We start from the raw sequence: 52920 nt of genomic DNA on the forward strand, positions 1-52920 counted from the left end.
AGGCCTCCTATGATTTATATTTTACCATAGAAGACCTTGCTGTTATTAGCTATTTACAGAAAAAGTTTCACACACTCAATTGTTCTTAATCTTTGACACTCCATAATGTTTCTATTAATACAATCTTCCGGATTTTTTCTCCTTCTTTTTTTAGCAGCTTTACATTCCACAATGTTTCTATTAATACTCTGCTCTTCGGTCAGTTTTCTCGGGGCTCGTAAATTCTTTACATTCCACAATGTTTCTATTAATGCCAAGACCGTAACGCTTATAAATGCGATTTGCATACGCCTTTACATTCCACAATGTTTCTATTAATACTGAGTCTGATTCCAGTTTTGTGTAACCAGATGCCACTTTACATTCCACAATGTTTCTATTAATACGTACCAGGTTTCCGAATTCTGCTGTTGACTGATACACCTTTACATTCCACAATGTTTCTATTAATACCGCTGCGTCGTAAATCATTAAAGAATCCGCATCCTCCTTTACATTCCACAATGTTTCTATTAATACCAGGCAATGCTGGGCGTAGAAGCTGACGGACAGTTCTTTACATTCCACAATGTTTCTATTAATACGACTGCTCGCGTGGATTAAACCGCCGGACACAGGACTTTACATTCCACAATGTTTCTATTAATACCAGCAGTATACTCGATCGGCGCAGCTTCTTCTTTCTTTACATTCCACAATGTTTCTATTAATACGATCTCCTTCAGGTACGGCGTCTTTTCATTTCGCCACTTTACATTCCACAATGTTTCTATTAATACACATACGCTACAAGAGATGCGGTAGGAGCACTTGAAACACTTTACATTCCACAATGTTTCTATTAATACAAGGAACCGACGGAGCCAGGAAGGTTATAAAGCGTCTTTACATTCCACAATGTTTCTATTAATACAGTTTGTCGCTTGCATATTCTTCTTCAAAACCTGACTTTACATTCCACAATGTTTCTATTAATACGGATAATTTTGTGCCAACCAGTCGAATAAAAACGTCTTTACATTCCATAATGTTTCTATTAATACTGCTTAAACCGCATAAACTGCTGTATCATCTGCATCTTTACATTCCACAATGTTTCTATTAATACCAGAGGAGGTGAGAATGATGTGGGTAATATTTCTCTTTACATTCCACAATGTTTCTATTAATACACAGAAGATACCGGGCACTCCAGAAACATCATATATCTTTACATTCCACAATGTTTCTATTAATACGATAGTACAGATTTTCACGACGGAGCTCATCACTCTTCTTTACATTCCACAATGTTTCTATTAATACTGCTTGCAGTCCAAGGACTTCTCTCTTTGTCTTTCTTTACATTCCACAATGTTTCTATTAATACGAAACAACGGTAAGTGTTGAATTGTAATCATTTACCTTTACATTCCACAATGTTTCTATTAATACAGAGTAAGAACAGACATCGACTGTAGAGGGCTCTGCTTTACATTCCACAATGTTTCTATTAATACCGGAGTAACCCAGGAAGCAATGCAGACCATGATCACTTTACATTCCACAATGTTTCTATTAATACAAGTAACGGTTTTGTCGTCATAAAAAATCAAAATGTTCTTTACATTCCACAATGTTTCTATTAATACAACCGTGTAACCAATGTAACCAAGGTTTTCATATCTTTACATTCCACAATGTTTCTATTAATACCTGCCGGTTCATTACATCATTAAAGGCTCTGAGCACTTTACATTCCACAATGTTTCTATTAATACCAGTGATGCCACATCAACCGCAACGGAAAAAGTCCTTTACATTCCACAATGTTTCTATTAATACTTCGTTTCATGCCATTATATCACTAATGTTTGCCCTCTTTACATTCCACAATGTTTCTATTAATACCCGTGCTCCACATTCGCCTATAATACATCGTTTATTTTACCATTTTCTGTCGACCTTGTCATTTACAATTATTTTATACACAAAATAGATATTATAACACTCTATAAAACTTCCATTTTCCTTATAAATAAAGGCTTTGTCAACCTCCCGGGATTTTTCCCGTATCGTAGGTTGACAATTACAAAATAAAACTGGTTGCATCATCTTTCCGTCCCCAGAATTCCTTATCCAACCATTTTTCCTGCCTTGATTTAAAAATAATCACAGAATCCAATTCTTTATCTATACAGAACTTAAGTTCCTGTTGTAACTTTGCCAACTGAGCCTTAGAAATTTCACCTTCAAAAACAGAATTCTGGATATGCGTTAAATACCTTTTACAAATCTTAAAAATCCTCGACCAACGCTTCGAACCATTTTCCTGCTGACTCACATCATAAACCAAAACTACATACATAATTCACCACCATATTCTGAACCCTTCATATTCTTTTTCACCAAGCAGATGCTTTATCAACTTATAGCACTCCAACCGAAGTAAATACTGATAAGAAACCTGCCTTCCCAAATTCTTGTGCATCACAGTCTTTTTAAGATTCTTTTCAAGTTCAGATACAATCAGTTTAGAAGCATCTTTTTTCAAATGAAGAAAATTTAGTTCCTTCGTAAAACTATCCTCTGTAATCTGATTTCGATTCAACAACGAGAAAATCAATCTGTCACCAATCAATGGTTTAAACACTTCCGCAATATCCAGACTCAATGAAAATCGTCTTGCTCCAGGTTCATGCAGATAACTGATCGTAGGATTCAACTGTGTATGATAAATCTCGCCAAGCACTTTCGTATAAATTAATGTATTTACAAAAGAAATCAAAGAATTGATCATGTTATCTGGTGGATGCATTACACGCTTTTCAAACTGAATCTCCTGATTAACAATCACATTCCACGCAGCATAATATCTTCTCCTGATGTTCCCCTCAATTCCCATCAGTTCTTCAATCGTTGTCACACTACTTAGCTGTTTACGAAGAGAATCCACATCTCTGAGATATTCCGACACATCTTTTCCCCGACCATTATAATACCGAAGATTCCGATAAATACTATCTGCTGCCGCCTCTATAAATTTTCTTGCAAGAACCAGCCTTTTCTCATAATCTGTATAATAGCTGACCTGTTTCACCAACAGCTGGCCCGCTAGCAGACTTTCTCTCGGATAATAACTTCCCATATAAAAATTATAATAATTGAAAAAATGCATCGGAATCCCATACTGAGATATGTAATCAATAAACTTCGTATTAAACGACATCTCAGACATAACATAAATATCTGAAATCCGCTCAATAGGAATATCCCGCTTTTCACCATCATAATTTGTAAACTGAAGCGTATTATCTTTCCGTTTCAAATCCCCGTTATTATAAACATAAAAACTTTGCTTCATGCTTTTCCCCCTATACAAATCCAAAGTTTATATAGTACATAAATCATAATAAGCACATTTTTTGCATAATTTACTATTACCAGAAACCGGCAGAATCTCCTGATGTTTAATATCTGTAATCTCAATAATAATCCGCTCCAGAATTTCCACATCTTTTTCTGACAATTCAACAATTACCGACTTCTTCAGCAACGGATAATCAATCTTCCCTTTAAGTCCGCTCACCCCTCGTTTCTGCAAATAATAAAGATAATACTTCACCTGCCAGATTCCAGCATCTTCCACAGCCTTACTCTTCTTAATCTCATGCAGTTCCTTATGCTCACTGATAAAATCAATATTTATAATATCATCGATATTTACATGTTTATCCTTTTTCTTATAACTACTCTCATCCAGAATCTTACCAAGCATTACATCTTCATTCTCCGTTTCCATCCGAATATCATGACAAAAATACCATAATTTCCGCTTACAAACGAAATAATAGTAAATCATCACACCAGTGATTCTCTCATCCATACATTTTCTCCTACATAAAATATCCACACTGCTCAAGAATCTCAGATGTCAACAATCCCTGACCTTTTCCTGTTCTGGGATCAAATTCATATTTATATTCTGTACGATGAATATCTGTAACTTTTTTGCAATCTTTAAAACCAACAGAAACTCTGTCTACATTTTCTGGAAATTTATTATTATAAATACTCAAATTTAATGTCATATCCTCCAGTTTAGATCTTATAAGACTTTTCGTTTCTTTACTTATATTAGATTTCCGCAGAAAATCTGTTCCATATTCAAACAAATCCATTTTCTCCTGATAAATGTCTTCCGGTACAACTGTTACACTATCAATTTTTCGTATTTCAGCTTCTTTCAGTTTATAATCTACAGGATGAATTTTTGAAAGTCTTTGCAGACAATCTTCTATTTCTTTATAATAGCTCGTTTTTTTTATTTTGTCCGGATCATAAACCTGATTCATATATGTCGTTTTCATTCTTTCTACAAACTCTAAATTTTCATACTGAGCAAGCAAGTCCAACGAACGATCATACATAACCGGATCATAAATGCAATTTTTCCCAACACCATTTCTATTATCATATATAAAAATATTTGCTTCTTCCGGAAAACACCTTCCTTTTCTGTTACAACGTCCCATTCTCTGCAAAAGGCTGTCTGCTGTACACATTTCAGTATGTAGTATATCAAAATCTATATCCAGACTCGCTTCCACAATCTGCGTTGTTATCCATATTCCGTTTTCTTCTGACTCAGCAAAATCCATAATCTGTTTTTCCAGAAAAGCTCTGTCTCTTCTTATGTAACGCGAATGCAACAAATAAACATTTTCTGATTTCTCTTGCATTTCTTTATAAATTTTTTGTGCCCGGGAAACTGTATTACAGATAATCAAAACCTTTTTATTTCTGCCCTGCTCTAATATTTCATCAATATCCATTTCTGATTTTCTAATCTGAATCTTATGCCTTGCGACCTGATTTGTTGAGTATTCCTCTCCTGTAAAATCCTTAAAAAGATACTGTTTATTTTCTATCAGGCCATTTTCTTCCATAAAATGTTTGAGAACGGGCGGAAATGTTGCCGTAATAATTGCAAAACGCCCGCCCATTTCCTGGATTGTTTTCAATCCATATATAATAATCGCAATAACTGAAGGTTCATAGGATTGAATTTCATCTAATATTAATTTAGAATATTTCAAAGTTGCTGCAAAAATTTCCGTTCCCAGTGCTTTATATACAAATTTAAATAGCTGATCAACCGTACAAACAGTTAATGGCTGCGCCAGCATTTTTGCACGATCATATTTTACATTGATATCCAGTTCATTTTCTTCAAACTCTTTTAAATACATTGACATGCTATCAGAATGTAACAATGCAACATTTTCATAAGAATAATTATTTTTAATACGAGAATAAATCGCATTAGAAGATACCTTCAGGGGAAGTGTATAGAATCCCTTTTCTCCATCAAGCCATAACAATGCAGCTTCTGTTTTTCCGGAACCTGTAGGTGCTACAACAACCAGATTTTCATTTTTATGTTCCATCATAAATTTCTGTGCAGGCCGCAACTCTTTGTTCTGAAGATAAGTTTCTATATTTTTCCTTAATTTTTTCTCACGCAGATCCGGCTCAATTTCTGCCCTCTCATACCCTGCACTTACTGTGTAATCAAATTTATTAAGCAAGCCTTTGATCAAAAGATACTCTTCCCAAACTTTAGGTTCAATTGGTTCTCGGCGGGCATAAGAATTATTGCGATACAATAATTTAGACTGGTTACTGCAATATAATTTCTTGATATCTCTTTTCAAATATTTCCTTATCTGTTCTATATAATACTTTTCTGCATATTTCCGAATATCATCTCCCTCATAAACATCTTCCCGATCGTGATGATGATATATTGCTGTAATAAACGGTCTGAAATCTTTTTCTGATAATAATTCTGATAATTTTTTAAATTCCTTTCCTGATATAGTAACTGCACTTAAAAATCCATGAGGAATTTGTGTAATCCGGCTTATATGCGAATATGTATCTTTTACCTGAACTGAATTTACTAATCCCTGAAAAACCAGATTTGCTTTCCCCCAGTCATGCATTCTGCAAGCTTCTATAACCAGATGTTTTTCTTTTTCTGTAAAATATTCTCCGTATTCTAAAAAAAACATCTCTGCGCATCTTACAATGTCGTCCTGATGTTCCTTTAATGTTTTCTGTTCCTCTTCTTCTATATTCTGCAAATGAGCTATATTATTTTTAATAATCTTAAGATCTGTCTCTGTAAATTCATCTTCAAGATTTATTATAAGATTTTCCAATTCAGCTCTGACTTTATCTATTTCTCTCTGAGACAAAATCTTTTTTCTGGATTTTGCATAATACTCCATAGCTTTCTCCTTCCGGAGGCAGAGTATCTACTCTGCCTCCTCATAAGCCTGTCCATAAAGCTACTGCATTGCAAAGGTAATCGTCATTTCTTATTCAATCAGCAAAATATCAACGCTGCATCTTTCTCAAAATCATCTACATATGCTCCTTCACCTATTGAAGTTTTTGCTGAACAATAATATGCCTTTACTCTTCCATTTTCTTTTTTCCAACGACGCAGACCTTGCTTCGTAATTTCATATTCTTTTGTAAGATTATATATTGTTCCACGTTTGTCTCCTAAGTCGATTCCATAGTTCACCGGTATATACATATCTCTTTTCGTTTCCACTTCATCTTCCTGATGGATATTTACAATATCCACCCGTTCAATATCCAACAGATCTTCATATCGTCCCAATGATAAATATCTTGGCGGATATTTCAGTGAATTATATACTTTCTCAAAATCATCCTCTTCTGGAATCACATGTATTACCATATCATTGTCACAAACCAGTTCAACATTGGCAATTCCCCTGAAAATTCCGTATTTATCTCCATCTTCAACACAGATCTGATGCCGTCCTTCTTCATATTTCGTACCTGCTGAAAATGAATATCTTGTATAAAGCTCCGATACCGTTCCACTGTTTGTTCCCTGTATGCAAAGCTTCATTGGATGAAACTCTGTATAACCACAGGCTGCATGGATCATTCCAAGGACTGTAGAGTATGGTGGAAGAGGAAATGTCTCTTTAATAATAAAGCTGCTTGGTTTCTTATAATTTACCAGGTTCTGAAAACACTTAATCCTGATTGCCCTCTCCATAATACTGCTCCACTTCCTCTTTCAGATGATTAAACACTGAACCTACAGATTCTGTTTTTAATGCTTCTTTTAATTTATCCTCATTATCAAAAATACCAGCTGTAACACCTGCATACGTATAATTTCTGATATTATCATCCTCAAGTAATTCCTGCAGTGTACTTACATTGATCTTATTCTCATCTACTTTTACTCTGTTCTCAAAAAATGGATTTTTTCTGCTGTATCTACCTCCAATTATAAATAATGGACTGAGATTTTCTCTTCTTCCTTTAATATCTCTGTACAAATAATGAACAGAATCCAGGAGAACTTTCACTCTTTCTGCTTTATCCTCTTCTGCAATATTGATCTCACCATCTACACCAACTCTGTCCAGATCTATCGACATAGTATAAGAATAATAAGAGCGATGGATCTCACTCTGTGCAATACCATTCTGCAGATTTCCTCTCACAGCAAGTCCCATATTGGTCAAAAATTCAAGATTTCCCTGAAATGGTTCCAACGCAATGGCATTACTGAGTCTGGCAACTGCACTTCTCGTAGAAGCTCCACCTGTCTGATCTTCTCCCTTAGAAGTTGTTTTCATATATCCAAACAGATCGATCTCCGGATAGTCTGCAATTGTTGCAGAAGGAGCAAACTGTACTACTCCACTTTTTCCATCTACAGGTGTTGTATCCCAGCTTGCCTGCTGTACCATGTTATATCTCAGTGCCTGTCTGGAAATATATGAATACTCTTCGTAATCTCCTCTGGTCATCTTTTTCAGTGATGAAATATTTCCAATTCCCTCTCCATAATTTGCGCTTTCCGCCAGAAAAATCACTGTAAATGTTAAACCTTCTCTTTTCATAGTCATGCTTCCTCCTTTTTAGGCTCATAAGATCCCACTAATCCCATTACAAACGCATATCCATATTCCGTGAATTTCTGTTTATCATTTAACATCTGAACAAATCCTGTTGGTATCAGGAGTTCATGTCCATCTTCATTTCTCCTGGAACCATATGCACTGTATAAACGCATCACAACATCCATAAATTTATTTACATTTCTCACAGCTAACGCATTTAACAGCTGATATTCAATACCTCTAAGGCCTTCACTGGAAGTCATTCCCTTTGCAGTCATGATTACTTTTCTCAAATCCGCTCCACTTTTTTTCATAGCTCCACAACTCATAGAAATCTCCTTTCTTTTACCCACATTTGCAGGATATGCAACTACAAGTTCCGTCCAAAGTTGCACCTCATATACCCAGAAAATATAAAAATTCTTTGATTCCTCTTTTATATTTTCTTTAAACAGCTGATTTAATAACTGATACTGCTCCCGGTACTGCAAAAGATTCATAACTACTGTTTCATGTACATTTATAAAATTATCTTTAACTTTAGTGATCGGAGCTTTAGCTAACGCAGTTAATGCATCAGATACTCTTTTTTCCTTGATAATTTCCACTATTCTTCTGCGAATAATACTTAATTTATACCTGTCATCTGCACCTACTCCACGCAAGATCACCTGGGCATTTGATATTTCCTGTTGCTTTTCTCTTAATAAAACATTGATTGTCTCTGCAAACCACTGAGAATATTTTTTGTTCTCAGTTTTTTCTCCTTCTTTATCAATTCTTCCTATTTTAGAATTTGTATATAATAAAGTATTAATGCTGTCATTTGTATTTACAAAAACAAATTTATTTGCATACAAACGAAATCCCAGAGGGCTTAGAGCATATATAAAAGCACAACCCGGGCAAAGAAATGCATCTACTTTACAGTCCCAAAATGCAGAACGTTTTCTTGTAAAATCATCTCCAACCTCATTCATAAATGCTATCGAAACTTTTTCTTTCGGCCCTGTTGGATTGCCACAATCAATGCAGAGATCTTTCACCTTTTTATGATCTGTATTCAAATATTTTCGGAATGGTTCGGAGAAATCTTTTTCAAATACTTCTCGCATATCTTTCTTTGCATTAGGACGTAAAAGAAAACATTTTCCATTCCAGAACCTATTTATATAAGTATATATAATACTTTTCATTGCAAAGGTTTCGCTGCATTCTGGCTGATTTATAAACTCCTGAAGTTCTTTTAACCGGGTTTTTAATTCTTCTGATGTCAGCTTATCACTGAGTTTATTTTTCTTTAGTTTCTCATATATTTCTGGATTTTCAATCCTCTTTTGAATATTTGCAAAACCAGCCTGATAGCTGTTTGATAATAGCTTATCATTTATAAATTTCAGATCTTCTTTTTCCTGTTTTCCTGAATTCCAGTTTTCACTTTCTATCTTTTCAAGACATGATTGAATTTTATCTTTAATTCCCTGATATGTGCTGAATGGTCCAAAATATCTGATAAAAGCTTTAAAATACATATCCGTCCAATCTGCATTCTGTGCATAGTCCATGCTGACCCACATTGCCTGATTATCATCGGTATATCCAAAATCAACTTCTTTCTCAGCCCCCGCAGTTTCAAGCATGTAATGAAATCCTACAATTCCAGCATTCTTCAGGAAATCACCAAGAGTAATCACATATTTTTCCATGATGGTTTACCTCCTAATATATGACTTCCCACATCCCTTTTCCAAGTGATCTTCTTGTCCCCAATCCTGCTACACGCAGAAAATTTAATAGTTCCAGATTTCCTGTTATCTTATATACCCCGATGCTTCCATCTACTAAGCGGCTCCACGTCCTTGTTACCACTTTTTTCCCCTTCAATGGAGTTATAGAAAAATCACTGATATCCATTTCCAAATTCAATTTTTCAAGAAAAATACTCAGATTTTCCTTCACCATTTCTCCAAATTCCAGATCTTTACATGTGTAATACTTATCACTATTATTTATAGAATCATGCTTACGAACAATAAGTGCACTCCTCATTTTTATAATAAGTTCTGTATCCTGTATTTCTGGAATGTTTCGTATCTTTACTGCCATCAATCGCATAGAGTTCTGATTCATAGAATATGGCTTATATTTCATAAGTATAAATGCATTATAAAATTCAATCAGTTCCCCTATGTCTGCATCTGAAAATGTCATAGTAAATCGGTTCTGGTTAAGTAATATTTTTTCCTGTGTAAATCTTGCCCCAGGCAGGTATGTTGCCCAGGTATATTTTTTTAATATGGACGAATTTTTATTATAAAGCTTTTCAAAAAGTGCCGGAGAATAATTCTCTATTGTTGCTTTCAGAAAGCTAACCAAAACCTTGTCCAGTTCTGCCGGAATTTCAGTTGTCTCCAACTGAAATTCCAATTTTAATTCATTCATCTTGTTCCTCCCTTCTATGGTAATTAATTAAATTGTTTTCCTTCTTCTAAAATATCATATATCACAGCCTAAATCAATACATAAAATAAATAACATTCTAATGGAAATAATATTTTTTTCTTTAATTTTATGCTTATGTCATATATAATATATAAAGAATAGGATTATCATTTTGGAATGTAAATTTAGATTGTTAATTATTAATCTATAATTTCTATAATAGCCCCATATTGGAACCCTGACAAAAGAAATTCCCCGTGGTGGTAAACTTTCGTGTCAACCATGCGCCGCCGGTACTGACAAGAGCTTTCTTTTAAGTTCTGAGAGATGCAGGAGAATGGCACGCCTGCCGGGTGATTTCCTTGTTGATCTGAAAAGGAGTCGTTGTTAAACAGATGTTTCATCTACTATACAACGGCTCCTTCTTCATTTCATATTACTAAACTCAAATGAACATTCGGCTATTTGCTCATAACAAAGCACTTTTTCCCAAGTTTATCAAATTAAATTCAACACCTTCATCGCATTACTCTCCGTCACAGCCACAACCTCCTCGCAGCTGATTCCCTTAATCTCTGCAATGGTTTTCACAACCTCCGGCAGATACAGGGAGCTGTTTCTTTTTCCACGGTTCGGCACAGGTGCCATGTACGGGCAGTCGGTTTCCAGCAGAATCTGATTCAGCGGTGCATACTCTGCCACTTCCTTCAGCTTCCGGGAATTCTTAAAAGTAACCACTCCGCCGATTCCGAGATAAAGTCCCATATTCAGATACTCTCTTGCAATTTCTTTGCTATAGGAAAAGCAATGGATAACTCCACCATACATCCCGTCCTTCATATATTCTTTCACGATATTCAGCGTATCCTCCGCGGCGTCACGGCTATGAATGATAAACGGAAGCTGTTTCTCACGGGCAATGTCCATTTGCTGGCGAAATACCTTCTGCTGAAGAAGATGCTCCTCCTTCTCCTTATGCCAGTAATAATCCAAACCGATCTCACCTACAGCCACAGTCTTTTCCATGTCGCAATATCTGCGGATCTCATCCAGAACTGCATCATCCACCTTATCCGCATCATCCGGATGAATACCCATTGCGCCATAAATAAAAGGATACTTCTCCACCAAATCATAAACCCGGTCAAAATGTCCCACAGAAGCACACACATCCACAATATGCCCGATCCCGTTCTCCTGCATACTATCCAGCATGGCAGAACGATCCTCATCAAAAGCCTCATCATCATAATGTGCATGGGTATCAAAAATCATAGCTTTATCCACAGTCATCTCGTCACCAACGGAAACTTTTCCACCTTTCAGCACTCTTGTAAACACACCTTCCCGGGGCATGATGCACTCACCCATCTTCTGAAAAATAGCACAGCCATTGTGGCACTCCTTTCCGATCTGAGTCAGTTCCAGCACAACCTCACCACAGCGAAATCTGGTGCCAACCGGAAGCTTTGCAAAATCAATCCCTTCCACAACCAGGTTCTCACCAAAAGCACCATCCTCAACCTCTGCGCCCTTCGCACGAAACGCATCGATCTTTTCACCGGAAAGAAGACTCACCTGCCGATGCCACTTTCCGGCATGAGCATCCCCCTCAAGCCCCCAGTCCTCCACAAAAACCGCCGAACCAACATTCTTCTTCTGTGTTCCTTTCTTCTCACTGATACAAACCGCAAGTACTTTTCCCATAATAAACTCCTATTAATTACACATCGTTACCAAATTTATTCCTATATCACACCAGCAATATTAATTTCCAAATATCAATACATCCGGCAAAACCTACCACATGCAACTCGCAAGCCTCAGGAATTATGAATCGCTGGAGATGAATTTTAATCATAAAACCTACCACATTCAACAACCAGCCCAACGGAGGCAGGGCCAGTGCGGTGACGTTAGCGGAGCGGCCGTCGAGAGGCGAGTATAGCTGCTGCCACCGAGCGCCCTGTTTGAGCCACAGGCGAGTTGGCGCGAATGGCAGCAAACCAGCGACGCAGCCGAACAGGCCGCGCAGCGTGTCACCGTACTGGCCCTGCCTCCGTTGGGCGTCCGTTCGTTAGTCTAAGTATACACCACACACTACCGTCCGCATTCTCCAGCATCGCCGGTCAAAATCTCAATCCCATGCCCCAACGCCTCAATAATAACCTCCAGGCACTCCCTGACAGCCTTAGGACTCCCCGGCAGGTTAACGATCAACGTCCCCTTCCGGATCCCGGCCGTAGCCCGGCTCAGCATCGCCCGCTTCGTGATCGTCAGACTAAACGCCCGCATCGCCTCCGGAATCCCCGGCACACGCCGCTCGATCACATCCTCTGTAGCCTCCGGTGTCACATCCCTCTGAGAAAACCCGGTACCACCCGTAGTCAGGATCAGCTCCGCAAGCCCCAGATCTGCGATCTCAGCCATCCGGCTCCCAAGCATCCCACGGTCATCCGGCAAAACATCCACAGAAACAACCTCATACCCGGCCGCCTCCATAATCTCCTTCACAGCAGGACCACTAAGATCCTCCCGCTCTCCTCTGTACCCCTTATCACTAGAAGTGATCACAGCAACTCTCTTCATCACTCAACCTCCGATCTGAGCCATACAAAGCTTCTCCGTCTTATCATCCTTCTGTCTCTCCAGACCTCCGCCAAAAACATGCCCGTCCGGTTTCTCCGCCAAAGCCTCCAGGATCACAGCCTTCAGCACCTCATCCGAACCACCACTGCGGATCACCTCCCGAAGATCCCTTCCCGCCGCATACTGCAGACAAGTCTTCAAAAAGCCCTGAGAAGTCAGCCGGATCCGGTTACACTCCCCACAGAACTTATGGCTCACCGCGCTGATAAACCCGATCTTTCCGGAAAAACCATCCACATCATAATAATGACACGGTCCATTCCCAAGGGGCTCCCCAACATACGGCGAAAACCGCGGAAGCTTTTCCCCAAGGATCCGAAGCAGTTCCTCCTCCGACACCCCATGAAATTCTTTTCCCATCCCAATGGGCATCATCTCAATAAACCGCACATGCACCCTGTGATCCCTGGCAAAAAGCGCCACCCGGCAAAGATCCTGCTCCGGGATCCCAAGAGGCACACAATTGATCTTCAGTGAAATCTCCGGATACTTCATTGCCTCCGAAATCCCTTCCAGCGTCCGCCCCAGTTCATCCCGCCGCGTGATCCTCCTGCTGCAGGCCTCATCCAGCGTATCCAGGCTGATATTCAATCCGTCCAGCCCCGCCCGGGCAAAATCACTCATCTGATCTTTCAGAAGCACACCATTTGTAGTCAGAGTCACCTTCTCGATCCCCGGCATATTTTTCAGTTTTTCCACCAGCTGAGGCATCCGCGGCCGTACAAGCGGTTCCCCGCCGGTCAGCTTGATCTTCCGGATACCCAGCTCTGCCATCACCCGGCAGATCCTCAAAATTTCCTCTTCCTGCAAAATGAGGGAGCGCTCCACATGTTGCACTCCCTCCTCCGGCATACAATAAATACACCTCAAATTACATCTGTCAGTTACGGAAATCCTGAGATAATCAATATTTCTTCCGCACCTGTCTATCATTATTTTTCCTCAAAACGAAAATCTCCGCTTTTGCCTCCTGTTTTTTCTTCCAGATGGATATCAGACATGACCATATGCTTGTCAATTGCCTTGCACATATCATAAATGGTAAGAAGCGCCACCTGAACACCTGTCAGCGCCTCCATCTCCACGCCTGTTTTTCCCTCTGTTTTTACCGTGCAGAATACACGGATCACTCCCGCATCCTCATCGGTCTCAAAATCCACAGAACACTTCTGGATGGGAAGTGGATGGCACATGGGGATTAGCTCAGAAGTACGCTTCACACCCATGATACCTGCCACACGGGCCACACCAAGTACATCACCCTTTTTCACATTTCCGCTTTTTACCGCGGCCATGATCTCCGGGCTTACCTGAATGGAACCCGTGGCTGTTGCCGTACGGTGAGTGACCGGTTTGTCGGACACATCCACCATAACAGCATTGCCGTTTTTATCAAAATGATTCAATTCCATATCTGTCTATACTTAGCAGATCTCAGCGCCTGCAGGCATCTCTTTCTCCGGTACCATCAGGGAAAGATTTCCGTCTGCATCCTCTGCACAGAGGATCATACCCTCGCTGAGGATTCCGGCAAGCTTGGCAGGCTTCAGGTTTGTAACGACCATAACCTTTTTGCCCACCATTTCCTCTGCGGAATAATGAGCCTTGATTCCGGATACGATCTGACGAACCTGGCTTCCGATCTTAACCTGAGAGCAGAGAAGTTTTCTGGATTTCTTAACCTCCTCACAGGCGATGATCTCACCAACCTGGAACTGCAGCTTCTCAAAATCATCGAAAGTGATCTCCGGCTTTGCCTCGATATCGATCACATTCTCTGTTTTCTCCTCTTCTACCTCTTCCTTCGGCTCTTCTTTCGGCTCTTCTTTCTTCGGATGAAGCTTCTCAACCTTCTCAAGAACCTCTTTCAGGTCAAGTCTCGCAAAAAGGATCTCCGGTTTGTCGGTTACGCGGTTTCCTGAAGGATAAAGACCAAACTGCTCCATCTTCTCAAGAGTTCTCTCGTTTGCGTTGAGCTGTACAAGAATACGCTCTGTTGTACGCGGCATAAAGGATTTCAGAAGAGATGCGCCGATGCAGATTCCCTCAACCAGGTTGTAGAGAACGGTTGCAAGACGATCCTGCTTTGTCTCATCCTTTGCAAGTGCCCATGGCATTGTCTCGTCGATATATTTGTTGCAGCGTTTAAACAGAGAGAATACCTCTGTGATAGCATCTGCCACACGAAGCTTGTCCATTTTTGCGGAAACGTTCTTCGGAACCTGAAGGATGAAGCTCTTAAGATCCTCATCAACCGGCTCAGTAACATTCTTATTCTCAACGACTCCGTTAAAATATTTGTTAGACATGGAAATTGTACGGTTTACAAGATTTCCAAGTGTGTTTGCAAGGTCGGAATTCAGTCTCTCAACCATCAGCTCCCATGTAATCACACCGTCATTCTCAAATGGCATTTCATGGAGTACAAAATAACGGACAGCATCTACACCGAAGAACTCAACCAGCTCATCTGCATAGATTACATTTCCTTTGGATTTACTCATTTTTCCATCGCCCTGAAGCAGCCATGGATGTCCGAATACCTGTTTCGGAAGCGGAAGATCCAGAGACATCAGGAAGATCGGCCAGTAAATGGTATGGAAACGAATGATATCTTTTCCGATCAGGTGAAGATCTGCCGGCCAGTATTTGTTGAATTTATCGCTGCTGTTTCCGTCGCAGTCATAGCCGATACCTGTGATATAGTTTGTCAGGGCATCCAGCCATACATATACAACGTGCTTCGGATCGAAATCTACCGGGATTCCCCATTTAAAGGATGTTCTGGATACACAGAGATCCTGAAGTCCCGGAAGAAGGAAGTTGTTCATCATCTCGTTTTTACGGGACTCCGGCTGGATGAAATCCGGATGTGTGTTGATGTAGTCAATAAGCTTATCTGCATATTTACTCATTTTGAAGAAATATGCCTCTTCCTTGGCAGGTACGCATGGACGTCCGCAATCCGGACATTTGCCGTCTACAAGCTGGGACTCTGTGAAGAAGGACTCACATGGTGTACAGTACATTCCTTCATAATGACCCTTGTAGATATCTCCCTTTGCATACATTTTTTTGAAGATTTTTTTGACCTGCTCTTCATGGTCTTTATCTGTTGTACGGATGAATTTATCATAGGATGTGTTCATCAGATCCCAGATGCGTTTGATCTCACCGGAAACGTTATCTACGAATTCCTTTGGTGTAACACCAGCTTCCTCAGCCTTCAGCTCGATCTTCTGGCCATGCTCATCAGTACCTGTCTGAAAATATACGTCATAACCCTGCTGTCTTTTAAAACGTGCGATCGCATCCGCAAGAACGACCTCATAGGTATTTCCGATATGCGGTTTACCGGATGTGTACGCAATGGCAGTGCTGATATAATATCTCTGCTTTTCCATCTTTTCTTTCCTCCATAAATATAAAAATAAATTGTGTACTTACTCATAACGGACTGAAAATATATTCCGTCAAAACAGGAAATTTCCTGTCCGGGGACATTGGAAGATTACCAAGTAATTCTCAGCGACATAAAAAAACGTCTTCTCATACCATAATGATATGAGAAGACGAGTTATTACCCGTGTTACCACTTCTTTTCGCTCCTGCCTCGCGGCAAAAACCTCATCAGGTACAGCAAGCTCTATACCCTTCCGCTATAACAGGCGGTCCTGTCACTGCCTGCCGGTGTCCGTTAAATCGGACATTCGCACTTCGCTTATCGCGTTTAAACCGGTTCAGCAATGCCTCTCCGAAGCCATCTTCCATCTGTGCCTGCACATCCCTCTCAGTCTCGGAACTCCTGCATAAAGTGAACCTTTACCATTCACTCTGCCGCAGATCTATGACCGCAACTGCGTCACAGCCTGCATCTAAAAAGTCCTCCGGGGATTTCCCTGTAGTACGGTGTACACATGTACTCTCTTCTTCCATGAGTTTTCCATATGGGAAAATCGTAACACATTTCCGATGGTTTGTAAACGGGGAATTTCGATACTGTATTACATTCTCCTCTGCCTGTACATCCACCGCCACGCCATCCGGAACGCAATGGTTGTCAGCGTCATTCCTGCTGCCATGCTCACCGCAAAAAGGATCGTATAGATTCCGTCTTTCTGGAATTTTGCCCAGTCCTTCATCAACATCCAGTTCATTGTCCGGTAAAGTGCTGCTCCCGGAATCAACGGAATTGTCGCAGAAACCAGAAATACAGTTACCGGCGTTTTATGAATTCTTGCCATACATTCTGCATACAAAGTAATAGCTACTGTTGACCAGAAACCGCACACATACGGACTTGGCGTTATGAACTCTACTGCCAGATATACAGCCCAGGACAGACATCCACCCAATGCCGCAAACCAGAGTTTTTTTCCATGGATATTAAATAATGCCGCAAAGCCGAGGGATCCTGTGAAGGATACGACCAGCTGTATGATTTCCCGCATATTTTCCTCCTGAATAAATCATAACTACTATCAAATGCTCCCATTATCTGCTGCATTTCGCTACTCCGCAATTGATGCAGTATGTGAACTCCTCATTCACTGCTTATTGCTTTTCGTAACCTTCAAGAGAACTTCCCTGATTCGGTTAAAACAACAGATTCGCCACCGTAAAACCAAGGCCCACGACCAGTGCCAGCAAAAGTGCCTCCATACATCGGATCAAACCTGTAATGGTATCTCCTGAAAACATATCACGCAATGAATTGGTAAATGCAATTCCCGGTATCAGAAGCATGATATTTCCGATACTGATCAGATCCGCATGATGTCCAAGCCCGATCAGAACTGTAAGATTGGAAAGTACTCCGCCGGCTCCGCAGCAAAGAAGCACTGTCAGTAGCGAGTTTAATGCACCTTTTTTTACAAAAGCCTCAAACAGCTTCAGGGCGATACCAATCAGCGCAGAAGCGATCATATCGTTGACATCTCCTCCGAAAAACACAGAAAAAGAACCTGAAATTACAGCATAGATCAAAATCTGCGTTTTAAAAGAATATCCTTGTTTATCCCGGATCTTTTCCAGCCCCTTCTGGATCTCCTCCGGCTTCGGCCGATACTCACAGATGTATCTGGAAAGCTGGTTCAGGTCATCCAGCCGTCCCAGATCATTGGACATTCCCGGCACACGCCGCGTCTGGGTGCAAATACCGAAATCCTCTCCATAAATAGTCGTCACAATACTGGATGTGATAGAAAAAACATCTGCCCGGGTGGCTCCATATGCCAGGCAGATCCGCCGTATGGTATCTTCCACACGTCCAACCTCTGCTCCGCAGCAAAGAAGCTGTTCACCAATTGTCATCGCATAATATAAATACTGTTCCGCTTCCTCCCGCGTCATCCGGCATCCCTCACTTTCCTGCTTTATTTCATTTTTATCTATTTTAGGACACGTAAATATTAAAATCAACAAGGATTTTTTGTCTTAATATTCATTTCTTCTATATTTCCTCAAAGTAATAAGCAGATATTTTCGCTCAAAATAAAACACCACCCGGACAAAAAAGATATCTATCCCTTCTGTCCGGATGGTGTTTGTGTTTGAAAATCCAATGCTCTGCTCAGTTTTTATTTGTTTGAAATCTAATAGATCTTATGCAAGTTTTCCGCCAAGTTCACGGCAAGCTGCAAGTCCTTCATCATCAGGTGTGTTGTTTACAATGAGCCCCTCATCCTCAACAAGCTCAGCACCAGCATCCTTAGCTCTGCCGCACCAGGTTCTCATCCACTCACCATCGCCCCAGTCATAGGAACCAAAAAGAGCCACCCTCTTACCGGACAATTTCCCCTCAAGTTCAGAGAAAAACGGCTCGAACTCACCCTCCTCAAGCTCCTCATCCCCCATAGCCGGACAACCAAGAGCCAGAACATCAAAAGAAAGCGCTTTATCCACATCCGCATCAGCCACTTCCATAATCTCAACATCCGCACCGGCAGCCTTGGCACCTTCCTCAACAGCCTGCGCCATAGCCTCTGTGTTACCTGTAGAAGACCAGTAAATAATTCCTACCTTGCTCATCTCAAAAACCTCCTGTTTTTAAACTTTATATTATACGCACATCTGAGATGTACAGAGATGCTTCATACCAACAACCTGCAAAATCGAATACCCCGCACGGATCTGCGCCGCAGTAAACTCCCGGCACTTATCGTAGCTGTCAAAAATCCTGCGAGCCTGCTCCACATCATCATAAACCTTCCAGTAACCACACATCTTGCAGCCACTGCCTCCGAACTTCCGGAAGCCCTTCACGTCTTCAATGGGATAACCCAGGAAAAGTCCGATCTCATGAGGAAACTCCGTCTTATGAAAAAATCTCTCCTTCAAACGGGCGATCATCTCATCCAAAGAACTATCTATATTATACCCATCCTGAAGCAAAAGTTTCCTGGCTTCATCCTGCTTAAGATATTCCTGCAGCATATCCGGCCGGTACACCAGAAGAAGATAATGCTTCCTGCATCCACAGATGATCTCCATACGGATACCTTCCCGTTCAAGACTCTCCTCATAATCCGAAATGATCTCCGGCAGCTCCGGCATTTTTTCCTTGGAAAAGGAAACAAGATTCGCCGGTTTCATTCCCATTAATACAGGGGAACAATGATAACCCATGACAGATTCAAATTTTTCACAAGTCATTTACATTCTCCTTTACGTTTTAGTTAGATTCTTCTAACTATTGTAAATATACCGCCAAAGTTAGTCTTTGTCAACTTATTTTTAAAAAATTTTCCTTGCGGACTTTTACTGATAAAATCCTATCATTAAGGGCACAATATTCCTTATAACAAACACTCTGTCAGACATCCGACTGCCAGTTCTCACCATTTAACCGAATCAAGTAAGTCCTCTGCAGGGTTGCAAATATCCCCTACACCTGCAGCGTAAAAATACTCATTTACATCCAGCTCATAAAATGAAAATATTTCAGGATAATCATATCCAAACCTCTTGACAAACTTCCCTCTGCCATGTATTATAATATCAGTAACAATTACTATTACTGAAAGGGGGAAACATTATGGCAGCACTTAAATACAGCCGTCAGCGAGAATCCATCAAGGAATTTCTGAGATCCAGAACAGATCATCCAACGGCAGATACAGTATACGAGAATCTTCGACAGATCTACCCGAATATCAGTCTCGGAACTGTCTACCGTAATCTTTCTCTTCTCAGTGACATCGGTGAGATCCGGAAGCTGACCAATTTCGGAAGCGCGGATCGCTACGATGGAAGGGTCGCACCACACTCACATTTCATGTGTACCAGATGCAACCGGGTGATCGATATGCAGTCAGACAGCCTTAACGGAATTCTTGAACAGGCAGCTGCAGAATTTATCCACGGAAAAGTCTTTGACGTAGATGCAAGCTTCTATGGGATCTGCAAGGAATGCCTGAAAAAAGAAGAAAAACAAGCTTGACAAAACAAAGATCACATGGTATCATAAAATAGTAATAATTACTATTATTAATTTAGAAGAAACAAAAACAAACAATATATTTCAAAAAAGAAAAGGAGATCATTACTATGGCTAAATGGGTATGTACAGTATGTGGATATGTTTATGAAGGCGAGCAGGCACCGGAAGCCTGTCCAGTATGTAAAGCACCAGCTTCTAAATTCCAGAAACAGGAAGGCGAGCTCTCATGGGCAGCTGAGCACGTTGTAGGTGTAGCTAAAGGTGTCAGCGAGGACATCCTTGCAGACCTGAGAGCGAACTTCGAGGGCGAGTGCTCTGAGGTTGGTATGTATCTTGCAATGGCTAGAGTTGCTCACAGAGAAGGATATCCGGAAGTTGGTATGTACTATGAAAAAGCAGCTTACGAGGAAGCAGAGCATGCAGCTAAATTCGCAGAGCTCCTTGGTGAGGTTGTAACAGACAGCACAGAGAAGAACCTTCAGATGCGTGTAGAGGCTGAAAACGGCGCTACAGCAGGTAAATTCGACCTTGCAAAACGTGCGAAAGCAGCTGACCTTGACGCAATCCATGACACAGTACATGAGATGGCTAAAGACGAAGCAAGACACGGAAAAGCATTCGCTGGTCTGCTTAAGAGATACTTTGGTAAATAAGAAATCCGCATAAAATCGGAATTTTTACAAGAGGGAACCACGTAAAATGGTTCCCTCTTTTTTAATGTTTCTGATGGAGATGTGCAAATTAGTGTACAGATTTTTCAATCTTCCGCACACTATCTGCTCTTACCTGCTCCCGAAGCTCCGTCAGATAATCTGAGAATTTCACCTGTTCATTTCCGTAGGTCATCTGCAGGTTATATTCCAGTGGGATCCAGGTTTTGATGTCGGATTCATTGTGCTGGATCAGCGCTTCCAGTTTGTCCAAAGCTTTGTAGATTCTGGATTCCAGAGTCTGCTGTGCTTCCATTTCCTGATACAGTTCTGCCATCTCTTTATCAAATGGTTCCGGCAGAGTTTTCACCCATTCACCCAGCACATCGGCTTCTTTTTCTGAATCTTTTACTGTTTTTTCAAAAGCTGGGATATCCCCGGTAAAAGCTTCTCCCATATCATGGATCAGACACATTTTCATGATCTTCAGAAGATCTGCCTCCGGAAACTCGTCGCTGACAAAATATGCCATCAGAGAAATTCTCCAGGAATGCTCCGCAACACTCTCCCGCCTGCCTCCGGATGTATAGCAATGACGCACTGCATCTTTTAATCGTTCTGCAACAGAAAGTACTTCAATCAGTTTTTCTGGTTTCATATTCGTTCTCTCTCCTCCGTCTTTTCATAATATTTTCACTGACACCAATTCTGTTCATTACTATACCATATCTCCGGTCATGGAAAACAGATGAAAAACAGAAGATTCCATTCTGAAAAAATTTGTCTCAACTAATTTATAAAAAAAATATAAACTTTATTGCATTTTTCTCCATAATCGTCATAATGAAATTATAAACAAAAGAAAGAAGGTGATTGCCGATGGATATCACGGTGTCGGATGAGGTCTCACAGGAATATCATGCGCTTGTGAAGAACATCCTCTGTAACAGAGAGTTCCTGAAGCTGAGCCTGTACACCCACCACCAGTGGACCACACGGCTCATGCACAGTATCAATGTTTCTTACCTCTCCTGGTTCATTGCCAGGAAGCTGGGATGTGACGAGAAAGCCGCCGCAAGGGCAGGACTTCTCCACGATTTCTGTCCCTATGACTTCAAGGCGGAGACACCGACCGGTGAGCATCAGGCGTTTTATCACCCGAAGGCTGCCGCAGACAACAGTGCCGCACACTTTGATGTCACAGACAAAGAGCTGGATGCGATACTCTCACATATGTTCCCTCTGGGACCTCTTCCACGCAACAGAGAAGCCTGGATCATCAGCTTTGCCGATAAAGCCTGCGCCATCGCGGAAGGCTGCCATATCGCCATTGCACTGGCCAGGCGGAACCGGATCGTCATCAATCCGGCATAATTTCCACACAAAAAAAACAGGGCCGTCGCCACTTCTGACGCGCCCTGTTTTTGTGTGGAAATTATTTTATGGTAATACTTTGCAGATTACTTTCTATATCTTAGTTCTCTTTCACAATAACCTTATCCAGATGCCAGATATCATCTACATACTCCTGGATAGTTCTGTCGGATGTGAACTTACCGCTGCATGCTGTATTGAGAAGTGCCATCTTAGCCCAGCGTTTCTCATCCTTATATGCTTCCTCAACACGCTTCTGTGCCTCTGCATAGGAACGGAAGTCGCCAAGGATGAAGTACTGGTCAGGTCTCGGCATGTTGCGTTTGTCGAGAAGTGAATTGTAGATGTCACGGAACATCTCTGTATCGCTGGAGAAGGTTCCGTTGATCAGCTGCATCAGTACCTGACGGATCTCCGGATCTGTGTTGTAGATGAAGTCCGGATCGTAACCGCCGTTGTTCTCATAGTTGATGATCTGGTCGGAGCTCATACCGAAGATAAATGCATTCTCCTCGCCAACCTCCTGTACAATCTCAACGTTAGCACCATCCATGGTTCCAAGTGTCGGAGCACCATTCAGCATGAATTTCATGTTACCTGTACCGGAAGCCTCTTTACTTGCTGTGGAGATCTGCTCGGAAACATCTGCTGCCGCAAAAATGATCTCAGCGTTGGATACACGGTAGTTCTCGATGAATACAACCTTCAGCTTGCCGTTGATGGAAGCATCATTGTTTACAACATCTGCCACACAGTTGATCAGCTTGATGATCTTCTTTGCACGTGCGTAAGCTGCGGAAGCTTTTGCACCAAAGATAAATGTTCTTGGATAGAAATCCATCTCCGGATGTGCCTTGATCTGGTTGTACAGATAGATCACATGCAGGATGTTAAGAAGCTGACGTTTGTACTCATGAAGTCTCTTAACCTGGATATCGAAGATAGAGTGCGGGTCAACCTCAACACCATTGTGCTCCAGGATATATTTTGCAAGACGCTCTTTGTTCTTGAACTTGATGGTCATGAACTCCTGAAGAGCCTTCTCATCGTCTGCGTAAACTTTAAGCTTGGAAAGCTGGGAAAGATCTGTGATCCAGTCCGGTCCGATCTTGTCCGTTACCCAGTCAGCCAGAAGCGGGTTTCCATGAGCAAGGAAACGTCTCTGTGTGATACCGTTTGTTTTGTTGTTGAACTTCTCAGGCATCATCTCATAGAAATCCTTCAGCTCCTGATTCTTGAGGATCTCGGTATGAAGGCGTGCAACACCGTTTACAGAGTAGCCTGCAACGATCGCAAGGTGAGCCATCTTAACCTGTCCGTCATAGATGATCGCCATCTTCTTGATCTTCTCGAAGTTTCCAGGATATTTCTGCTGGATCTCAAGAATGAAACGACGGTTGATCTCCTCGATGATCTGGTATACACGCGGAAGCAGTCTGGAGAACAGCTCGATCGGCCATTTCTCAAGTGCCTCGGACATGATGGTGTGGTTGGTGTAAGCACAGCATTTTGTTGTGATATCCCATGCCTGATCCCAGCCAAGACCTTCCTCATCGATAAGAATACGCATCAGCTCTGCAACTGCAACTGTCGGATGAGTATCATTCATCTGGAATACAACCTTCTCATGAAGCTTGGTAATGTCATCGTGTGTTTTCTTATATTTGGCAATCGCTGCCTGAAGGCTGGCAGATACGAAGAAGTACTGCTGTTTCAGACGAAGCTCTTTACCTGCCATATGGTTATCATTCGGATAAAGTACCTCAACGATAGTACGTGCAAGGTTCTCCTGCTCTACTGCGTTGTGATAATCACCCTTGTCAAAAGAGTCAAGGTTGAAGTCTACGATCGGCTCTGCGTCCCAGATACGAAGTGTGTTTACAACATCGTTGTTATAACCTGTGATCGGCATATCGTAAGGAACAGCCTTAACTGCCTGATATCCTTCATGGATGAATTTATTCTCGTTCTTCACCGGATCCCACTCAACGCGTACATATCCGCCGAAATGAACCTCTTTTGCATACTCCGGACGACGGAGCTCGAAAGGATAGCCGTTCTTCAGCCAGTTATCCGGTGCCTCTACCTGATAACCGTCACGGATCTCCTGCTTGAACATACCATAACGGTAACGGATTCCGCATCCGTATGCACAGTAGTTGAGAGTTGCAAGAGAATCCAGGAAGCATGCTGCCAGTCTTCCGAGTCCACCGTTTCCAAGAGCCGGATCCGGCTCCTGGTCTTCGATGCAGTTAATGTCAAGTCCAAGCTCCTCAAGAGCCTCCTTAACCTCGCCGTATGCACCAAGGTTGATCAGGTTGTTTCCAAGGGCACGGCCCATAAGGAACTCCATGGACATATAATATACGATCTTCGGATCCTGTTTTTCATACGCCTTCTGGCTCTTGAGCCAGTTGTCAATGATCACGTCCTTCACAGTGTAGCTTACAGCCTGAAAGATCTGCTCCTGTGTAGCCTCTTCCAGTGTTTTTCGATAAAGGAATTTTACGTTTTCTTTTACACTTTTTTTGAATTCCTCTTTCTCAAACTGCTTGTCAATCATTAGTTTTCCTCCTGTACTTTGGATACTCCCAGTGTTACAGCCTCTTTATTGATGTTCCACTCCTTGGTGTAACCCTCTGCTTCTCCCAGAATAATGTTTTCTGCCAGTACTTCACGTTTGATCTCATCCTGGTTTGCTTTCATGATATCCATGATCTTATCGTTATCTTTTGCATAGACAATGATCTTGTCCATGACTTCGAAACCAGCCTCTTTACGCATAGTCTGAACCTTGCTGATGATCTCGCGGACAAAGCCCTCCTGGATCAGTTCGGGTGTAAGGTTTGTATCAAGGACAACGGATGTCTCACCGTCTGTCTCTGTCACATAGCCCTCGCTCTGGGCTGTTTCGATCAATAAGTCTTCCTCTGCAAGCTCGACTCTGTTTCCGTCAATGTCAAGAACGAGAACACCATTATCTCTCAGCTCTTTCATTGCTGCGGTTCCGTCGATCTCGGAGAGTGCGTTACGGATGCCGTTCAGAAGCTTGCCGTATTTCGGTCCTACTGTACGAAGCTGCGGCTTGAAGCTGTAGGAAATGAAGGACTCTACATCATCTGCGAATTTCACTTCTTTTACGTTAAGCTCATCTGCGATGATATCTGTGTAGAATTTATCCATAGCTTTCTCAGCCTTTACATACATGGTTCCGATCGGCTGACGGTTCTTGATGTTTGCGGTATTTCTGCATGCACGTCCGAGAACAACGATCTCAAGAAGCTCTTCCATGTTTGCCTCAAGATCCTTGTCGATCCATGCCTCGTTTACCTCCGGGTAATCGCAAAGATGGATACTCTCCGGAGCATCTGCATCAATGCTTCTTACAAGGTTCTGGTAGATATCCTCAGTCATGAACGGGATCATCGGAGCTGCAGCCTTTGCAACTGTTACCAGTGCTGTGTAAAGTGTCATGTAAGCATTGATCTTATCCTGCTCCATGCCCTTAGCCCAGAAACGTTCACGGCTTCTTCTTACATACCAGTTACTCATATCATCAACAAATTCCTGAAGTGCTCTTGCAGCCTCCGGAATCTTGTAGGAACCAAGATCTGCATCGACAGTCTTCACCATGGTATTCAGCTTGCTGAGCAGCCATTTATCCATAACCGGAAGCTTATCGTAATTTAAAGTATATTTAGTCGCATCAAAATTGTCAATGTTCGCATACAGTACGAAGAATGCGTAGGTGTTCCACAGAGTGCTCATGAACTTTCTCTGTCCCTCTACAACTGCCTTTCCATGGAAACGGTTCGGAAGCCATGGAGCACTGTTGATGTAGAAATACCAGCGGATCGCATCTGCGCCGTATTTGTTCAGTGCATCAAACGGATCTACTGCATTTCCCTTGGACTTACTCATCTTCTGTCCGTTCTCATCCTGTACATGTCCCAGAACGATTACATTCTTATACGGAGCCTTATTGAAAAGCAGTGTGGACTCAGCAAGAAGGGAGTAGAACCATCCTCTTGTCTGGTCAACAGCCTCGGAGATGAAGTCTGCCGGGAACTGCTGCTCGAACAGGTCTTTATTCTCAAATGGATAATGATGCTGTGCAAAAGGCATTGCTCCAGAATCGAACCAGCAGTCGATTACCTCCGGTACACGGTGCATGGTCTTGCCGCAATCCGGACACTTCATGGTGATATCATCAATGTATGGACGATGAAGCTCGATGGTCTTCGCACGCTCGTCACCACTCTTCTCATAGAGATCCTGGCGGCTTCCTACGGATTCCATATGTCCGCACTCACACTGCCAGATATTCAGTGGTGTTCCCCAGTAACGGTTTCTGGAAATACCCCAGTCCTGAACGTTCTCAAGCCAGTCACCGAAACGTCCCTTACCGATGCTCTCCGGAATCCAGTTGATAGTATTGTTGTTACGGATCAGATCATCCTTTACTGCAGTCATCTTGATGAACCAGGACTCACGTGCATAGTAGATAAGCGGTGTGTCACATCTCCAGCAGTGCGGATAATCATGCTCGAATTTCGGTGCATCAAAAAGCTTGCCCTCTTTGTCAAGGTCTGTGAGAACCATCGGGTCCGCTTTCTTTACGAATACACCTGCGTATGGTGTCTCTTTGGTCATGTTACCCTGTCCGTCTACGAACTGTACGAACGGAAGGTCATACTCACGTCCGACACGGCTGTCATCCTCACCAAATGCAGGTGCGATATGAACGATACCGGTACCATCGCTCATGGTAACGTAGCTGTCGCAGGTTACGAAGTGAGCTTTTTTGTGCTGTTTTGCTGCTGCCTCTCCTGCACATGCAAAAAGCGGCTCGTATTCTTTACGCTCAAGGTCTGTTCCTTTGTATTTCTCAAGAATCTCATATGCAGGCTCGTCATCCTTTGCAAGCTTGCCGAGAACTTTGTCCAGAAGCGCCTCTGCCATGTAGTAGGTATAGCCGTCTGCAGCTTTTACCTTGCAGTAGATCTCATCCGGGTTTACACAAAGTGCAACGTTGGATGGAAGTGTCCATGGTGTTGTTGTCCATGCCAGGAAGTATGCGTCCTCACCAACAACCTTGAAACGTACGATCGCAGAGCGCTCTTTAACAGTCTTGTAGCCCTGAGAAACCTCCTGTGCGGAAAGCGGAGTTCCACAGCGTGGGCAATAAGGAACGATCTTAAAGCCTTTATAAAGAAGACCTTTTTCCCAGATCTCTTTCAGCGCCCACCACTCGGACTCGATGAAATTGTTGTCATATGTTACATACGGATGCTCCATGTCAGCCCAGAAACCAACGGTAGAGGAGAAATCCTCCCACATTCCCTTGTATTTCCATACGCTCTCCTTACACTGCTGAATGAACGGCTCCATTCCGTACTCCTCAATCTGCTCCTTGCCGTCAAGGCCAAGCTTCTTCTCAACCTCAAGCTCAACCGGAAGTCCGTGAGTATCCCATCCTGCTTTTCTCGGAACCATGTACCCCTTCATTGTACGGTATCTCGGAATCATATCCTTGATAACTCGTGTCAGAACGTGTCCGATATGTGGCTTACCATTTGCGGTAGGCGGTCCGTCATAGAATGTGTATGTCTCGCCCTCTTTACGGCTGTCCATACTCTTTTCGAAAATCTTGTTGTCTTTCCAGAATTTCTCGACTTCTTTTTCACGGTCAACAAAATTCAGATTCGTGTCAACTTTACGATACACAATATTTACCTCCTGTGTCTGATTACTGGCTGCTGCCTCATCTGTAAGGCCACAGCGGATTGTTTCTTCACAGATACCTGTTCGTGCCAATGCTTCGGGCACTTATAAAAAAAGACCCCATCCTGTAAAAGGACGAAGTCTGATTCGCTGTACCACCTGTTACATTATACGGGCCTGTGTCCGGATCCCTGCGTCTTCTGCTGTGTTCTTATGCTCTGTGTTATGGCGCGGGCTGTTGTTCCATGTCTGTTCATGGCGGACAATTCTTTGTATCTGCCGATATATGTTCCCTGTAACGGAGGAAATCCGTCAGTTCTTACTTAATGATCATCTGTATATCAGATATTCTTCCGGCTGCTGCCGGACAACTTCGGAACTGAAGCTCAAGAGTGATATTCCGCCATATTTACTCGTCCCGGGCTCCCACCATCCCCGGTTCGCTGCAAGCTTTCCATATGGCCTACTGTCTCCATCACAGCTTTTTCTATATACGCTGTCTATTATAGGTTGGGGAAAATCCATATGTCAAGTGTTTTCATGGATTTTTCTTATTATATGTATGTTCACTTCTTCTTAATGGAATTTTCACAGACTGCAAGTGGTTTTTCCGGGAGGAAAGTGGTATACTACTACAGAATCTTGAGGGCAAAAATACAGCGTTTCATTAATACAATGCTATAATTAATGAAATACTGCACCTCATCACAAAACGGGCAAGTTTTTTCGGTTACTGATTCTCAAATGAATAATAACCTTCTCGCCCGGATTTATCACTGAAAGGTATCTTGTTATGAAAAATATGAAAAAACGATCCTTGCGCCGGATCTTTGCAGGCATTCTCGGCATAGGGATCCTGCTCACAGGCGCAGCTCCCTGCGCGGCGGCTGCCTATGGATACGATGAATATGGTGATCCTATCGTCACTGCCACACCGGTTCCTGATGGTCAGGCCGCAGCAGTCACGCCTGCTCACTCCAGCTATTATTCACAGGCTGCCGACACCGATTCCATTGACGGGTGGCCCAAAGGTCCCGGCATCGAAGCACAGGCTGCAGTCCTTATGGACGTAAATACAGAAGCCGTTCTTTATTCCAAAAATGCGGACACACAGCTCTACCCTGCCAGCATCACGAAGATCCTGACTACACTGCTTGCCTGTGAAAATCTGAATGCTAAGACAAACATTACCGTATCTGAAAAAGCTTCCACCAGTGTAACTGCCGGAGATTCCAGTATTTATGCTGCTCCCGGTGAAAAATTCACCAGGGATCAGGCCTTGATGGCTGTCATGCTCCAGTCCGCTAATGAAATGTCTGTCGCCGTTGCGGAAGAAGTTTCCGGCTCTGTAAAGAAATTCGCAGAACTCATGAACTGGCGCGCCAAGCTTTTTGGCTGCAAGAACACACACTTTAACAATCCCAACGGTCTTCCGGATGAAAATCATTACACCACAGCCTCCGACATGGCAAAGATCGCCAAATCCGCCTGGCTGAATCCTCTTTTCCGGCGATACTGCACCAAACGTTATTACGAGATCCCGCCTACCAATAAATTTGCGGAAGCCCGCCAGCTGCTCAATCATCACAAGATGATGAAAAACGGCGAATATTATTATGAAGGCGTCCGTGGCGGAAAAACAGGCTACACGGATGCATCCGGCAACACACTTGTCACCTACTGCAAACGAGGAAATATAACGCTGGTAGCCGTGATCTTGAATTCTACTTCCGCGGCAAATGCTTACAGCGATACCACTTCTCTTTTTAATTATGGTTTTGAAAATTTTGAAAAGGTGGATATGAAGGTGTCCATGGAGCCAGTCCCGTTTAAGGTACTCCCTTGTGACAAATATATCCTTAAGAATAACGGAAACACCTATCCGTTTTATTATCAGACAAAGGTTTATGTGACTCTTCCAAAAGGTATCAAAAAATCACAGCTTAACAAACGCCAGGCCGTTCTTCAGAATGCTGTCGGCCCACTGCGTCTGAAAAGCAAATATTATTATAAGAAACAAATGGTCGGATGGGGAATGCAATACGAACGAAACATCGTATCAGATCTTCTCCTGGCTTCGTAACATTTTCCTGCGGCGGAGAGATTCGTGCTTTTCACGGATCTCATCCGCCGCTTCTGTATCTTCTGCTCTCAGGGTCTTCACCCCGAAATATTTTCCCTCATCGGTTTTTCGGATCCGGATCTTTCCGGCAACAGGTCCATGCTCATGGCAAAGGGCAAGGCTGTAATACACCTTGGAATTGTTGGTACTGAACCAGCGGATCTTCCTCTTGGCAGGGCATCTGCAAATAGGACACATGGTACTTACCATGGTACGATCCTTCATCAGACGCTCCTTTGATACAAATTCCCTGGACACAAACTTGTCATGGTCTGTATAGGAAATATAGATCTCGCTGTCTCTGGATTTTGGATTCTGATATACATCCAGGGACGGATGGCGGATCATGCAGGCTTCATCGATCTCCAGGAGTATCCTGGCAGTATAGCTGGCATCTGCCAGTGCCCGGTGAAAATCCCGGTTTTTGGGAAGCTGCAGGTAGTCTGTAGCATATTCCAGGGAACGCCTGGATATTCCATCCTCGAATTTTATGCTGAAAAGTTTCTGCACATCGTAGTAATGCACCGGCCCTGGCATCAGCTTCAGAAGATTATAGTATTTCATATTGCGCTGAAGTTCCATCACATCCTGGTCTCCCCAGGTAAAAAAGCGATACTCCTCCCCGCACCATTCCAGAAATCTGCGGATCGCCCTTGGAAAAGGGATGCCTTTTTCCAGTTCATGATAATCCACGTGGATCACTTCATGGATACTGTCGTGGATCCAGTGGTACACTTTGGGCTTGATCAGGCACTGAAAGGTATCAACGATCTCTCTTTTTTCATTTAATTTTACTGCCCCGATCTCTATGATCTCAAACGGGAGCCGACTATCCGGATGTCTTCTTCCATCCGGATTCTGGTTCCATTCCAGGTCAAATACAATATAGTTCATGGGTTTTCTGTCCTCTTATCTGACAGTGTGCGCAGATATCCTTATAAAGATCAGGCACTGTGTTCTGCTCCTCTATATCTTATGAACGCAGCTGCTTCATGGTCTGATCCCGGTTATTTCCCGGTTCTGCATTCGGACACAGAATAAATCGCTTCAAACAGCTCCTGCTGGAAGCTTTCTGTATCTGCATCTGTCAGAATCATATCTTTCATTTCGTCTTCTTCGTGTAGCCACCAGCGAAAATCGCATAATGTAGCACCCCGTCCGGCACCGTCTGAACAATCCACATCCAGGAATACTTTTTCTGTTTTAAAGAACTCCGGATGGATGAGATACATAAACGGTACAGCAGCATGGATACTTGCCACGCAGCGATATTTGGAAAAGTTTTCAAGTACGTAGCCAGCCATATCTCCACAGGCTCTGGCTGCCGGATCACCGGACTGGCACAGCTTCATGATCTGGTTTCTGGTAAGATTACATTTCAGGGTAGCATCCAGTCCGCACATGATCAGTGGGATTCCGGAATCGAATACGATCTTTGCCGCCTCCGGATCTGCGTAGATGTTGAATTCCGCTGCCGGTGTGATGTTTCCGCCTTTTGCTGCGCCGCCTGTAAATACAATTTTTCTGATCTTATTCTTTATTTCAGGAAAAACCTTCAACAGAAGTGCAAGATTAGTCATTGGTGCAGTTTCGATCATTACTACCTGCTCGCCCTCAGGAATGGCATTCAGAATGTCACGTATAAAAAGCACTGCATTATCAGAAGCAGCCTCTGATTTTGCTTCCGGCAGTACGCAATGGCCAAGCCCTGTCTCTCCGTGGAATTCTTCCGCATAAATTGCCGCTTTCACAAGAGGACGGTCCTGGCCTCCTGCCACCGGAACCTTCAGTCCGTAAAAATCCACCAGCTCCAGTGCATTTTGGGTCACTCTTTCTATCCTGGTACTTCCTGCAGATGTCGTCACTGCAAGCAGCTCCAGTTCATCCTGATGTGCTGCCGCATATGCCAGTGCGATCCCGTCATCGATTCCGGGATCACAGTCCATGATAACCTTGATCTTATCTCCCATATATTCACCTCTGTAAAAACTCTTTCCCCAATTTTATAGTATTGCCGAATTTCCGCTGTTTACCTGTTCCAAGTATAACAGAGTGAGGAAAGAGTGTAAAGTTAATCAGAATTCGTTACTGTTCACTCCGTTCTCAGCAACACGCTTCGCGGAATATTACCAGTAAACAGTAATCAGAATTCACCTCTGTACTTCAGGCTGAAACGTAAAGAACCCCTCTGCCGGACATTGGCAGAGGGGTGGAAAAAAGGGGGTTATATTCATTTATATAAACAAATGCAATGTGCAATTTGGAGCTTTAATATTTGCAATATCCGTTTGGGTTGTTCCGGATATTGTTATTATGCTATATTCCATCACCCGGAGCTTGCAATCCAGTACCGGGGCTTCACAATAAATGCTGATCAATCAATAGAAACAAATTTCTTCTCTTCTGCTTCTTTCTTGGTCTCTTCCTTCGGGAAGGTTACATGAAGGATTCCGTTCTCATATTTCGCATGGATATCTTCATGCTTAATGCTCGAGCCTACATAAAAGCTTCTGTTGCAGGTTCCTGTATAACGTTCTCTGCGAACATATTTACCTTTATCATCCTTCTCGTCCTTCTTCTCTTCTCTGGTTGCCTGAATGTTCAGATAACCATTCTTCAGCTGGATCTTCACATCCTCTTTCTTAAATCCCGGAAGATCGATCTCCAGTTCATAATTGCCATCTACATCACGGATATCTGTCTTCATCATATCCTTCACCTGAGGATAAGCATTGGCAGCTGCCTGACGGCCTGTCGGATATCCCATAAAATCATCAAATAAATCTTCTCCGAAAATACTTGGCATTAACATAACTCATTCCTCCTGATCTATATTCGCTGCGTGCTGCGCAGGCGTTTTTAATTTACTGTTTCTGAAAACATCTGCAAATTCTGTAAGAACTTTCTCCGGAAGATTTCTTTTTTCTCTCTTCCTTTGTTCTGTATGTACTATAACACGCATTATTAGCACTGTCAAGAGGCGAGTGCTAATTTCACACTTTCTTCACATTTCACGTAATTTTACGATCCATTTTTCCGATACATATGTCTGAAGCGCCGAAGATAGAAGGACTCCCAGGATCAGAAATGGAACTGCCTGTAAAAACACTCCCATAAATACATAAATATAATAACTGCTTTCATAAAAGAGAGCCCACGTCTGCTGAATACAGGAAAGAACATCTGTATCGGGACCATGGATTCCGTATTCAGTGCAGTGGAGATATGCTTCATGAGATCTGTCGAATAATACATTTAATCGATACCGGGACGGTAATAAGGCAGGCTACCGCACCAGATAGCATGACTGCAACATCCTGGAATAGGAACTGGGAATTAAGAATGATCTCCAGGGTATATTGCTGTGTCTGAATGTATGAAAATAATAAAATAGTTCCTCCAAGATAAGCAAACAGCAACGTATTTACCGTTGTACCGATAATTTCTTTCCCAACCTGATAGCCGGAAGCTGTAAGCTCTTTCGCTGTCAGACTGTTTTTATGAGTCCAGACTTCATATACAGAAGATGTTACAGATAATGCTGTATCGATAACAGCCCCAAGAGTACTGAAAACAGTTACAAATATTCCTACATGAAGCATGTTAATATGAAGGTCCGTACTGTAATAATACATAAAATCGTCTTCCGAAATCTGCAACTCATTTAACCCGTAACTTCCTGATCTCCATGTAATAATATAAATCGGAATAAACAAAAGTAACATTACCAGCAGTGTAGCCAGAAAAGCCGCCCGCGTCTTTGGATTATTTCCATTCTGATAAAACAGAGAAATATAACAGACACCTGCACCTGCCACCAATATCAGGAGCAGTACAGGAAAACCGGCAGACATCAGCATAATTGAAAAAAACAAAATTACAATATTCCCCGCCAGTGTCATAATTGACATGGCTCCACGCTCTCCGCCAATCAAGATCACCAGAAAAATTAAAATCAATGCAAGAAAAATGATCATTCTCTGACACCCCTTTTCCGTGATGGTATTTTCATAATCGCTGAAGCAATAAAAACAGATACCGGTATTGCCAGTACAATTCCAATACTTTCTATCAGAAAACGACAGATATCATATGGAATGTGGTATCTCACGATCGTTACAAAGCTTATATCATTATTCATCTTAAGTATGAACATGGGAATCATGCCGCTTGCCAGAACAAACAGCAGTACATTTATCATGGTTCCCATAATATCATATCCGATTTCACGACCGGAATGTATCAGTCTTCTCAGAGAAACCGATGGATTTTTCCGCACGATCTCTCCTATTGCTGCGCTGATCGTCACCGTCACATCCATAATTGCACCAAGTCCTGTCAGCATAATATCTGCCCAGAATATATCTGCTGAATTGCCTGTACTTCCAAGGTATTCCAGATTGGAATAATCCAGATCTCCGTACATATAAATAGAAAATTCAAACAATGCCATGATCAGAAACAGAACACACAGTGTTGAAAGAACTGAGGAAAATGTTTTTCTATGAATTCCATTTAAGCAGATCAATGTAGTCAGTGAAAAAAGAACTGCGATGACATTACAGATATTTAAAATATTTTTCCCTTCTGTAAAAGCCTGAAATCCATACGCAAATATGACTGTATTCAGTATCAGTGATATGATCGTGTAAAATCCCTGCTTTCCTGTAATGCAGATCAGAAGAAAAAATAATCCTCCTGCCAGTAATGCCAGATACCCATCCCTTTTTACAGAACGTATCGTTTTTCCGGGGCTTTCCTTTGAACCGCTTAAAAGAACGGTGTCTCCTTTATGATATTTCTTGGTCTGAACCTGAGAAGATGTATATTCATTAGAGACCGTTATTTTTTCCCCTTTATGCGGACCGTTTAATATCCGTGCCGTAATATTCTGAGTATAGTAATATTCTTTTGAGCCCCTGGTTCCTTCTCTGCTCAGAGTCTGTTTTTCTGTTACGGAACATATTTTTGCCAGCGGTGTATGATAAAATTGGGAATTACTGCAGGTAAACAGAACAAAAATAATATATATGCCGGCTAAAAGATATTTTTTGTGAAATATGCAGGATTTCATTAACTTCTTTCCCCCTGTAGAAATATTGCAATTGTAAACGCACTGACCGGTTGCTTTTTATCGAAGTAACATTGTACGCTTTTTGAAAGTATCGGTCAATATAAGGTATACAAAAAAACAGCAGCAGAACCGTTTTCACAGTTCTGCTGCTGCCCCCATAATTATTTTAACAAATACCTGACTTCAAAAAAGCCATTATTTACAAAGCGCAGAAAATGCATCTGCAACAAACTGAACCTTGGTTCCGATAATAACCTGTACAGAAGTTTTTCCAGGTTTGATCACGCCTGCAACACCTGCAGATTTGATCACCTTATCATTTACAGCTGTAATATCCTTAACCTCAAGTCTCAGTCTTGTGATGCAGTTATCGATGCTTGTGATGTTCTCTTTTCCGCCACAGCCTTCCAGGATCTTCGCGGCAATAGCAGTATAGTCATCATTTGCAAGCTCGATATTCTTCTCTGCCTCAAGATCGTCATCGTCTTCTCTTCCCGGAGTCTTCAGATCAAATTTCTTGATGGCAAAAAGGAATACAACATAGAATACGATAAATGCTGCAATTCCAAGAGGAAGGATGAGCAATGTCTTCTGTGCTGCCGGAAGTGAGGATGAGAAAAGTAAATCCATCGCACCGGCGGAGAAGCTGAAGCCTGCACGGAAGCCAAGAGCAACTGTGATCATGGTAAAGATACCGTAAAGTAATGCATAGATCACATAGAGGCCAGGAGCAAGGAACATAAATCCAAACTCGAACGGCTCAGTTACACCACAGATAAATGCACAGATCGCTGCGGATGCAACAAGACCGATGGCAACTTTTTTCTTTGCAGGTTTCGCACATTTAACCATTGCAAGTGCTGCACCAGGAATACCAAACATCATACATGGGAAGAATCCGGACATGTACATTCCAAGGCTCCAGGATACATCTGCAGAGGTTTCACCTGCCCAGAAGTGCTGAAGATCACCAAGTCCGATGGTGTCAAACCAGAATACATTGTTCAGTGCGTGATGTAATCCGGTAGGGATCAGCAGACGGTTCAGGAATGCATAGATACCTGCACCAACAACATCCATACCTGCGATCGCTTTTCCTAATGCTACAAGTGCACTGAAAAGTAATGGCCATACAAACAGTAATACAACAGATACGATAATGGAAACCACTCCTGCGATGATCGCTACGCAGCGCTTGCCGCTGAAGAATGACAGCCAGTCAGGAAGCTTGGTGCTCTTGAATTTGTTATAGCATGTAGATCCGATGATACCGGCAAGGATTCCGATAAAAGGATTCGCAATTTTGTCAAATGCAAGAGTTTTTGTTGCACTGTCAGCGATTGATGGCATGATGGTTGTAACAAATCCTGTAGAAAGAAGTGTTGTGAGCATCAGCCAAGATGCAAGTGCAGCAATTCCGCCGGTTCCGTCATTCTTTTCTGACATACCGACACCAACACCGATAGCAAAAAGGATTGCCATGTTGTCGATCAGAGCTCCGCCTGCCTTAACCAAAAACAGACCGATCAGATTGGCTACGCCATGAATGTCTCCACCCTGCATGGTTGCCGGACATAACCAGTATCCGATACCCATGAGGATACCACAGATTGGCAGTACTGCCACTGGAAGCATTAACGCTTTTCCCAGTTTTTGAAGAAATTTCATATATTTCCCCTCCCTTAAAATAAATATATTTGACCGGATCACTCCGGTTATAACACCCCGAAAATTGCTACTATCTCCGGGCTGCTATAAGCCTGTCAGCTGCATGACGATGATCATGAAAGCTTGAGGACGGCTTCATCCGCCGAAACATCCCCCTCCTTCTGGAGGCTTATCTTTCCGTAATCATCTGTGTTGCAGATCAGAACCGGGATAATCGTGTTTAAACCGGCTTTCTCAATTTTGTCCAGATCAGCCTCTATCAGAAGGTCACCTTTTTTGACCTTGTCACCTGCTGCAACGTGCGCTTTAAAGGGTTCGCCCTTAAGTGTGACTGTATCCAGTCCGATATGTATCAGTATTTCCGCGCCCTGAGTGCTTGTCAGCGTAACTGCATGAAGAGTATCAAATACCATTGCCACCTCACCGTCTGCCGGAGCATATATCCTGCCGTCTGCCGGGATCACTGCAAAACCGTCACCCAGTACCTTGTCCGCAAAGACAGGGTCCGGAACCTCCGCAAGGGGAACCACTCTACCCTTGCAGGGTGCATAGATTAAATTTCCTTTATCTTTTCCTTTAAAAAATTTCAGCATATTCTCTTCCTCCCGTTATTTCACCACTTCTTCCGGTATTGATATCCGCGATGTCGATTTGTAAATATGTCTATATATTTTTTATCCGTTCCGGGTTTATATTATATATTTCGTATAATTTTCATTTTTTGATTTTTAGGCATGTGTATATATTAACCATTATTTCCGGTTTTGTCCACATTTTTATCGGTATTTTTCAAAAAAATAAGCTGTAGCACATTAACGCGACAGCTTATGTGAGAATATTCAGTTTACTTCAGCAGTTCTTTTTCTTTCATATTCGTTGTCACCTGAAACTCTCCGTTGATCCGTTGGATCTCGTATACCAGGGGATTATTTCTGGCCCAGCCGGGATCTTTTTCTGCCTGCCGGTTCCAGCTGTACCAGGCGCGGACAAAGCCTTCGTGGATGGTAGATTCCGCTTCCTGGCGGGCCTGGACCGCATCCTGATAATCCACAAAAGTTCCGATATAAAATCGTTTCCCCTTGAATCCGATGGTAGCACGGTATTTTCCATTCCGCAGCTGATAGACGCCACGGAATCCGCTGGTATTATCACTGCGGTGCTTTCTTTTTTCCAGCATCTCCACACAGGTTCCATCTACCATATGCAGCTGCCCGGGAAGCTCCTTCCATATCTCCTGTCTCAGACAGCCACAGCTTCTGTAATTACCATGAAGAAGGCCATCCTCTGTCACATCCACTTCATTTCCGCAGTCACACCGACAATGCCAAAACACAGAGCCCTTTTTGCTCCTTTTATCTGTATGATAGAGAGCAGTCAGCCGCCCGAAACGCTGTCCGCTGATGTCGGTGATCCCGCGACCTCTGACATAATGGCCGCAACCGCAGCTGGTACATTTTCCGGCTTTCAGGCTGTGTGCAGTGGAAATATGCATATTCCCGCAGTCACAGCGGCATTCCCACCTGGTCCTGCCGTTTTTACTTTCCAGTTTTTTTACTGCCACAAGTTTCCCGAAACGCCGGCCTGTAAGGTCTTCTGCCACCGGTCCTCTCTTGGCACTGTTTTCCGGAATACATCCACAGTCCTTTACAGTCCCACGCATCAGATGTCTGGTATTTACTTTTATCTCATTTCCACAATCACATCTGCACAGCCATACAACATACCTGTTTTCCCGCTCATCCAGTTTTTTCAGTACCGTCAGATGACCAAATCTCTGACCTTCCAGTTTAAGTCCGTTTGCCATCCTCTGTCCCTCACATTTCGTCAAAAAAAGCGATGCGGTAGAAATTTTTCCTGCCGCACCGCTGTCCGGATCCTGTTATTTATCCGTTTTCTTTTTTCTTCTGACAAATACTGCTGCCAGTAATACCACGCATCCGGAAACGCAGATCACTGCGATCCATTTTGCAATGTTTGTGTTATCTCCTGTTTTTGGCATAGCTTTTACATGACTGGAACCAGTATTTCCTGTATAGGAAGAAGTTCCCGTATAGGAAGAAGTTCCGGAAGCAGGCGGATTGCTGTCAGGTTTTATCGGCGTGTTCGTTATGGTCGCTGCCGGAGTTCTGGTCGGCACTGCAGTCGGAGTTTTTTCCGGAAGTGGTGTCGGTGTATTTTCCGGTACAGGTGTCGGCGTATCCACAGGATCGTAGGAATTCACAAAGCCGATATCCTGTTTCTCGCTGTTCATCTGTGCATCGGTATGTGCAGCCACAACTGCTTCCAGATCACCGGACTCTCCGTTCGTTACTGTTACTTTCACATAATAAACGGTATTGTCATAATGTCCGTTTTCCAGCTTTCCAGGCTGCTGGGAAACGCTGTAAGTGTATACGCCAGGAACAGCATATTCCACTGCAGGAAATTCTGCTTTCCCCGCACCTGTGATCGTGATCGTATTTTCTTCCGGCATGGGTGCTTCGTCCTCACCCTGAAGAATGATCGTATAAGTTTCGTCCGGAGATGGCTTCTCACCTGACAATTCCACGCTGACAGGAATCTTTACTTCCGCAACTCCAGCTGCCATAGCTGAAATCGGAAAAACTGTCAGGCACAGAACCGCAAGCAGGAGCACTGCCGGAAATTTTCGTATATTCGTCTTCATCCCCTCCTTACGTCTCCGGCGAATAAGGTTTCATTACCGCCAGAAGAACTGTTCTTGCATCTGTAAATTCCGAAGAGCAGGTTGACATTGCCAGTATCTGGGAAAAATCTTCGGACTTTCCAATGTTATCCATTGTCTGCTGATGGACATGTTCCGCGTTTTTTCTGACAAAATCCACAAGTCCGCTGGTGTCCGCCTGCCATTTTCCCGTTGCAAAAATAGACTCCTCAGATGCGGAAACCTGCATACATGCAAAAATTTCCAGCTTGTAGGAACGGTCAGGCAGAATCAACGTACCTGTGGTGCTTTTGTTGAAAAATTTCTTTTTTCTGTAAAGATCCAGATCTCCGAACATCTTATGCTCTGCCATGTGATGACCATACAGGAGAGAATATTTCCCCCGAAAATTCCTGTCACAGCCGGAATCCAGAAAGATACTTCCTGACAAAGCAAAATCACCGTATACATCGGTGTTGATGTAAGTCAGGTTATCTTCTCCCTGAAGGATCGGATAGTCGATCTTTGTGTGGTCCAGTGTGATCCATCCACAGACATCCGGATTGATTTTGCGGAGCTCTTCAAAAGAAGTGCCTCCGTCTTTCTGTTCCGGGTCGGGTTTCAGTTTTAAGAGCTGGGACTGGATGTCGTCCACAGCGCCATAGACCTGTGCGTTATCCCAGAGTGCATACCCGGAATACGCCGCCGCCAGGATCAGAAACAATGCTACAATGGCAGTAACCAGAGAGTTGGCTGCTTTCAGGAAAAACTTAGATGCGTTCATAATGCCTCCTCTCTGCTGCCTGGATGATCATTAATCTTCGTATTTACGTCTTCTGGTGATAAATACTGCACCTGCGATTACGATCACACCTGCGAATACGAGGATGTATGGGAGGGTTGTGAGGTTGATGCCGGTGTCGATGTTGTCACTGTTTTTATCGTTAGTGAATGCTGCTGTCTGCTCAGCTTTGCTTACTTCACCACTATTTCCTGACATTGTTGTAGTGTAACCATTGGTACTGTAGTCATCCTCAGCAACTGTATATGTCACACCATATGGGATGTTCCCCAAAGATGCAGTCTCTCCATCTGCCAAGTCAAACCCATATGTGCAACTTCCTTTTGTCCAATCTAAACTAGGATTTGTCTGACTGGTTCCTGCAACTGTTGCTGTAATATCACTTCTGACTTCTTTATTTTCAGGTTTTGTTAATGTAACTGTAAAATGGAATTTTTTATTTTTATCGCCTGAATTACCAGTAACTTTTTTAGTAACATTTAATGTTCCTGCGGAATATTTATTATCATTAAAGCTTGATGATTTTACATCTTTTCCGTCTTTTTCTGCATGAACACCTACCTGACGTATAAGCTTGCCATCTTTTCCGTTAATAACAGTAACAACTAATTTGATTTTATCTGTACGATAGGTAACTCCTGCTGTTTTTCCGTCAACTTCTTTCAGTTCATAACTATATTTACCTACATTGTTATATGTTGGTAAAGTGACAACGAACTCTCCTGATTTGCCTGCACCACCTTTAGAAAAAGTAACTTTTGCAACATAATTACTTTCATCACCTGATAATTTTTCAAGGTCTGGCGCTTCTGCAGCTTCACCATCTTCAACTTTTTTACTTTCCTGTGTTAAGTAAAATGTTTCAGCCGGAGATTCTGTTCCGTTATTCTCGAGTGTGTACTGCTTAGTAATTTTTACAGTTCCTACATCGCTTGGTAATTTTTCTTCTGTCTCTGCCGCAAACGCCGTACTTCCCATGGTAAACATGGTGGCTGCTGCGATCAAACATGCTAACAGTTTCTTTGTCTTTTTCATAAGAAAATCCTCCTAGAAATATAAATTTATTTATAAGCTCATAAAAAGCAGCTTATACATTTGTTGTTATGTTCTCTCAGAAATGAGAGAACCGTTACTTTTTTACAGTTCTCTTCTTCGGAGTATGGTGATCACTTTTGCTTTCACATCCTCTGTAGAAATGGGGCCGAATTCACGACTGTCTTTTGCATGAGTCCGGTAGTCTCCCAGAATAAACACACTGCCTTCCGGAACTGTATAGGGATATGTGATCCCTTCCTTTGCATATGTAGGAAATGCAATTTCTCCTGTCTGGGCTGTTCCGTTTACGAGAAGCGTTCCTGTGTCATCCATTGTGATCACATCAGTTTCGCATCCCAGGATACGCCCTACGTGAGTTTTGCCGTCGGCTTCATACACGACAACATCTTCTTTTTCAAGATTCTGTTCCAGCCGATAACCGATGAGAAGATCTCCGGCTTCCACTGCCGGGAACATTTCATTATCCGGTGCCTGGCCTATAAGAAAAACCTGTGTAAACAGCAGCCAGCCAACGGCCACGATCAACACGATCCGCCAGAAAAGACGGATGTAGCCTTCCTTTATTTCTGTAGAATATCTTCTTTTCCGGATTGTCTGAGAACAGGTTTGATCTTTTTCAGCACGCATCACCTCCGCACCTCTTCTCTGGAACTATATCCTGTGAACAGTTCAGACATTTGTATCCTGTCCGGTAGTCCCTCTTTCAGCAAGTTCCTTATATTTGCGAATCATGGCATCACAGCTTTTCTGATGGTCAGCGATCAGTGCATCATACCGTGCACGTTCTGCGCTTAAGGATGTTTCATAAATCTGATTCAGCTCTTCCAGCTTTTTCCAGAGATGAACTTCATCCACTCCGCCAAACAGCACCTTCCGAAACCTGACTGTCAGGAACCACTCTTTCAGTTTTTCGTGCTCATGATTTAACGCCTCTGTTTGTGGAAACTGCTCTGCTTTTGGCTCACGATTTCCTTTTTTCCCTGACTGTTTCTTCTTCATCACAACCGCCTTCAGCTCCAACGCTTCCTGCGCCCGAACAACAGTACACCCGCTCCGGTAGCCATAATACCTAACATCAGAATGTATGGTGTTGAGTTAAGATCCACGCCTGTGTCCGGAATGGCTTCTTTGTTGTTGGTGAATTCAACTTGATGCGCCACATTATTATCCATTCTCGAAATAGAGGTTATTTTCGCCTTGCTACTCTCAACAGAAGAATTACCGTCTATCTTATAGGAAGTCTTATATCTGCTACTATTATAATCATCCTCTATAATTATCACCGTTGCTCCAACCGGAACATCTGTCAATGTTATTGTCTCTTTATCAGACAGTGAAGTTTCTGCTGAACCTGAATACGGTTTATCACTGATTTTAAATGAAAGATCCGTATTTCCATTTTTTACAGAAACTGTAAAATGGAATTTTTTACTCTTATCTCCCATACTTCCGGTTACAAGCTTTTTAATATTCACTGATGTATAAAGCAGTGTGTAATGGGCGTAGAAGTTTACGGTACCGTCTGCCAACTCTGCGTCATTTGGTGAATATGGCCACCCTGCATCTAGGATTTTTGAGCTACTATCATTTCCTTCTGGATCCCTTTCCGGATACCATCCATCCAGAATGTAGGTTAATCCATTGACATCTTTTGTACTGCCTATCGCAACTTTTGTTGTTTTATCAACATAATCACCTGTTTTATAGTTTTTCGCATAAACCTGTGTGTAATCCGTCGCACCTGGCTCTTTTACCCAGAATTTTGCAGTAAATGCTTTTTTACTTTTTATACTTAATGCACAGTCTATATGGTACGGATATGTTCCACCGTTATCACGTGAAATTTTACGGGGAGTTAATTTAATTTCAAGAATATCTGATTTGTCAAGACTATCAATATCAATTCCCGTATCTTTACTGATTGTGTTTTTGTAATTCTCCCAGATTGAATTCAATATAAATGTAAAATATGAATCAGTAGTCGTATTTCCACTCTTTACTGTCCAAGTTGTGCCTGTACTTCCATCCGGCCATGAGACAATATACTTCGACACATTTGATTTAATATTCTTATTTTTGTAAACTGTATCTTCTACATAACCATCTTCCCAGGTTGCCCCATCTGTATTAATACTTCCTAAAGTGTTACTGGTTTCCGTTGATGGAGCCCATGCTCCTGTATCATTTGTCCATGGATCTCCTACCGGGTCAGAAAGATAATAAATCGCAGCTTTTCCAGAATATGCTGCTGGTGTTGTAGGTATAGGCGTCGCTGTTAGCCATAGCCATTTAGCCGCCTGCGCTTCCATCTCCACATCCTGCACCTCATCCGATGATGAATCCACATCTTCCGCCGGTGTCACACTCGGCTCTTCCGTAACTGTCGGCTCTTCCGGCAGCTCAGTTACAGTGGGGTCGGCGGGTTGTTCGGTGTCTTCGCCGGGTTCTGCAGATGGCTCTGTTGGTTCTTCTGTGTCTTCAGATGGAGCTTCGATAACATCTGCCGGTTCCTCTGTATTTTCATCTCCGGTTGTCACCGCAGGTTCTTCCGATTGCGATTCATCCACCGACTGCTCATTTTCCGCTTCTGTGGCTGTCAGCTCTTCTGCTTCCTCCTCTGATCCGGGCTGTACTGTTTCAGCATTTTCATTGGCTGTTTCACTGCTGGCCTCTACCGCAAACGCTGAGATGGAAACACTGCAGATCATCGCAAACGCAATACAGACTGCGAGGATCTTCCTCCACAGACGGTGTTTTCCAGATGAATGATTATGTATCATACTTCAAACCTCCTTCTTGTATGCTATGGCAGTCAAAAACAGGCACTGCTCATTACATGTCCATGCCGGTATTTCTGCTCTTTCGCAGAGCACAATACTCTGTGAAAGATTCCCTGCGATCCGTGTAAATTCAACGGTTCTTTCTTCTCTGACGGCGGTTTTTGACGGTTTATTAAAAAACTTAGGCTCCCGGAAATTCTTTTTCCACGGTATCTGCGATCTTCAGTTTTTCCATATTTTTACGTTTCAGGTTCATGGATGAATGTACATAACATTCCAGTGTGATCCGTGTGCTGGAGTGCCCCAGGATCTCCGAAAGACTGCGGATCTCAAATCCGGCCTCCACACACCGTGTCGCAAAACTATGCCGCAAAGTATGGAAATGAACATTTTTCAGATTACAATCTTTCGTATATTGCCTCATGCGATACTGCAGGGTTCTGGGCTCTAGGAAATACCCTGCTTTTCCGGTCAGAACATATGCTTCCAGATCATCTGCTCTCCATTTGTTACAGAGCTTTTCAATATCCTGGTTCATGGGGATTATCCTTACCGACCTTCCACTTTTAGGAACCCCGGTTATGATCCGGGTCCTTTCTTCACTTGCAGGATTGAGATTTTTCAGGCGCTGCATGGTATGACGTACAAAGATGACTTTATTTTCCAGAGAAATATCTTCCCATTTCAGAGCACATACTTCTCCGATGCGCAATCCTGTCAACAATGCCAGCAAAACCCCAAATTTACACGGATCCATGTCCTGTAAAAGATATTCCGTAAACCTTTTCTGTTCTTCACAGGTCAGCACACGCATTTCTTTTCGATCCTGCCTGGGGTATACGATATCCACCGGTTTTGCCAGTGGATTCTGCTTTGTTGTATAATTCAGAATGGAATGCAGCACGGAAAGGATATCCCGCACTGTTTTTGGTGACAATCCTCTTTCATGGACAAGCCTGTAGCTGAATTGTTCTACAAGTATTTCTGAAACAGCCTCTGAAAAATACTGCCCGAGATCAGGCCTGATATATTTTTCCAGGATCGTTGTATATTTTACAAAAGTGGATGGTTTCACGCTGCTTCGTTTCAGATACAGCCATTCATTACAGTAATCTGCAAAGCGATTCCGTTTTCCTCTCACGGGCAGAAGCTGATCATTCATCAGCGCATAACGTGCCTGATTGACCTTATCTCTGGCTTCATGATATGTTTTTCCGTAACAGTAGCCATAGTGTATCCTTCCGTTTATCCGATGCTCTTTGATATATCTGGCTTCCCATCGTCCGTCTTTTCTTTTGTAAATGTTTTCTCCTTTTCTGCTCATTGATCTTTCCTCCTGTTATGCTGAATCTTATAGTCTGTTCACAAATAAGAGTTTTTATCCGCCGGTCTTTTATCCTCTGACGATGACACTGACGGCGAATAGTGTCCTTTTTCGGACACCACAATATTTGCGCCCTATATTATCCGTAAAATATGGCGAAAAACCACGATAAAAAAGCCGGTTTTCAGGAACTTGCACCTTGAATTTCCGAAAAATTTATGGTATTTTTATAGAAACAGAGTATTGTGCTCTGTGAAATTTACCAACTATAATCTAAATAAATAAGCCGTTTTTTAAGCAAAAAAACTCCCTCACATATCAGTTTTTTCTGATATATGAGGGAGTTTCTGATCTTATATTTTATTTCTGTTCTTCAAGCTTTCTTTTTAACATCTGAATTTCTTTTTCCTGAGCTGCAATTTTCTCCTTTTGATTATCAATCTGCTCCTGCATCTGATCAACCATATACTTCACTGTGTTTCTGTCAAGAATCTTTAATTCCTCTGAATACATTTCCATCATCCCTTCCACATTCCGGCATATATTATATATGTGCTCGTACATGACCGTAAACTCCGGATATTTTTTTATTAATTTCACGATTACTTCCGGAGAATCCATACTCAAAAATGCCAGCCATGCATCCAGTTTATCTGTGATACCTTTATTGTGCATATTCTCACGAAAGATGTCAAGCGGAAGAAATACATATTTCTGAAGCAGATTAAGTTCCAATCCTGTATCTGATCTCTGTTGAAAAATATGGCAGTATCTATCTTTATATTTATGAAAATCTCCTGTACTTTTATCAATCAGTACAATTGTATATACACTTTTTATATCCTTATAGGAAAAATTCTCTTTTCTGGTACTTCGGGCATTTTTATATTGCCTTAATAATAGATCAGAAGAATAACATGCGCATCTTTCCCCAGGAAAAGCGTAACCTATTTTTTGCACTTCCACGTTACAATATGAACCATCATCAAATCGTACCAGAATATCCATGATCAAAAGAGACTGCTCATCTGCCAGTCTTGTAGAATCTCCTGGTAAAACTTCGATAATTTTCACCTTTCTCTGAAGCAATACTTCAAGAAAATCCTCTAATCTTTCCGGTACTGTTTCCGGATTCATAATTTCCTTAAAAAATGCATCATACAGCATTTTCACCCCCTTCACTCCCGTACAGAAATCCAGAAATTCCTCTCGCTGTTCTTCTTTCCAGCTATAAAATCTCTCTGTCAGATTTATGTTCTGCTGAATGTCCCGCAAAATCTCCTCGCGGGTTCTTATCATTGGAAAATAAGCCTTTAATTTCGTATTCAATTAATCTTCTCCTTGTCTGATAAAAATGGAACTTTCGTTTCAGATCTGAAACATCTGTGAATGCCATACGGCTAGAATAAGTCTTATAAGATACTTATAGAATATCATATTTTTGTCTTACATCCAAGATTTTTCCTTCCTGTTGTTTCTCTGTATTTCGACACAATATTTTATGGCAATCAACCAGATACGGCGCAGACTACAAATATCCTTCTGCAAAAAAACTCCCTCACATATCAGTTTTTTCTGATACATGAGGGAGTTTCTGATTTATGACTGATCTATGATCTATTTTGCTTTATAACGGTAAACGGTTTTTACTGCTGTGCTGTCTTTACCGGTTGTCCAATCACTTTCGGAGGTTGTGGTCTGAGTCTGGAGTTTTTTGTTCTGGTACTGGTTCATGCGGTACCAGGCCTGGCCTCTGGCTCCGTGGCTTCCGTAGGCGCCGTTACAGGTAGTTCCGCTGGAGCACCATACCCGGCTGCCGTTCCCGTTCCAGTTCAGCAGATAATAGGTAATACTCGGGTCATCTCCATCTGCGCCGGAAGCAGCTACGGTTACCTGACTGGCTGCCACACTGTCAAAATGTACATAAGATCCCGTCTGTGCGAAGTTTACATTCTTTCCGGTATTCGGTCCGCAGAAATGATAGTAATAATAGCCCACCAGCTGTCTGGAAGCAGATGTCTCCAGTGGTCTTACAGACTCATAAACACCACCATCGTTGACATAGCTGGAGGTTGTTTTCTGATAGGTGTGTTTATACTGGATCGTATATTTATCGGAAGTAATATTCTTGGGAAGCGTATCCACATAAACCCAGTTTTTAGGTTTCGCCTTGATCTTAAAGGTCTTTGTTACGGTTCCGCTGTAATTCCCCTTAAACTTCACCGTTACCTTATAAGTACCAACATTTTTTCTTCCACGGGAATATGACACCTTATAATTGCCGGAACTGATGGTTTTTTTATTCGCACCGGTTACTTTTACCTTCGGTGTTTTTACTTTTCCGTCATATGTATAGCTTGTGGCAGAAAGCTTTATTGTCTTCGGATAATAGATGGTTTTCTTTCCGGTCACTGCACCGCAGGAGCAAAGATACTGCACATATCCGTTCCTGGATGTAGTTGCTTTCTTCACCTGTTTTTTGTAGCTGTGTTTATGAGCTTTTCCGGTGATCTTAAAGGTTTTTATAACGGTTCCCGAGTAATTGCCTTTAAACCGAACTGTTACCCGATAAGTTCCAACATATTTTCTTCCGGCAGAATAGGTAACTGTATAGTTGTCTGCACTGATCACCCTGTTGTTGCTGTCTGTAACCTTTACCGTTGGCTTTTTTACTTTTCCATTATAAGTATAGCTTGTTCTGGAAAGCTGTATTTTTTTCGGATAATAGATGATCTGTTTATTCTGTATACTTCCGCAGCTGCACTGCTCCTGTGTATATCCGTTGGCAGTGGTGGTTGCCTTTACTGTTACTCTCTGATAGTTATGTGTATGTGTGACCGGAGCTGCCTGGACAGTGAAATTCACAGAATCCGAAAATGTATATGCATACTGTGCATGATTCACAGATGCCACCGCTACCCTGTAATTCCCCGCCGGCAATGTGCAGGACCAGCTTGTTCCATTCACTCCATACTGAAATTGCGTCGGATTGGATTCTCCTGCTTTATACACATATACATCATAATATCTGGCATAGCTTGTTGCATTCCAGGAAAACGTTGTGGTCTGATTCGCTTTTCCCGGATTCACACTCACATATGGCTTGCCCGGTACACGAACGCCCGGATAGATAAAGCCAAGCAGCACCTTGTTGGAATCATAAGGGCGCCTTCCTCCGACTGCATTGGTCAGTGTATATCCATATGCAACTCCATGAGAGGAAGTCTGATCTTTGTCCGTTCTTCCTCCCTCATCTACCGTAAATCTGTTGTTTCCAAGATTAGCTGTTACATAAGCAACATGTCCGTAATAATCTCCGCTCCATACAGCAATAGAACCGGGAACAGGCTCATTTCCTACTGCATAGCCCTGATTGATAGCATTTTGCCACCAGCTTACCGCATTTCCCCATGCAGGCAATGCGATTCCCTGTCTGTCATACACGCACTGCCATGCAAAGCGTGTGCAGGGGATCTCGTATAAGCCATCTCGATCCACATCCTGTGTTGTAGGATAAGGATTACCTGCTGCTGTTACCGTTGCTGCAGGTACCGCACTGAAGGCAGTTACTGCGGACAGCGCAAGGACCATCAATTTTTTCAGAAGCTTCTTTTTCATAGTTTTCTCCTTTCCTGCGGTTTCATCCTTCTTAACAGACAAGTCTGATCTGGCATGTCTTCTACGATGAAAATGTTCTGCATGTTTATTACTCTTGTTTCATATTTTATCTCTGTCTGGCAAATTTATGATACCTTTATTGTGCATACTCTCACGGAAGATGTCAAGGTAAAGAGATCCAGTCAAGTGGATATTCGCATCGGTAATTTTTTTCGGCCACTTACTGCAAAATCAGCCTTTCCTCCCAGCTATCCAGCGAAGCACTGATAGCTCATCCAACTCCCGAGCAGCCACACTACCCTACCGCCCTGAAAAGCCAGCCCGTGAGGCGTATGCTGCCTGTCGCCGGACTCTGCAGGAGGGGAGCTGATTCTTGGCTGGCGGAAATCTGCGTTGTTTTACAAAGGTCCGCTGTCTGAGCGGCTGCAAGACGCGAGTTCGGACTTTTGTAAAACGCTTTTAGCAGATTCCCGGCAGCCTAGAAGCCAGCCCCCGACGAAGCCCCGGCGGCAGGCAGCACACGCCTCACGGGCGTCCCTTTTCACCAAAAAAAGCCGAACCAGCCACATCCCGCAGCCAGTTCAGCTCACCCCATACAACTACAAACTCACTCACCATCAACCCAGGCAAGCAGCTTCCCGGTAAAAACCCTATTAAAGAAATGGATCACCGGTCCCAGCCCAAAAGCCGTCACCAGTGTACCAATACCCACAACACCACCAGTCAGATAACAGATCAGCGCACAAAGCACATCATTAGACATCCTGTGCCAGAAATAAGGAATCTTCGGCCATCTCTCTGTCATGATCAGCGAAAGACTATCATAAGGCGCAACCCCCTCATCCGGCATCTGATACATCGACAGTCCCAGACAGCAGATCACAACACCCACACACAGTGCCACCAAACGTACCGGCAGCGCCACAAGCTCCAATCCAAAAACACCAGTATAAATATTATAAAAGAAAGTAGTAATATAAGCCAGACAAACCGCATTCACAACCGTACCGATCCCCAGGAACCTTCTGCCAAAAGCAATCTCAATGATCAGCAGCACAATATTTACAATCAGCTGGAAATTACCATACGCCATACCAATCATATCCGCAACCGCCATATTCATTCCACTGAACGGATCCGTTCCAAGCCCGGCAAGCTTGAAAATTCCAATCCCCATACCTGCAAAAACATTTCCGATACACATGATCAGAACATGCTTCCAGTTAATGTTCTTCAAAAAATCCCCCATAAACCTCATACCTCATCCTCTCTGAAAATATTGTCAGGCAGATATCCACGATCCACCTTCACTGCGCAAGATCCATACCAGATAATACCTTAATAACCAGCCTGCTGCAACGCTTATATTCTATCACACCCCCTCACCCCTGTAAAACATAAAAACCCCAAGAAACAACAAAAAGCAACAAAAAAAGACATCCTGTAGACCACATTATATGATCTGCCGGACATCTCTCTTTTTTATATCACGCTGTTAATTCAATTTCACAATCACCAGTCACTCCCGAAGCTCTCATGGCAGAGCCTCGTTATTTCAGATATCCCGAAAAATTTTTTCAATATCCAATATTATTTAATGAACTTAACCTCAGGATAAATTGCCTGCTTGGCAGCCTCTTTACGCTCATTAAATACAACCTTGTTCTCCTCAAACAGGTTACGTCCTTGTGCATCGATAGATACGATCAGCGGCCCAAATTCTTTAACCTTGTTGCACCATAAAGTCTCAGGCATACCAAGCTCATCCCAGTGATGCTCAACAATCTTCTCAACCTCTGTAGCAGCCACAACTGCACATCCAGCCGGGAAAACACAGTGGATCGCACCGAACTCTTTACAAGCACGCTCCGTATTCGGGCCCATACCACCTTTACCAACGATCACTCTGACACCAGTCAGTTTTGTAAACTCATACTCGAACTTCTCCATACGCATGGAAGTTGTCGGTCCTACAGAAACCATTTCATAATCATCCTCTGTACCCTCGATCTTACGAACGATCGGGCCGGCATGGAAAATCGCTTTGTTGCGGATATCATACGGAAGCTCTCTTCCATACTCAACCAGACGACGGTGAGCAACGTCACGGCAGGTCATCAGATCTCCGTCCAGCCATACAATATCGCCGATTTTGATATCAGCCAGGTCTTCTGCGCTTATAGGTGTAATAAGAACTTTTTTATCTCCTCTGATTTCGATCATGATTTTTCCCTCCGTTTATATTAAGCATTAAATTTCCATGTGGAATGAGTATCACAGGTTACTGTAAGATCCGGATTTACAACCAGATGTCCACGACGGTGGGACCAGCATCCAACATTTACTGCAACACCGATGGTAGATGGATGTCGTGCAGTATTCTCAATGTTAACACCCATTACAGAATACTTTCCGCCCATACCCTGCGGTCCAAGGCCGATGGCATTGATACCATCCTCGAGAAGCTTCTCCATTTTTGCTGCGTTTGCGTTATCGTTGTGAGAACCGATCGGACGCATCAGCGCTTTCTTGGAGTTCAGAGCAGCTGTCTCTACAGATGTTCCTACACCAACACCAACAAGAAGTGGAGGACACGCATTCAGTCCGTAGGTTGTCATCTGATCAAGAACGAAATCTGTAATACCTTCATATCCTGCCCCCGGCATCAGAACCATTGCTTTTCCCGGAAGGGTACATCCGCCGCCTGCCATATATGCGTAGATCTCACATTTATCGCTGTTAGGAACAATATCCCACCATACAGTCGGGGTTCCTTTACCAACGTTTTTCTTTGTGTTGTACTCATCAAAAGTCTCAACGGAATTATGTCTTAACGGTGCTGCAAAAGTAGCCTGAACAACAGCATCTTTCAGAAGTGCTTCCAGCTCATTGATATACGGGAAATTTGTTCCGCATTTCAGCCAGAACTGAAGAACACCTGTATCCTGACAGCTTGGACGGTTCAGCTCTACAGCAAGACCCTGGTTCTTTGTCATTGTCTCATAAAGAACCTTTGGAAGTGCAGCTGTTTCCTGTGAACCAAGCTCTTCAAGTTTATTAACTACGTCATCCGGTAATTTTTTTCCAATATGGGCAACAAAATCTGCTACCATGTCTGTTAATACTTTAACTCCATTTTCCTTAGTCATGATTTACCTCCTGATATGGTTCGATGGTTTAATGTTTTTTAGTTACATAGGTTTTTGTTGGTTGTTTCATCATTAATTTTGGCTGATTAATGGTTAAGATGGCTTTTTTGGCTTATTTATCATTTCTCCTTCACTGTATGGTCAGTGCAGAAGGGAATGAACTTAATTAAAAGTGTTGCTGGTCACAAAGTGAACAGTAACTCAAAAGTTTCTCTCCTTACGGATAGAACGGAAACAGGATCGGTAACAGAATCATACAGATCACAAAGGATACCAGGATCAGCGGCAGACCGGATTTCACATAGTCCTTGAATTTGTATCCTCCAAGACCGACTACCATGGTGTTTGCCGGCATACCGATCGGTGTTGCATATGCACAGGAACCTGCGATAACAGTTGCGATAACAACGGCTCTCGGATCTGCTCCGAGGTTGTTTGC

The 52920-nt window shown here is 42.7% G+C and carries 45 protein-coding genes, 2 pseudogenes and 1 CRISPR repeat array; of the genes and pseudogenes, 4 read left to right on the plus strand and 43 right to left on the minus strand.

What is annotated here, in order from left to right:
* Positions 1–91 precede the first annotated feature (91 nt).
* A CRISPR array of direct repeats spans positions 92–1890; the repeat unit is 30 nt; unit sequence CTTTACATTCCACAATGTTTCTATTAATAC.
* Positions 1891–2068: 178 nt separating this feature from the next.
* The 19 genes and pseudogenes from cas2 to AB5026_RS10370 all read right to left on the minus strand — a co-directional run bounded on the left by cas2 (position 2069) and on the right by AB5026_RS10370 (position 19691).
* On the minus strand, positions 2069–2347 hold the full coding sequence (cas2, locus tag AB5026_RS10280) for a CRISPR-associated endonuclease Cas2 (protein WP_015526369.1): 279 nt from the start codon (positions 2345–2347) through the stop codon (positions 2069–2071).
* Positions 2348–2350: 3 nt separating this feature from the next.
* Positions 2351–3343: a type I-B CRISPR-associated endonuclease Cas1b gene (cas1b, locus tag AB5026_RS10285; protein ID WP_178687408.1), complete on the minus strand. Its 993-nt coding sequence runs from the start codon at positions 3341–3343 to the stop codon at positions 2351–2353.
* A gap of 27 nt (positions 3344–3370) precedes the next feature.
* Positions 3371–3865, minus strand: coding sequence for a CRISPR-associated protein Cas4 (gene cas4, locus AB5026_RS10290; protein ID WP_256163988.1), 495 nt, complete (start codon positions 3863–3865; stop codon positions 3371–3373).
* Between the two features lie 10 nt (positions 3866–3875).
* The gene (gene cas3 / locus AB5026_RS10295; protein WP_256163986.1) at positions 3876–6275 is read right to left on the minus strand and encodes a CRISPR-associated helicase Cas3'; all 2400 of its coding nucleotides are present in this window, start codon (positions 6273–6275) and stop codon (positions 3876–3878) included.
* Positions 6276–6373: 98 nt separating this feature from the next.
* Entirely contained in the window at positions 6374–7087 is a 714-nt protein-coding gene (cas5, locus tag AB5026_RS10300; protein ID WP_256163985.1) for a CRISPR-associated protein Cas5, read from the minus strand.
* Complete coding sequence (cas7i, locus tag AB5026_RS10305; protein ID WP_174095684.1) at positions 7065–7946, minus strand: type I-B CRISPR-associated protein Cas7/Cst2/DevR; 882 nt, start codon at positions 7944–7946, stop codon at positions 7065–7067. The genes cas5 and cas7i overlap by 23 nt, the downstream gene beginning before the upstream one ends.
* Before the next feature lie 2 nt (positions 7947–7948).
* Positions 7949–9652, minus strand: a complete 1704-nt coding sequence (locus AB5026_RS10310) for a Cas8a1 family CRISPR/Cas system-associated protein (RefSeq protein WP_237972100.1) — start codon at positions 9650–9652, stop codon at positions 7949–7951.
* Between the two features lie 13 nt (positions 9653–9665).
* Complete coding sequence (cas6, locus tag AB5026_RS10315) at positions 9666–10388, minus strand: CRISPR-associated endoribonuclease Cas6 (RefSeq protein WP_174095685.1); 723 nt, start codon at positions 10386–10388, stop codon at positions 9666–9668.
* 498 nt (positions 10389–10886) lie between these two features.
* On the minus strand, positions 10887–11663 hold the full coding sequence (locus tag AB5026_RS10320; RefSeq protein ID WP_368213286.1) for a TatD family hydrolase: 777 nt from the start codon (positions 11661–11663) through the stop codon (positions 10887–10889).
* A gap of 24 nt (positions 11664–11687) precedes the next feature.
* A pseudogene (locus AB5026_RS10325) lies at positions 11688–12095 on the minus strand (MOSC domain-containing protein); the annotation flags it as partial.
* Positions 12096–12488: 393 nt separating this feature from the next.
* Positions 12489–12977, minus strand: coding sequence for a molybdenum cofactor biosynthesis protein B (locus tag AB5026_RS10330; RefSeq protein ID WP_015526380.1), 489 nt, complete (start codon positions 12975–12977; stop codon positions 12489–12491).
* 3 nt (positions 12978–12980) lie between these two features.
* Positions 12981–13970 carry a GTP 3',8-cyclase MoaA gene (moaA, locus tag AB5026_RS10335; RefSeq protein ID WP_118608948.1) on the minus strand — a complete coding sequence of 330 codons (990 nt, stop codon included), beginning with the start codon at positions 13968–13970 and terminating at the stop codon, positions 12981–12983.
* Positions 13970–14449, minus strand: a complete 480-nt coding sequence (moaC, locus tag AB5026_RS10340; RefSeq protein ID WP_021653088.1) for a cyclic pyranopterin monophosphate synthase MoaC — start codon at positions 14447–14449, stop codon at positions 13970–13972. Before moaC ends, moaA begins: the two co-directional genes overlap by 1 nt.
* A gap of 12 nt (positions 14450–14461) precedes the next feature.
* The gene (gene metG, locus AB5026_RS10345) at positions 14462–16441 is read right to left on the minus strand and encodes a methionine--tRNA ligase (protein ID WP_022426573.1); all 1980 of its coding nucleotides are present in this window, start codon (positions 16439–16441) and stop codon (positions 14462–14464) included.
* A 418-nt stretch (positions 16442–16859) separates the two neighbouring features.
* Positions 16860–17069 (minus strand): hypothetical protein, encoded by a 210-nt coding sequence (locus tag AB5026_RS10350; protein ID WP_059086609.1) that lies wholly within the window; start codon positions 17067–17069, stop codon positions 16860–16862.
* The gene (locus AB5026_RS10355) at positions 17042–17488 is read right to left on the minus strand and encodes a threonine/serine exporter family protein (protein WP_021653090.1); all 447 of its coding nucleotides are present in this window, start codon (positions 17486–17488) and stop codon (positions 17042–17044) included. The genes AB5026_RS10350 and AB5026_RS10355 overlap by 28 nt, the downstream gene beginning before the upstream one ends.
* Positions 17489–17633: 145 nt before the next feature.
* Positions 17634–18389 (minus strand): threonine/serine exporter family protein, encoded by a 756-nt coding sequence (locus tag AB5026_RS10360; protein WP_021653091.1) that lies wholly within the window; start codon positions 18387–18389, stop codon positions 17634–17636.
* Positions 18390–18641: 252 nt separating this feature from the next.
* Entirely contained in the window at positions 18642–19067 is a 426-nt protein-coding gene (locus tag AB5026_RS10365; protein ID WP_368213274.1) for a flavodoxin, read from the minus strand.
* Positions 19068–19097: 30 nt separating this feature from the next.
* A complete protein-coding gene (locus AB5026_RS10370; protein WP_022426572.1) occupies positions 19098–19691 on the minus strand; it encodes a DUF3793 family protein in 594 nt (197 codons plus the stop codon).
* Positions 19692–20073: 382 nt separating this feature from the next.
* On the opposite strand from AB5026_RS10370, the gene AB5026_RS10375 reads away from it, so the two are divergent.
* Positions 20074–20478 carry a transcriptional repressor gene (locus tag AB5026_RS10375; protein WP_015526389.1) on the plus strand — a complete coding sequence of 135 codons (405 nt, stop codon included), beginning with the start codon at positions 20074–20076 and terminating at the stop codon, positions 20476–20478.
* 107 nt (positions 20479–20585) lie between these two features.
* Positions 20586–21131 carry an NADH peroxidase gene (locus AB5026_RS10380; protein ID WP_015526390.1) on the plus strand — a complete coding sequence of 182 codons (546 nt, stop codon included), beginning with the start codon at positions 20586–20588 and terminating at the stop codon, positions 21129–21131.
* Positions 21132–21219: 88 nt separating this feature from the next.
* On the opposite strand, the gene AB5026_RS10385 is transcribed toward AB5026_RS10380, so the two are convergent.
* Positions 21220–21786, minus strand: a complete 567-nt coding sequence (locus AB5026_RS10385; RefSeq protein ID WP_118752642.1) for an HD family hydrolase — start codon at positions 21784–21786, stop codon at positions 21220–21222.
* Positions 21787–22007: 221 nt separating this feature from the next.
* On the opposite strand from AB5026_RS10385, the gene AB5026_RS10390 reads away from it, so the two are divergent.
* On the plus strand, positions 22008–22502 hold the full coding sequence (locus AB5026_RS10390; protein WP_059086603.1) for an HD domain-containing protein: 495 nt from the start codon (positions 22008–22010) through the stop codon (positions 22500–22502).
* Positions 22503–22602: 100 nt separating this feature from the next.
* Here AB5026_RS10390 and AB5026_RS10395 read toward each other — a convergent pair whose 3' ends face one another.
* The gene (locus AB5026_RS10395) at positions 22603–25065 is read right to left on the minus strand and encodes a glycogen/starch/alpha-glucan phosphorylase (protein WP_059086602.1); all 2463 of its coding nucleotides are present in this window, start codon (positions 25063–25065) and stop codon (positions 22603–22605) included.
* The gene (gene ileS, locus AB5026_RS10400) at positions 25065–28229 is read right to left on the minus strand and encodes an isoleucine--tRNA ligase (RefSeq protein WP_368213287.1); all 3165 of its coding nucleotides are present in this window, start codon (positions 28227–28229) and stop codon (positions 25065–25067) included. Before ileS ends, AB5026_RS10395 begins: the two co-directional genes overlap by 1 nt.
* Positions 28230–29019: 790 nt before the next feature.
* On the opposite strand from ileS, the gene AB5026_RS10405 reads away from it, so the two are divergent.
* Positions 29020–30309, plus strand: a complete 1290-nt coding sequence (locus tag AB5026_RS10405) for a D-alanyl-D-alanine carboxypeptidase family protein (RefSeq protein ID WP_022426568.1) — start codon at positions 29020–29022, stop codon at positions 30307–30309.
* Here the strand turns inward: AB5026_RS10405 and AB5026_RS10410 are convergent.
* The 21 genes and pseudogenes from AB5026_RS10410 to AB5026_RS10510 all read right to left on the minus strand — a co-directional run.
* Positions 30286–31242 carry a 3'-5' exonuclease gene (locus tag AB5026_RS10410; protein ID WP_021650273.1) on the minus strand — a complete coding sequence of 319 codons (957 nt, stop codon included), beginning with the start codon at positions 31240–31242 and terminating at the stop codon, positions 30286–30288. The genes AB5026_RS10405 and AB5026_RS10410 overlap by 24 nt on opposite strands.
* Positions 31243–31355: 113 nt before the next feature.
* Positions 31356–32318: a nucleoside hydrolase gene (locus AB5026_RS10415; protein ID WP_129975225.1), complete on the minus strand. Its 963-nt coding sequence runs from the start codon at positions 32316–32318 to the stop codon at positions 31356–31358.
* Positions 32319–32722: 404 nt separating this feature from the next.
* A complete protein-coding gene (locus tag AB5026_RS10420; protein ID WP_015526401.1) occupies positions 32723–33160 on the minus strand; it encodes an Hsp20/alpha crystallin family protein in 438 nt (145 codons plus the stop codon).
* Positions 33161–33578: 418 nt separating this feature from the next.
* Complete coding sequence (locus AB5026_RS10425) at positions 33579–34325, minus strand: YibE/F family protein (protein ID WP_368213276.1); 747 nt, start codon at positions 34323–34325, stop codon at positions 33579–33581.
* Complete coding sequence (locus AB5026_RS10430; RefSeq protein WP_368213278.1) at positions 34322–35422, minus strand: YibE/F family protein; 1101 nt, start codon at positions 35420–35422, stop codon at positions 34322–34324. The genes AB5026_RS10425 and AB5026_RS10430 overlap by 4 nt, the downstream gene beginning before the upstream one ends.
* A 195-nt stretch (positions 35423–35617) precedes the next feature.
* Positions 35618–37090: a PTS transporter subunit EIIC gene (locus AB5026_RS10435; protein ID WP_368213280.1), complete on the minus strand. Its 1473-nt coding sequence runs from the start codon at positions 37088–37090 to the stop codon at positions 35618–35620.
* A 113-nt stretch (positions 37091–37203) separates the two neighbouring features.
* On the minus strand, positions 37204–37683 hold the full coding sequence (locus AB5026_RS10440; protein ID WP_015526406.1) for a PTS glucose transporter subunit IIA: 480 nt from the start codon (positions 37681–37683) through the stop codon (positions 37204–37206).
* A 251-nt stretch (positions 37684–37934) separates the two neighbouring features.
* Entirely contained in the window at positions 37935–38894 is a 960-nt protein-coding gene (locus AB5026_RS10445; RefSeq protein ID WP_022426562.1) for an aP2 domain, read from the minus strand.
* Positions 38895–38969: 75 nt separating this feature from the next.
* On the minus strand, positions 38970–39755 hold the full coding sequence (locus AB5026_RS10450; protein ID WP_092072937.1) for an FctA domain-containing protein: 786 nt from the start codon (positions 39753–39755) through the stop codon (positions 38970–38972).
* A gap of 7 nt (positions 39756–39762) precedes the next feature.
* Complete coding sequence (srtB, locus tag AB5026_RS10455; RefSeq protein WP_092072940.1) at positions 39763–40536, minus strand: class B sortase; 774 nt, start codon at positions 40534–40536, stop codon at positions 39763–39765.
* A gap of 30 nt (positions 40537–40566) precedes the next feature.
* Positions 40567–41589 carry an FctA domain-containing protein gene (locus AB5026_RS10460; RefSeq protein ID WP_368213282.1) on the minus strand — a complete coding sequence of 341 codons (1023 nt, stop codon included), beginning with the start codon at positions 41587–41589 and terminating at the stop codon, positions 40567–40569.
* Between the two features lie 102 nt (positions 41590–41691).
* Positions 41692–42237 carry a signal peptidase I gene (gene lepB / locus AB5026_RS10465; RefSeq protein WP_161209599.1) on the minus strand — a complete coding sequence of 182 codons (546 nt, stop codon included), beginning with the start codon at positions 42235–42237 and terminating at the stop codon, positions 41692–41694.
* Between the two features lie 42 nt (positions 42238–42279).
* A complete protein-coding gene (locus tag AB5026_RS10470; protein ID WP_161209597.1) occupies positions 42280–42609 on the minus strand; it encodes a hypothetical protein in 330 nt (109 codons plus the stop codon).
* Between the two features lie 11 nt (positions 42610–42620).
* A complete protein-coding gene (locus AB5026_RS10475; protein ID WP_368213284.1) occupies positions 42621–44390 on the minus strand; it encodes an LPXTG cell wall anchor domain-containing protein in 1770 nt (589 codons plus the stop codon).
* A 181-nt stretch (positions 44391–44571) separates the two neighbouring features.
* The gene (locus tag AB5026_RS10480; RefSeq protein ID WP_059086590.1) at positions 44572–45714 is read right to left on the minus strand and encodes a site-specific integrase; all 1143 of its coding nucleotides are present in this window, start codon (positions 45712–45714) and stop codon (positions 44572–44574) included.
* Positions 45715–46074: 360 nt separating this feature from the next.
* Positions 46075–47043, minus strand: coding sequence for a PD-(D/E)XK nuclease family transposase (locus AB5026_RS10485; RefSeq protein WP_110925825.1), 969 nt, complete (start codon positions 47041–47043; stop codon positions 46075–46077).
* Between the two features lie 288 nt (positions 47044–47331).
* Complete coding sequence (locus AB5026_RS10490) at positions 47332–49332, minus strand: CHAP domain-containing protein (protein WP_368213285.1); 2001 nt, start codon at positions 49330–49332, stop codon at positions 47332–47334.
* 607 nt (positions 49333–49939) lie between these two features.
* Complete coding sequence (locus AB5026_RS10495; protein ID WP_015526420.1) at positions 49940–50581, minus strand: YitT family protein; 642 nt, start codon at positions 50579–50581, stop codon at positions 49940–49942.
* A gap of 341 nt (positions 50582–50922) precedes the next feature.
* On the minus strand, positions 50923–51555 hold the full coding sequence (gene ttdB / locus AB5026_RS10500; protein ID WP_021977663.1) for a L(+)-tartrate dehydratase subunit beta: 633 nt from the start codon (positions 51553–51555) through the stop codon (positions 50923–50925).
* A 20-nt stretch (positions 51556–51575) separates the two neighbouring features.
* The gene (gene ttdA / locus AB5026_RS10505) at positions 51576–52481 is read right to left on the minus strand and encodes a L(+)-tartrate dehydratase subunit alpha (RefSeq protein WP_021651209.1); all 906 of its coding nucleotides are present in this window, start codon (positions 52479–52481) and stop codon (positions 51576–51578) included.
* Between the two features lie 217 nt (positions 52482–52698).
* Positions 52699–52920, minus strand: a pseudogene (locus tag AB5026_RS10510) (SLC13/DASS family transporter); the annotation flags it as partial.

This window comes from Blautia sp. RTP21359st1_E11_RTP21359_211015, assembly GCF_040910705.1.
In the GTDB taxonomy this organism is placed as follows: domain Bacteria; phylum Bacillota; class Clostridia; order Lachnospirales; family Lachnospiraceae; genus Blautia_A; species Blautia_A fusiformis.

What these genes read in the sequence shown, in the direction of transcription:
- cas2 (WP_015526369.1), bottom strand. Translation starts at nt 2,347, where the DNA reads ATGTATGTAGTTTTGGTTTATGATGTGAGTCAGCAGGAAAATGGTTCG.
- cas1b (WP_178687408.1), bottom strand. Translation starts at nt 3,343, where the DNA reads ATGAAGCAAAGTTTTTATGTTTATAATAACGGGGATTTGAAACGGAAA.
- cas4 (WP_256163988.1), bottom strand. Translation starts at nt 3,865, where the DNA reads ATGGATGAGAGAATCACTGGTGTGATGATTTACTATTATTTCGTTTGT.
- cas3 (WP_256163986.1), bottom strand. Translation starts at nt 6,275, where the DNA reads ATGGAGTATTATGCAAAATCCAGAAAAAAGATTTTGTCTCAGAGAGAA.
- cas5 (WP_256163985.1), bottom strand. Translation starts at nt 7,087, where the DNA reads ATGGAGAGGGCAATCAGGATTAAGTGTTTTCAGAACCTGGTAAATTAT.
- cas7i (WP_174095684.1), bottom strand. Translation starts at nt 7,946, where the DNA reads ATGAAAAGAGAAGGTTTAACATTTACAGTGATTTTTCTGGCGGAAAGC.
- AB5026_RS10310 (WP_237972100.1), bottom strand. Translation starts at nt 9,652, where the DNA reads ATGGAAAAATATGTGATTACTCTTGGTGATTTCCTGAAGAATGCTGGA.
- cas6 (WP_174095685.1), bottom strand. Translation starts at nt 10,388, where the DNA reads ATGAATGAATTAAAATTGGAATTTCAGTTGGAGACAACTGAAATTCCG.
- AB5026_RS10320 (WP_368213286.1), bottom strand. Translation starts at nt 11,663, where the DNA reads ATGATTTTTGATACCCATGCACATTATGATGATGAGGCTTTTGATGAG.
- AB5026_RS10330 (WP_015526380.1), bottom strand. Translation starts at nt 12,977, where the DNA reads ATGAAGAGAGTTGCTGTGATCACTTCTAGTGATAAGGGGTACAGAGGA.
- moaA (WP_118608948.1), bottom strand. Translation starts at nt 13,970, where the DNA reads ATGATAGACAGGTGCGGAAGAAATATTGATTATCTCAGGATTTCCGTA.
- moaC (WP_021653088.1), bottom strand. Translation starts at nt 14,449, where the DNA reads ATGGAATTGAATCATTTTGATAAAAACGGCAATGCTGTTATGGTGGAT.
- metG (WP_022426573.1), bottom strand. Translation starts at nt 16,441, where the DNA reads ATGGAAAAGCAGAGATATTATATCAGCACTGCCATTGCGTACACATCC.
- AB5026_RS10355 (WP_021653090.1), bottom strand. Translation starts at nt 17,488, where the DNA reads ATGCGGGAAATCATACAGCTGGTCGTATCCTTCACAGGATCCCTCGGC.
- AB5026_RS10360 (WP_021653091.1), bottom strand. Translation starts at nt 18,389, where the DNA reads ATGACGCGGGAGGAAGCGGAACAGTATTTATATTATGCGATGACAATT.
- AB5026_RS10365 (WP_368213274.1), bottom strand. Translation starts at nt 19,067, where the DNA reads ATGAGCAAGGTAGGAATTATTTACTGGTCTTCTACAGGTAACACAGAG.
- AB5026_RS10370 (WP_022426572.1), bottom strand. Translation starts at nt 19,691, where the DNA reads ATGACTTGTGAAAAATTTGAATCTGTCATGGGTTATCATTGTTCCCCT.
- AB5026_RS10375 (WP_015526389.1), top strand. Translation starts at nt 20,074, where the DNA reads ATGGCAGCACTTAAATACAGCCGTCAGCGAGAATCCATCAAGGAATTT.
- AB5026_RS10380 (WP_015526390.1), top strand. Translation starts at nt 20,586, where the DNA reads ATGGCTAAATGGGTATGTACAGTATGTGGATATGTTTATGAAGGCGAG.
- AB5026_RS10385 (WP_118752642.1), bottom strand. Translation starts at nt 21,786, where the DNA reads ATGAAACCAGAAAAACTGATTGAAGTACTTTCTGTTGCAGAACGATTA.
- AB5026_RS10390 (WP_059086603.1), top strand. Translation starts at nt 22,008, where the DNA reads ATGGATATCACGGTGTCGGATGAGGTCTCACAGGAATATCATGCGCTT.
- AB5026_RS10395 (WP_059086602.1), bottom strand. Translation starts at nt 25,065, where the DNA reads ATGATTGACAAGCAGTTTGAGAAAGAGGAATTCAAAAAAAGTGTAAAA.
- AB5026_RS10405 (WP_022426568.1), top strand. Translation starts at nt 29,020, where the DNA reads ATGAAAAATATGAAAAAACGATCCTTGCGCCGGATCTTTGCAGGCATT.
- AB5026_RS10410 (WP_021650273.1), bottom strand. Translation starts at nt 31,242, where the DNA reads ATGAACTATATTGTATTTGACCTGGAATGGAACCAGAATCCGGATGGA.
- AB5026_RS10415 (WP_129975225.1), bottom strand. Translation starts at nt 32,318, where the DNA reads ATGGGAGATAAGATCAAGGTTATCATGGACTGTGATCCCGGAATCGAT.
- AB5026_RS10420 (WP_015526401.1), bottom strand. Translation starts at nt 33,160, where the DNA reads ATGTTAATGCCAAGTATTTTCGGAGAAGATTTATTTGATGATTTTATG.
- AB5026_RS10425 (WP_368213276.1), bottom strand. Translation starts at nt 34,325, where the DNA reads ATGATCATTTTTCTTGCATTGATTTTAATTTTTCTGGTGATCTTGATT.
- AB5026_RS10430 (WP_368213278.1), bottom strand. Translation starts at nt 35,422, where the DNA reads ATGAAATCCTGCATATTTCACAAAAAATATCTTTTAGCCGGCATATAT.
- AB5026_RS10435 (WP_368213280.1), bottom strand. Translation starts at nt 37,090, where the DNA reads ATGAAATTTCTTCAAAAACTGGGAAAAGCGTTAATGCTTCCAGTGGCA.
- AB5026_RS10440 (WP_015526406.1), bottom strand. Translation starts at nt 37,683, where the DNA reads ATGCTGAAATTTTTTAAAGGAAAAGATAAAGGAAATTTAATCTATGCA.
- AB5026_RS10445 (WP_022426562.1), bottom strand. Translation starts at nt 38,894, where the DNA reads ATGGCAAACGGACTTAAACTGGAAGGTCAGAGATTTGGTCATCTGACG.
- AB5026_RS10450 (WP_092072937.1), bottom strand. Translation starts at nt 39,755, where the DNA reads ATGAAGACGAATATACGAAAATTTCCGGCAGTGCTCCTGCTTGCGGTT.
- srtB (WP_092072940.1), bottom strand. Translation starts at nt 40,536, where the DNA reads ATGAACGCATCTAAGTTTTTCCTGAAAGCAGCCAACTCTCTGGTTACT.
- AB5026_RS10460 (WP_368213282.1), bottom strand. Translation starts at nt 41,589, where the DNA reads ATGAAAAAGACAAAGAAACTGTTAGCATGTTTGATCGCAGCAGCCACC.
- lepB (WP_161209599.1), bottom strand. Translation starts at nt 42,237, where the DNA reads ATGCGTGCTGAAAAAGATCAAACCTGTTCTCAGACAATCCGGAAAAGA.
- AB5026_RS10470 (WP_161209597.1), bottom strand. Translation starts at nt 42,609, where the DNA reads ATGAAGAAGAAACAGTCAGGGAAAAAAGGAAATCGTGAGCCAAAAGCA.
- AB5026_RS10475 (WP_368213284.1), bottom strand. Translation starts at nt 44,390, where the DNA reads ATGATACATAATCATTCATCTGGAAAACACCGTCTGTGGAGGAAGATC.
- AB5026_RS10480 (WP_059086590.1), bottom strand. Translation starts at nt 45,714, where the DNA reads ATGAGCAGAAAAGGAGAAAACATTTACAAAAGAAAAGACGGACGATGG.
- AB5026_RS10490 (WP_368213285.1), bottom strand. Translation starts at nt 49,332, where the DNA reads ATGAAAAAGAAGCTTCTGAAAAAATTGATGGTCCTTGCGCTGTCCGCA.
- AB5026_RS10495 (WP_015526420.1), bottom strand. Translation starts at nt 50,581, where the DNA reads ATGGGGGATTTTTTGAAGAACATTAACTGGAAGCATGTTCTGATCATG.
- ttdB (WP_021977663.1), bottom strand. Translation starts at nt 51,555, where the DNA reads ATGATCGAAATCAGAGGAGATAAAAAAGTTCTTATTACACCTATAAGC.
- ttdA (WP_021651209.1), bottom strand. Translation starts at nt 52,481, where the DNA reads ATGACTAAGGAAAATGGAGTTAAAGTATTAACAGACATGGTAGCAGAT.